Genomic DNA, 56623 nt, shown 5'->3' with positions numbered 1-56623 from the left:
GGGTGGAGGCGGGAGCAGGGGGCGACGCTTCCGGCGTGCCCGCGCCCGGTCGTCGGCCGTCCGCTTCCGGCAGGGGTATTCGCGGGCCGGACTCCGGGCCCGGCTCGGTGTCGTCGGCGCGTGTCGGCTCCGCTGTGGCCACCTGAAGGCACTCCCCGTATGGCGTCTTCGTATCGCGTCTTCGTGTGCGCGTCGTCGTAGCGCGTCTTCTGCTCACGGTAACGGCGCGGTCACCGGCGACCTGCCCGTTTCGTGACGCTAGCACGCGCCCCGCCGACCGTCGCCCGCGGTGGGCGCCGGTCGGCGGGGCGGCGCCCACCGTGCTCCGTCGGTCAGCCCAGACGCGTCAGCTTCGCCGGGAAGCCCGGCTCCACGAGGTCCTCCTGGAGAGCGACCGGGACCTTGACGGCGCCGCTGTTCGTGCCGTCGCCCACGGTGAGCGAGCCCACCTCGGTACCGGCCTTCGCCCGGTGCGGCAGCTCCCCGCCGGTGAACGTCAGCTTCACCTTCAGCCCCGCCCAGCCGGCGGCCCTGACGTCCTCGGTGAGGGCGACGGGCGTACGGCCGCCCAGCCCGTCGTCCACGTATCCGACGACGGTGCCCTTCTTCAGCACCGTCGTCGACTCCAGCGCGTCCTGCGCCGCCCGGATCAGCCGGTCGCCCGCGGAGAGCGCGCCGGCCAGGATCGTGTTGTCGGCACCGCCCGCGGGCTGGCGCACCACGGCGCCGACGATGGTGCGGGTCTCGCCGTCGACGTCCTTCTTCGCGGCGAAGACGAGGTTGCCCAGTGCCGAGGTGGTGGTGCCGGTCTTGATGCCGACGACGTTGTTGTGCCCCACCAGCTGGTTCCAGTTGGAGTGGTTGACGCCCTTGTAGTCGTCGTACGACATCATCGCGGCGATCTCGCGGAAGGCGGGCTGCTCCATCGCGGCCCTGGCCAGCTTCACCTGGTCCACGGCCGTGCTCACCGTGGTGTTGTTCAGACCCGAGGGGTCCGTGTACGTCGTGTTCGTCATGCCGAGGTCCTTCGCGGCCTTGTTCATCTTCTCGACGAACGCCTCCTCGGACCCCGCGTCCCAACGGGCGACCAGCCGCGCCACGTTGTTCGCGGACGCGATCAGGACGGCCTCCAGGGCCTCCCGCTGCGAGATCTTGTCACCGGCGGTCACATCGACGGTCGACTCCTGCCCGGCGTCGGACTGCTTCTCCGCGGCATCGTCGATCTCGATCATCGGGCCCTTGGCGCCGCTCTTGAGCGGGTGCTCGCGCAGGATCAGATACGTGGTCATGACCTTGGCGACACTGGCGATCGGCAGGGGCTTCTGCTCACCGGAGGAGCCGAAGGTGCCGATGCCCTGCACGTCCAGCGCGGCCTGCCCGGCGGCCGGCCACGGGATGTCGACCTTGCCGCCGTCGAAGGTGAACGTGTCCTCGGCGGTCAGTTCGAGCGTGGGTGCGGGGAGCGCACGCATGTTCTGCACGACGGCGAAGACGATCACCAGAAGCGCGACCAGCGGCGTCCAGACCTTGACCCGCCGCAGGGTCGTGCGCAGCGGGGTGTCCGGCGGCGGCGGGGTGTTGGTCAGTTCGGCCAGCAGGTCCAGCGGCGGCTTGGGCGGCAGCGGCTGCTGCCGCGTCAGCTCCGGCCCGACCTGCGGGACGGCACGGGTGCCCTCGGCCGGGGACGCGGCGGGCCGTGCCTGAGCCGAGGGCGGCAGCCGCAGCGAGGTGGTGGCGGAGTCCACACGCTTCGGGGGCTTACGGGTCTCGGGGGCGTCCAGGTCCTTGAGCGGCACGAACGTGCCGGCGCGTTCGGGGCCGGACTCGGGGTCCGCGTCGGGGGCGGCCCCGCCCCTGGAATCGCCCTTGGAATCGGACCTGTCGACCCTCTCGGCCTTGTCCGCTTCCTTGGCCGCGTCGCCCAGCTTGAGCATGGTGGTGGGCTGGTCGACGGCGGGCGCGGAGGGGCGCGGGGCCTTGAAGACGGCGGTGGGCTGATCGGTGGGGGGCTTGGCGTCGCCGGTGCCCTCGCCGTCGTCGCCGTCGTCGGCCTTGTCCGCGCTGGGCTCGGGGGTGACCTTCGCACCCTCGGGCTCGGGCTCGGCCTCGGGCTGCGGCTCCGGGCTCGCGTCGGTGTCGTCGCCGTCGGCGCTCCCGGAGGTGCTGTCGCCGTCGTCCTCGGCCGCGGGGGCGGCTTCGTCCTCGGGGGCTGTGTCGGCGTCAGCCTCCGACTCGGTCTCGGAGTCGGACTCGGCGTCCGAGTCGGTGTCGGTGTCGCGCGTGCTTCCGGACTCGTCCTCCGCGTCGGCTCCGTCGGACTCCTCGGACTCCTCGGACTCCTCGGTCGTACCGGTGTCGTCGGCCGCCCCGCCCTCGGAAGCCCCGCTGGAGCCCTCGTCCCGGCTCGCACTGCCGTCCTTGCCGTCCTCCGGGCCGTTCTTGGCGCCCGTGTCACCGTCGGCGGAGTCCTGGGCCCCCTGGGCCCCTTGGGCGCTCTCGCCGTCCTCGTCCTGATCCACCTCCTCGGCGGACCGTACCCACGCTGTGACGACGGCGTGCAGTTGTTCGTCACCTTCCGTAGCGGAATCGTCACGCCCGTCAGGCTTTCCGTCCGTGGACTCGGACTCGGAGTCCGCGGAGCCGGAATCCGCGGCCCCGAAGCCCGCGGCCTCGACGGAGTCCTCGGCCTCCTCGCCCTCGGTCTGCGTGTCGCGCACCGAAAGCACCCGAGTGGCCGTGTCCACGCCTCCGCGATCGTTCGCGGAGGCCGTGGCCTTCGACGACGACGTGGACGAATCCGAAGTCGAGGCCGAAGCCGAAGCGGTTGACGACGGCGACGGTGACGAAGTGTCCCGGGTCACCGGCAACCGGGGGTCCCGCTTGCCGGCGGCACCCCCCTCGCTCCTGGCTTCAGGAACCGGACCCGCGCTCCCCGGCGTCGGTTCTTCCGACGACTCGCGCTGCTTCGACCTGTCGGGGGACTCGCCCGCCACCGATGCCTCCTCCATGCGCCGCGCGTCGCGCGTACGCCAACCGAACCGTGAAACCGTTCCGCCACCCACGACAGCGCTCCGCGGCGCTGTCCGAACCATCTACCAGTGTCCTGTGTGTGGACTTCCCCCCTGCGGTAGACGAGAACGACATACCTATCGGTTCCCTTACAAAGCAGTCACGTGCTCTCGACAGACCAATGTGAGAGGGGTCACCCTGTCATTCATCCACGCGGGGAGGCATGGATGGGCAGGAGCCGCAGAACACTTCCGGAAGAGCTTCTGCTGCTGGCATTGGACCCGACCACGGGTACCACTGCACAGCCGCAGTCGCTCGACCTCGGTCTGGCCGGAGCGCAGCTAGTGGAGCTGGCGCTGGCCGGACGGATAGCCCCAGACGGGGATCGTATCGCCGTGGTGGTACCACGGCCGACTGGAGATCCGACATTGGACTGCGCGTTGGAGTTGCTGCGAAGGCGCGGCGCTCCGGTCCGGGCGGTCAACTGGATTGGCGGGCCGCGTCTAGGGCTCCGCCAGACCTACCTCTCGCATCTGGAGCGGTGCGGCATGGTGCATGCCGTGGCCGGTCAGATGTGCGGGGTGCTGCCGACGACTCGCTATCAGGCGACGGACACCGAGATCAGCCGGGAGATCAAGGCCCGGCTGGACTCCGCGATCCGTACGGGCGTGCCACCGGACCCACGGACCGCGGCGCTCGCCGCACTGGCGCACGCCGTGGGCCTCGGCAAGCACCTGTACCCGGGGAACGAGGGTCGCTCCTCACGTTCCCGGTTGCGGGATCTGATCCGGCACGACCCGATGGGCGGCCTGGTGGCGCACGCCGTGATGGACGTGCAGAGCGGTGTGGCGGCCCAGCCGCGCCGCAACCCGGCCCCGGCAGGAGGCCGTCAGGTCGCCACCCCCGGCGGCAGGGGCGGACCGGAACCCGCCCGTGGTGTTCCGGCCCAACCGCACCACGGATCCATGGCGCGCGCCGTGGCCCATTAGGACCACTGACCGGCCACGGCACCGCAGGCCCGGTCACGGGAGCCGCTGTCCGAGCGGGGCGGAGAGAGTGCGTACTCTCTCCGCCCCGCTCGGCGTGCCGGAAAACCGTCACCGCACCGCTCCGTGCCGCTTCGCACTGTTCTGTGCCTCTCCGATCCGTGCCGCCGTCACCCTGCGAACCGGGGTGCAACCGCTGGATATCCGCTGTTCTCCAGCGGCAGGAAGCGCCTTGGTGGCAGTCTGCTCAACACCAGATACGCAAAGTGGCAAGTACGAGTAAGTACGAGGCACACAGCCGGAGGTGCACGTCCCGTGGCGTCCAATGTCAATCCCACCGTCAGGCGACGCCGGCTGGGCCAGGAGCTGCGCAGGCTCCGTGAGCTCAAGGGCATGACGGCGGAGGAAGTGGCGGAACGACTGCTGGTGTCGCAGTCGAAGATCAGCCGGCTGGAGAACGGCCGGCGCAGCATCAGCCAGCGTGACGTCCGCGACCTCTGCGGCGTCTACGAGGTCGCGGACCAGCGGGTCGTCGAGTCGCTGATGCAAATGGCCAAGGACTCGCGCCAGCAGGGCTGGTGGCACGCCTTCGGCGACATCCCGTACAGCGTTTACATCGGCCTGGAGACGGACGCGGAGTCGCTCAGGGTCTACGAACCCCAGATCATCACCGGTCTGTTGCAGACCGGGGCGTACGCGGAGGCCATCATCCGGGGCGGTTCGCCGGAGGCGTCGGAGCAGGAGAACGACAAGCGCGTCGAGGTGCGTCTGCGCCGGCAGAGCCGCATCACCGCCGAGACGGACCCGCTGCGCCTGTGGGTGGTCCTGGACGAGGCGTCGCTGCGCAGGGTCGTCGGGAACCGGCAGGTCATGCGTGAACAGCTGGAGCACGTGATGGAGCTGTCGCAGCAGCCGCACATCACCGTGCAGGTGCTGCCGTTCGAGGTCGGCGCGCACTCGGGCATCAACGGCCAGTACTCCATCCTGGAGTTCGCGGACGCGGCCGATTCGAGCGTCGTGTACATCGAGGGCGTGACCAGCGACCTGTACCTGGAGAAGCCGCACGACGTGCAGAAGTACACCGTGATGTACGAGCACCTGCGGGCCCAGTCCCTGAACGTGGAGCAGTCCCGCCAGTTGGTCGAGCGGGTCGCGAAGGAGTACGCGCGCTGACGCCCCGGCAGGACGGCTACGGCTCTCCGGTGGGCAAAGGAGCGGCACTGTACACCGCTGACATGCCGTGCTGGAAGTCTCACCTGGAATATGCCACCCGGTCGAGTGAATGGCTGCTCCTGTAGAGGATGTTGGCGAGTAGCGTCGATCACGCCAGCCGTCAGTGAAGGTTGGCGCAATCCGTTCTGCGGGTCCCTGCTGGAATGCGCAGCCCGGTGACAGCAACTCAGCAACTGGCTACGGAGCGAACATGGCAATTCGTCTGGGCGCCACGGAAACGTGGACGACGTCCTCCTACACCAACAACAACGGCGCGTGCGTGATGGTCAGGTCGACCACCGAGGAGGCACTGGAACTCGGGGACACCAAGATTCCCGAGGGTCCGAAGCTGGCCTTCCCCACGGACGCGTGGAGCGCTTTCGTGGCCTCGGTGAAGGCCTGAGAAGGCCACCACCATACGGGGACGGGCCGGCCCCGGGGACAGCCGGCAGAGGCGGTCGGAGGGCCGTCGGCAGCCCCGTCGGCAGCCCTGCCGCGACGGACTGCCTGCCGGCGGCACCCACCACAGGCCCGGTGCCACTCCCAGCACGGCTGGAGAGCCCTCTCGACGAGATCGCCGTCCTTGCCGAGAGGGCTCGGCTCGGGCCCATGTTCCCCAGCGGCGGCTTCGCTACCGCGCCGCTCCCATCGCGCAGTTCTCACCGCACCGGGAACGCCACGTCGCACACCGGATCCTCGGCCCCCGCGGCGTCCCAGTCCGCGAAGTACACCTCCCGGCAGGGTCCCGCGGCCGTCAGACCCTCGGCCGCCATCCACTGCTCCACCGCCTCGAACGCGGCCAGAATCTGCGGATGAGCCACCTGCGCCTTGGTGATCCGGGTACGGGCCAGCCGCTGGGCTGGCTCCACCCGCACCGCCGTCGACCGGGCCCGCCCCTGCGCCGCGGCCCAGGCCCGGGCCGCCGCCTCGTCGGCGACCGGCACGCACGCCTCGGCCGGGCCGTCGCTCTCCGTCGACACCTCGGAGTGATAGGCGACGAACGGCACTCCGGCCACGCCCCCGCACACGGACGCGGCCTCCTCCAGCCGTCCCAGCGCCGACCCGATCCACGCCGGCAACTCGTCCGCCAGCGTGTGCCGCGTCTCGGTGATCAATACCTGCCGCGGCACGTCCACCGTCTCGACCACGAACTTCCCGTACATCTCGGAACTCCTCCCGGAGAGTCGTCCACGGAGGTACTCGGCGAGTGTCCGCTGCCCGGCGAGCCGCGCCTCGACATCCGCCCAGTAGGCGGCGAGCCGGCCGGCCGCCACGACACCGTCGTCCGCGTCGACGACCTCGGCGATCCGGGCGAGCGGCATGTCCAGCTGCCGCAACAGCGCCACCGTCCGGGCCCGCTCGACCTGGCTCGTCCGGTAGAACCGGTACCCGGTGACCTCGTCGACCCGTGCCGGAGCCAGCAGCCCCAGCCGGTCGTACAACCGCAACGCCTTGGCCGACAGCCGCGCCCGCGCCGCGAACGCACCGATCCCGAGCAGTTCCTCGTCCACCGCGCCATCCTCCGCCGTCGGGCGGCCCTTCCGCCCGACGACCCGAACGCTCACCCCTGCCCCAGGGGCAAGGTCAACGTCCTCGACGCGCCCGAGACCGCTCTGCTCGAGGGAGTTCCGTCCGGCTAGCCGAGCGCGCCCTCGACCGCCGCCACGAGCTCCGCCGCCTCCGGCTCGACCTGCGGCGAGAAACGGGCGACGACCTCGCCGTCCCGCCCGATCAGGAACTTCTCGAAGTTCCAGCGGACGTCCCCGCGGTGACCCTCGGCATCGGCGAAGCCGACCAGCCGCTCGTACAGCGCGTGCCGCCCCTCCCCGTTGACCTCGACCTTCTCGGTCATCGGGAAGGTCACGCCGTACGTCGCGGAGCAGAACTCGGCGATCTCCTCCGAGGTGCCCGGCTCCTGCCCCATGAACTGGTTGCAGGGCACGCCGAGCACCGTGAAGCCCTTCGCCGCGTACTGCTCGTGCAGGCGCTCCAGCCCGGCGTACTGCGGGGTCAGCCCACACTTGGAGGCCACGTTCACGACGAGCACGACCTGGCCCGCATACCGCGCGAGCCCGGCGGACCCGCCGCTCAGAGCACCGATCTCAACATCGAGGGGGGAGGAACCGTTGGTCTCTTTGGTCTCTTGAGTCGTCATGTCCCGGATGCTAGCTCCGGGACATGACGAGACATGAAAGGGAGTGGCACACGCCACGCGACGCTCCCGTGCTACGCGGCCGCCCCCACGCCGCCGCCCCGTCCACCTCACCGGTGGGCCCGCCGACACGCCGGCACGCCGACACGCCGGCACGCCGAACACCGCGCACCGTCGGCCCGCTCGTCATCCTCCCGGGGACGACGAGCGGGCGGGAAGCCGATACGGTTCGGCTCCCCGCCCGCTCACCCGCTCACCGAGCGTCTTACGCCTTGCGCGCCACTCCGCAGTAGGCGTCCACGGCCTTCTCGTCGTGCTCGCCCGGCGCCCCGGCCTCGGGCCGCCACTCCGGGACCCGTACGACTCCGGGCTCCACCAGCTCCAGGCCGTCGAAGAACCCGGCGATCTCCTCGACCTCGCGTACGTAGTACGGCACGGCGCCGCTCGAGTTGTACGCGTTCGACGCCGCGATCATGCCCTCGCTCGTCGCCGTACTGTCGCTGATCACGAGGTAGCTGCCCGAGGGGAGCCCGGCCATGAGGCGGTTCACCAGGTCACGTGCCTGCTCGTAGTCGGCGACATGGCCGAGCGTGTTGAGGATCATCAGGGCGACCGGCCGGGACAGGTCCAGCGTCCCGGCGGCGGCCCGCAGGACGGACTCGGGGTCGTAGAGGTCGGCGTCCAGATAGTCGGTCCGGCCCTCGGGCGTGCTGGTCAACAGCGCATTGGCGTGGGTCAGCACGATCGGGTCGTTGTCGACGTACACGATCCGCGCGTCCGGAGCGACGCGCTGCGCCACCTGATGCGTGTTGTCGGCGGTCGGCAGTCCCGTACCGACGTCCAGGAACTGCCGTATCCCCTCCTTCCCGGCCAGGTGCGTGACAGCCCGCCCCAGGAACTGCCGGCTGGTGTGCGCCACGTCGACCAGCCCGGGGAAGATGTCCTTGATCTGCTCCCCGACCTCCCGGTCGACCTTGTAGTTGTCCTTGCCGCCGACGAAGTAGTTCCAGAACCGCGCCGAGTGCGGCTTCGTCGTATCGATGCGGGCACGTGTCTCGAAACCGGCGCTGTCCTGAGTAGTGTCCTCCGACACGGCTGAGCCTCCTGTGATGAGCGTGACCAGTGAGGCCAACCTAGGCGAACTCGCGGCGGAATCCTCCTGGTTGCCGTCAAACGGGGTGCCCGGCACACCTTCTTCCGGCCACCGCGGAACCTCCCCGACTCCGCCTGCCGGGGCGTCATGGGCGGTGCTCGAGGGCTGTCGTCAGGAAGCCGTCAAGGTCGTTCGGGCTGCCGTAAGGGAGCCATCAAAGGTGCTCGGGTCGCCGTAAGGAAGCCATCAACGGTGCTCGAATCCGGTCACTGCGGAGTTTTCCTCGTACGTGTCAGATTCCTCCCCGCACCTCTTAGGAGCTTGCGATGGCCGACGTGGCCTTCGTCGTCACCACGATCGCGGTGTTCGCGCTCGTGGCCCTCATCGCCAAGGGGGTGACGAAGCTGTGACCGCCGAGAACGTCGTCGGCCTGATCGTGGCCGTCGCCCTGGTGGGTTACCTCGTCCTCGCCCTGATCCACCCGGAGAGGTTCTGAGCCGCACATGAGCCCCGTCCTCGCCGGCCTGCTCCAGCTGCTCGCGCTCATCGCCGCGCTGGCGCTCGCCCACCTCCCTCTCGGCAATCACCTGGCCAGGGTCTACTCCTCCGGCACGCACCGGCGTGTGGAGCGGTGGATCTACCGGGGCGTCGGTGTCGACCCGGACGCCGAAATGCGCTGGCCCGCATACCTGCGCGGCGTGCTGGTCTTCTCGGTGGCCGGTGTCCTCTTCCTCTACCTGCTCCAACGGCTCCAGGGCGTGCTGCCGGGCTCGCTGGGCTTCGCGTCCATCGACCCGGACCAGGCGTTCAACACCGCCGTGTCCTTCGTGACCAACACCAACTGGCAGTCGTACTACGGCGAGCAGGCCATGGGCCACGTCGTGCAGACCGCCGGGCTGGCGGTGCAGAACTTCGTGTCGGCGGCGGTCGGCATGGCGGTCGCCGCGGCGCTGGTGCGCGGTTTCGCCAGGTCGCGTACCGGTGAACTGGGCAACTTCTGGGCCGACCTGGTCCGCGGTGTCGTCCGCGTCCTGGTGCCGCTCGCCGCGGTCGCCGCGGTCGTGCTCGTGGCCGGCGGAGTGATCCAGAACTTCTCCGGCATCCACGAGGTCGGCCAGTTCGTCCATGGACACGGCACGGGCGGCTCGCAGGAGTGGAACGGCGGTGCGGTCGCCTCGCAGGAGGCCGTCAAGATGCTGGGCACCAACGGTGGCGGTTACTTCAACGCCAACTCGGCCCACCCCTTCGAGAACCCCACCCCGTTCACCAACCTGTTCGAGCTCTTCCTGATGCTGCTGATCCCGTTCTCGCTCCCGCGTGCCTTCGGCCTCATGGTCGGCTCGGTCAGGCAGGGCTACGCGATCCTCGCGACCATGGCCACGATCTGGGCCGGTTTCGTCGCCCTGATGATGTGGACGGAGTTCACCCACCGGGGCCCGGCCCTCGAGATCGCGGGCGGCGCGATGGAGGGCAAGGAGGTCCGCTTCGGGATCGGCGGCTCGTCGATCTTCGCGGTGTCGACCACCCTGACCTCCACGGGCGCGGTGGACTCCTTCCACTCTTCGTTCACCGGTCTCGGCGGCGGCATCACGATGCTCGGCATGATGCTGGGCGAGATCGCGCCCGGCGGTGTGGGGTCCGGCCTGTACGGCATGCTGATCATGGCGGTCGTCGCGGTGTTCATCGCCGGGCTGATGGTCGGCCGGACCCCCGAGTACCTCGGCAAGAAGATCGGCGGCCGCGAGATCAAGTTCGCCGCCTGCTCCATCCTGATCACCCCGGCACTGGTGCTGGTCCTCACGGCCGCGGCGATGGCCCTGCCCACGCCGGGCCACTCGATGACGAACAGCGGCGCGCACGGCTTCTCCGAGGTCCTGTACGCCTACACCTCCGCCGCGAACAACAACGGCTCGGCCTTCGCCGGCCTCGACGCCGACACCCAGTGGTTCAACACCACCCTGGGCCTGGCGATGCTGCTCGGCCGTTTCCTGCCGATGGTGTTCGTCCTGGCGCTCGCGGGCTCGCTGGCGCGGCAGATCCCCGTCCCGGCCACCGCGGGCACCCTGCGCACCGAGAAGCCGCTGTTCACCGGCCTGCTGGCGGGCGCCGTCCTGATCATCGCCGGCCTGACCTACTTCCCGGCGCTCGCGCTGGGTCCGCTCGCCGAGGGGCTGGCGTCATGACCACCGACACCCAGAACCACGAGGACCCGATGTCCACAGCCGCTCCGCACCGGACGCCGCACAGCGACGGACCCGCCGGGCCCGCGTCCAGCGGGTCCGCGCCCGCCGTATCCGCGACGGGCGACCGGGTCGGCGCGGGCCTGTTCGATCCGAGGCAACTGGTCAGGTCGCTGCCCGACGCCTTCCGCAAGCTCGATCCACGCCTGATGGTGAAGTCGCCCGTCATGTTCGTGGTCCTGATCGGATCCGTCCTGACGACGGTGTTCTCCTTCCTGGACCCGGGCGACTGGTTCGGCTGGACCATCAGCGCCTGGCTCTGGCTGACCGTGCTCTTCGCCAACCTGGCGGAGGCGGTCGCCGAGGGCCGCGGCAAGGCACAGGCCGACACGCTGCGCAGGGCCACCACCGACACCGTCGCCCGCCGCCTGGCCGGCGGGCGCGAGGAGCCGGTGCCCGGTACCGCACTGCGGATCGGTGACCTGGTGGTCTGCGAGGCGGGCGACATCGTCCCCGGCGACGGTGACGTCGTCGAGGGCGTCGCGTCCGTCGACGAGTCGGCGATCACCGGGGAGTCGGCACCCGTCATCCGGGAGTCCGGCGGCGACCGCAGCGCGGTCACCGGCGGAACGACGGTCCTCTCCGACCGTATCGTCGTCAGGATCACGACGAAGCCGGGTGAGACCTTCATCGACCGGATGATCGGCCTGGTCGAGGGCGCCGCACGGCAGAAGACACCCAACGAGATCGCGTTGAACATCCTGCTGGCCTCGCTGACCCTCGTCTTCCTGCTCGCCTGCGCCACCCTGCCGCCGCTCGCGGACCACGCGGGCGCCCACCTGACGACGGTGGTGCTGGTGGCGCTGCTGGTCTGCCTGATCCCGACCACGATCGGCGCCCTGCTCTCCGCGATCGGCATCGCGGGCATGGACCGTCTGGTGCAGCGCAACGTGCTGGCCCTGTCGGGCCGTGCGGTCGAGGCCGCCGGTGACGTCTCCACGCTGCTGCTGGACAAGACCGGCACCATCACGCTCGGCAACCGGCAGGCAGCGGAGTTCGTGCCGGTGCGCGGGGCGACCGAGGCCGAGCTCGCCGACGCCGCCCAGCTCTCCTCGCTGGCCGACGAGACACCCGAGGGCCGCTCCGTCGTCGTCCTGGCCAAGGAGAGGTACGGGCTGCGCGAGCGCCGGCAGGGCGAACTCGCCGGCGCCGCATGGGTGCCGTTCACCGCGCGGACCCGGCTGTCGGGCGTCGACGTCGACGGCCGCAAGGTCCGCAAGGGCGCGGCCGGTTCGGTCGTCGCCTGGGTCGGGGCGCGGGGCGGCACGGTGGCCGAGGACGCGGAAGCGACCGCCGACCGCATCGCCGAGGCGGGCGGTACACCGCTGCTGGTTGCGGTCGAGGACGACCGGGGCGCCCGTGTCCTGGGCGTCGTCCACCTCAAGGACGTCGTCAAGGAGGGCATGCGGGAGCGGTTCGAGGCGCTGCGCCGGATGGGCATCAGAACCGTCATGATCACGGGCGACAACCCGCTGACCGCCAGGGCGATCGCCGACGAGGCCGGCGTCGACGACTTCCTCGCGGAAGCCACCCCCGAGGACAAGATGGCGCTGATCGAACGGGAACAGGACGGCGGCAAGCTGGTCGCGATGACCGGCGACGGCACGAACGACGCGCCCGCGCTGGCCCGGGCGGACGTCGGTGTGGCGATGAACACCGGTACGTCGGCCGCCAAGGAGGCCGGCAACATGGTCGACCTCGACTCCGACCCGACCAAGCTCATCGAGATCGTGGAGATCGGCAAGCAGTTGCTGATCACGCGCGGTGCGCTGACGACGTTCTCCCTCGCCAACGACGTCGCGAAGTACTTCGCGATCATCCCGGCGCTGTTCGCGGCCGTCCACCCGGGCCTGGACAGGCTCAACATCATGGGCCTGTCCTCGCCCGACTCCGCGATCCTGTCCGCGGTGATCTTCAACGCGCTGATCATCGTCGTGCTGGTCCCGCTCGCCCTGAGGGGCGTGCGCTACCGGCCGGTGAGCGCCGACCGGCTGCTCCGCCGCAACCTCGCCGTCTACGGCCTCGGCGGGCTGATCGCCCCGTTCATCGGCATCAAGATCATCGACCTGATCGTCTCGCTCATCCCCGGGATCGGCTGAAGCACATGAACATCTCCGTACCCCACACCGCCCGGCTGCTCGGAGCGGGTCTGCGCGCCCTTCTCGTCCTGACCCTGGTCACCGGCGTCCTCTACCCGCTGCTGATCACCGGCCTCGCCCAAGGGCTGTTCCCCGGCAGGGCGAACGGCTCGAAGACCGAGGCGAACGGCCGGGTCGTCGGCTCGGCGCTCATCGGCCAGTCGTACAACCTGCCGCTGAAGGAGGGGCAGCAGACCCCTGAGCCGGACCTGAAATGGTTCCAGGGCCGCCCGCAGAACGGCCTCGGCGCCAACAGCGTCAACACCCAGTACGACCTGATCCTCTCCGGAGCCACCAACCGTTCCGCGGACAACGCGGAACTCGTCCAGTGGGTGAGGGACGCCAAGGCCGCCGTCATCAGGGACAACTCCGTCGGCGGATACACCGTCAAGCCCTCCGACGTGCCCGCCGACGCGGTCACCTCCTCCGGCTCCGGCCTGGACCCGGACATCTCCCCGGCGTACGCGGACCTCCAGGTCCACCGGATCGCCGAGAGGAACGGCCTGCCGGTCGGGCACGTCCACCACCTCGTCGACGAGCACACCGAGGGCCGCACCCTTGGCTTCCTCGGCGAACCCCGGGTCAACGTGCTGGAACTGAACATCGCCCTCGAACGACTCGTGACCGAACACTGAGGGCGGGCACGGGCACGGGCACGGGCACGGGGTCAGGGACACGGCACGGGAGCCGACGTCCGCAGAACCTTTCACTCGCACGGGCTGAAATCTGTCATGGCTGATGTAGACATGCCTCCGCGAGAGGGTTAACGTGTCTGCTGTATCCAGGAAGTCAGCGAGGCGCGGCAGGCATGAACTGCCCGCAGGCATCAAAGGTTGTGGCACGGCGGTGGAGCGGTGGGGCCGGAGTAGGCTTTGGGTCCCCTCGCTGGTCGCCGGGCCGGGTGGCCTCGTGAGGGCCGCCGGCAGTACGCAGGACCCGCAGTACCAAGAGGTTTGTCAGAAGAAAGAGAAAAGGAGGCGAACGCCATCAGGATCGCCCGGGCGAGAACGGTTCGCTCGGGTACCGCAGGCCCCGGAACGGAAGGTGGTCCCACGGTCACTCATCCGCGATCCCCGCACTCTCCGCCCCTCTTCGGGGGCTGGTGCGGAAACAGGAGGCCGGCCTCGTAGGAAGCCGGTCGATGGTGTTACAAATCCCTCGGGGCCTTGGTGCCGTACGGCACCAAGGCCCCTCGACGCATTCCCCCATCAGAGGTGCAGATGACCGCAGACACACCGCTCGACCGCATCGACGACGACGACTACCCCGCTTACACCATGGGACGGGCAGCAGAGATGCTCGGTACCACGCCCGCTTTCCTGCGGGCTCTCGGCGAGGCCCGGTTGATCACGCCCCTGCGTTCCGAGGGCGGCCACCGCCGCTACTCCCGCTATCAGTTGCGTATCGCTGCCCGCGCCCGGGAGATGGTTGACCAGGGCACCTCCATCGAGGCGGCTTGCCGCATCATCATCCTGGAGGACCAACTCGAAGAGGCCCAGCGCATCAACGAGGAACTGCGACGCGGTGATGTCGGGGCCGGCCACAAGGCGGACGCCTGACCTGCGCCTTCCATCGGACGGGAGCCCCGCCGGGTCCGGAGCCGACAACCGCCGGTCGGGCCGGGCGTCGCAGTCCGGCCGGGACGGCGGCCCGAGGAGACGCGGGGCCGGTGCCGTCGTGTCGATCTTCGGACCGGCGGTCGCGACTCCGACTCCCGCCGTCCGATCCGCACACGAGGTACTGGTCGCGCAGACCACGGCTCGCAAGGCGCCCCCTGCGCCCTCACCGCTGTCCTGGCACCGGCTCGCGGTTCCTCCCCGTCGGTCAGATGGACAGGGGGGCGCCGAGCAGCGCGGAAGCCCGCTGGAGCGGGTCCACGATCCTCGCGGCTGCCGCCTCCGCGGTCTCTGCGGCCCGGGGGGCGGTGCGACAGGTGAAGCCGAGCTGGGCCATGGCCCTGAGGACTTCGCCGCCGCTGAAATCACGGCGGTCCTGGCGGGTGATGACCTGGCCGACCTGCTTGGCGGGGTAGTGGCGGCGCCCGATGATCACGGAGTCGCCGGTGACCGGCTCGGGCTTGACGCCCTTCATCGACTCCAGCACGCCGGCCTTGGTGAGCTCGAACGGAAAACGGGCGATGACACAGCGCACGATGCCTCACAAGGAAAGGAAGAGGAGAAGAAGGGGGACCGCCCGTGGTGGGGCGGTTCCGGGTTCCGGATCCAGGGTTCTAGGCCGCCGCGTCGGAGACGGACCGCCGTGCGGGCGCGCGCCGGGCCGCCGGAACGGAGCGGCGCCGGCCGCGTGAGGTGGTGCCGCGCTTGGGGCGTTCGACCACCGGTGCGGTGATGACGACCGGGATGCCGGAGGGGGCCTGGGCGCCGGTGATGCGCTGCAAGGCCTCCGCGCCCGCCCGGACCTGGGTGGTCTGCGGGACGATGCCGGCCATTGCCATCAGGCGGGTCATGGCGCGGCGCTGGTTCGGGGTGACCAGAGTGACGACACTGCCGGACTCACCGGCGCGGGCCGTGCGGCCGCCGCGGTGGAGGTAGTCCTTGTGGTCGGTCGGAGGGTCGACGTTGACGACGAGGTCGAGACTGTCGACGTGAATGCCGCGCGCGGCGACGTTGGTTGCCACCAGCACGCTGACGTGCCCGTCCTTGAACTGCGTCAGCGTACGGGTGCGCTGCGGCTGCGACTTGCCCCCGTGCAGGGACGCGGCCCGCACCCCGCTGTTCAGGAGGTGCTCGGTGAGGCGGTCGACGGCGTGCTTGGTGTCCAGGAACATGATCACGCGGCCGTCGCGTGCGGCGATCTCGGTGATGGCCGCATTCTTGTCGGCACCGTGGACGTGGAGCACGTGGTGCTCCATCGTCGTGACCGCGCCGGCCGACGGGTCGACGGAGTGCACGACGGGGTCGCTCAGGTAGCGGCGCACGAGCAGATCGACGTTGCGGTCGAGCGTGGCGGAGAACAGCATGCGCTGACCCTGAGGGCGGACCTGGTCGAGCAGGGCGGTGACCTGCGGCATGAAGCCCATGTCGGCCATCTGGTCCGCTTCGTCGAGGACGGTGACCAGGACCTGGTCCAGCCGGCAGTCGCCGCGTTCGATGAGGTCCTTGAGGCGGCCGGGGGTGGCGACGACGATCTCGACGCCGCGGCGCAGCGCGCCGGACTGCCTGCCGATCGGCATCCCTCCGACGACCGTGGCCAGGCGCAGCTTCACGGAGCGGGCGTACGGCGTCAGCGCGTCGGTGACCTGCTGCGCCAGCTCACGCGTCGGCACGAGGATCAGCCCCAGCGGCTGCCCGGGCTCCGCGCGCTGCCCGGCCGTACGGGCCAGCAGGGCCAGCCCGAAGGCGAGGGTCTTGCCGGAGCCGGTGCGCCCCCGGCCGAGGACGTCACGGCCGGCGAGGGAGTTCGGCAGCGTCGCGGCCTGGATCGGGAACGGGACGGTCACGCCCTGCGAGCCGAGCGCGGCCAGCAGCTCCGCGGGCATGTCGAGATCGGCGAAGCTCGCCACGGCGGGCAGCGCCGGAGTGATCGTCTTCGGGAGGGCGAACTCACCCTGCAGCGCGGCGGGGCGGCGGCTGGGACCGTTGGAACGCACCGGTCCGCCGGAGCGGCTCGGGGACGATGAGCCGAACCGTTTGCCGCTGCTCCCGGGGGCGGCGATGCCGTTCCGGGTACGGGAGAATCGGTCGTTCGTGCGTGTGCGGTTCATGCGGGACCTTCCTTGATGCGGCACATATCAAGGAATTCCCGCAGCAGTGAGCAGCATGGAGAATTGCAAGAACGGCCGAATGGGGCGCGAAATAAATCGTGCGCCATGATGTGATCGGGAGGGGAGGTTCTGACATCCCCGAAAAGGGAATCCGTGTGCGTAAGCCCGCGGATTCCGCAGTTGTCCCGCAGGTGAAACCACTGCGGAACGTGCATACAGCTGGGGCCCGCACCCCGAAGGATGCGGGCCCCAGCTGTAAGTGTGCGTCGACGTCAGGCGGGAACGATGTTCTCGGCCGTCGGGCCCTTCTGGCCCTGCGCGATGTCGAAGCTGACCTTCTGGCCTTCCTGAAGCTCACGGAAGCCCTGGGCAGCGATGTTCGAGTAGTGGGCGAACACGTCGGCGCCGCCACCGTCCTGCTCGATGAAGCCGAAGCCCTTTTCTGCGTTGAACCACTTCACGGTGCCAGTAGCCATGTCTTTTTCTCCTTCGGGGCAGTGAATCGGCATCCGCACTGTGCGGATGCCGCGTCGCCGCGATGATCACCCCGCCCGGAAAAGACCGGCGCCAAAAGGCACTTCCAGTGGCGAAAACGCCGACTGAGAAGGACTTGGAATTCGGGAACCACAACTGCAACTGAGACCGACAGTAGCACGTTACGGCGGCCCGTGTGCGTGGAAGAATTCCGCTCCGGTCGTTACTGCAAGGAAACTGTCCGCACGGTTCCGTAAAACTCTCACTCCGCGGATACAGATATAATGGTGTCCCGGCCCCGCTGGTCCGTAAATTCCCTACTCCGGCCACGAAGACGAAGATCCGCACCGGTGAAGGCGGACAGCGGCGTACCGGAGCCGGGGTCGATGCGTTTCGGCCGCCGTGCCGGAGCGGCATCGCCGCTGCGGGCCCCGGCGGACCCTGCGGAGCGGTTCAGCCGCACGGGGGCAGGCCCTGGAGGCCGACCCTCCGCGCAGCGGTACCGCGCAGTCGAACCCCGTCGGCCGCGCGTCTTCGGCCGCCAAGGCGTTGAGCGTGTGACGTGCGGTCGCCCACTTCCGGGTCGGGAAGGGGACGGGCGACGTCGGCCTGAACCACCGCGCCGTCCGCGCAGTCCGGGTCGACCTGCCCGGCGACGGCGGTCCGGTCGATGCGGGTGCGCCGGGAGATCTCCCTGAACAGCGCGCAACCGTCACACGGGGCTCCGCCCGGCGATACTGCCGGCCGGGTCGTCGAGCAGGGCGATGCGGGCGGTGACGCGTTTGCCGACGGGCTCGCGCCGGACCGCGAGACTCTGCGCGACGGCCATGACGATCTCCAGCCCGTGCTGCCCCACCCGCTCGGCATCGGTGGCCCGGGCCGTCGGCAGGACCGGCTCGGAGTCCCACACCACCACCTCCACCACGTCCCCTGTGATACGCAGGTCCATCAGCACGGGGCCCGGTGCGTACTTGCGCGCGTTGGTGACCAGCTCGCTGACCACCAGCTGGGTCAGATCCAGGGCGCGCTGCGAGACGCGCAGGCCGTGCTCGGCCTGTATCCGGGTGAGGAAGTCCGCGGCGAGGTGGCGGGCCCGGGCGATGGACGCACCCTCCCCTGCCAGAGCCACTGTGGTCTGCAAAGCCGGCCGGTCGGGCCGGTCCGGCGTGGCTCCGTCCTCGCCCATGGGCACAGGTTCCATCCAATCGCCTTCGCTTCCCGGCTCACACCCCCGCGCATACCCGAGTTCGCGCTGGTACACGCCCTGCACACCCCCGCCGGGCTCCCTTCCCCAGCGGCGGAGCATCGTCCTAGCCGTGCGGGGCAGCACTTCGGGCGGAAGGTCTGATGTGCAAGTATCACCGACATGGCCGAGGAACCAGCACCGGACAGCGAACGAGCCGGGCAGCCCGGCGGACTGTCGGTCACGACCACCGCCGCCGACGGCATCCGCGTGATCCACCCGACCGGGGAGATCGACCACCACACCTGCGGACAACTGCAGCAGGCCCTGAACACACTCACTGCCGACCGGCCCCGCGTGGTCGTCGACCTGAGCCGGGTCACCTTCATGGACTCCAGCGGCATCAACATCCTCATCGCCGCCTACAAGAACGTCACCGCGGCCGACGGCTGGATCCGACTCGCCGCACCCACCGCCCCCGTGCTGCGGGTCCTCCAACTCGTCCGCGTCGACGACCTCATCCACTGCTACCCCGACCTGAGCCAGGCCCTCGCCCCTTGACCACGCACACTTCCCCCGGGCACCGGACCGGAGGGGAGGCCGGGACCCGACGCGGCTCGTCATACGCGCGTCCACGGCGGCCCCGCCGGGTGACAGGACACACCACAGACTGAAGAGCCCCTGTCAGGGTCGTTACCCGTACCGCGCGTACGAAGACCCTCCCGCCCGTGGGACGGAGGGACCTCCGACCAGGTGCTCCCCCATGCCCCTGGCGGGATTCGAACCTGCGACACCTGTTTGGGGAGTTCGATCCGAACGCGGCCCGGCGACGTCCCCACACGGTCGGGTCGAACGCACCAGGCCGGGCTTGGGCATTCGCGTCCGGTGCTGTTGATGTCACCTGCGGATGTCAGCCGGAGCCGGAGCCGGATCGCGGCGACGGCGACGGCGACGGCAACGGCAACAGCACGGCGACGGTGCGGTGGAAGACGTAGGCGTTTGCCCCTTCCCTGTCCCGGCCGGGCATCCGACAGCGGATCCGGGAAACAAGTCCTATAGGTGACTTTCCATATCCATATGGTTGCTAAGAGTGGCGGGGCTGCGGAGTGGTCCATAACGTCGGGAGCATGAGGAAATACCAGGCCACATGCCTTAGTTGCGCCATCGCACCCCTTGTCGTCGGCATGGGTGCCCTCGCTCCGGCCGCCTCCGCCCAGAGCAGCCCCGAGCAAGTGGTCCGTCCGGGCCAGTCCCTCCAGAAGGCCGTCGACGCGGCCACACCCGGAGCCACCGTCATCCTGGCGCGGGGCACCTACCGCGGAAGCGTCACGATCACCAAGCCGCTGACCCTCCGGGGCGCGGGCGAGAAGACCGTGATCGTGCCCGGAAAGGAAGAGGAAGCAGGAAGTGCGTGCGCCAAGGCGGGGAACGGCATCTGCGTCACCGGCACGGACGAACAACCCGTCACCGGGGTGCGGATCCAGTCGCTGACCGTCGAAGGGTTCAAGAAGAACGGTGTCTCGGCCACGCGCACCGACCAGATGGAGGTCCGCCGGGTGACCGCCCGGGACAACGGCCAGTGGGGCATCGCGCAGGATCGCTCCACCCGCGCCTCGTTCCGCTACAACACCGCAAGCGGCAACGGCGACGCCGGGCTCTACACCGCCAACGTGTTCGAGGCCGACGCGGAGAGCAAGACCTTCGACACCCGTGGCACGGTGATCAGCGGCAACCGCCTGACGGGCAACCGGATCGGCATGACCACCCGTCGGCTCGGGAACCTCACCGTCGAGCACAACGTCGTCACCGAGAACTGCGCAGGTGTCTTCGTCGTGCTGCCGCGCACGGTGGGCGACCTGACCGTCCGCCGCAACGCGGTCTACGAGAACAACGCATACTGCCCCGCCGCCGCGCGCCTGCCCCACCTCCAAGGGGTCGGCATCGTCCTCGTCGGTACGGAGAAAGTACTGGTGACGCAGAACGCGGTCCACGACAACGTGGGTGACTCGCCGTATTCCGGCGGGATCGTCGTGTTCGGCAGCATGGACGGCGTCTCCAACGACCGGAACGTCGTCCGCGACAACCTCGTGCTGGGCAACAGCCCGGCGGACCTGGCCACCCGCGACGCCAAGGGGAAGGACAACACGTTCATCAACAACGTCTGCCAGACCTCCGAACCGGCCGGTACATGCTGACCGGTGGGGCCGCGGCGGCCCGGGACAGCCGTCTCCGGGAGACGCCAGCGCGATGACCACGGGACGACGACCACGGGTGGACTGAACGTTTGGCGGGGGCTTACGGCTTGATGGCACCGGCCCCTGCCGAACGTGCCGCTGCCCTTGGGCGACTGGTCAGTGCCCGAGGAGAGGTCGAGTCTGCTCGTCTCCGGCACGACAAGGCTCGGCTCCCGACCCCTCGGTTGCGGCTCACGGCGCGGGACCGGGCAACTGCCCGGAAGGCTTACGACGAGGCCGCAAGTCAGCGACCGGCCTTTCGTACCGGCCGGCCCGATGGATGCGAACGCGGGAAGCCGCCCTCCAAGCTGGATGAGGAGGGCGGCTTCGCCGTCCTCCGGGACGCTCCCGCCGGTCTCGCAGTCGTCGTGCGACAGGAAGAGGTACGCCATGCGCCGCAGCTCGCCGACTTCCGCGGGGGACGGGCACCTGCCCGATGAAGTCCAGCGGCTCCCCGGTGTCGTGCGGGCCCTCGGCACCCTCGACGGGACGTGGCAGCAGCATGCCCGGACTGCAGCCGCCGGCTCCGACGGACCCTTCGGCGTCTCTCCCCTGGACTCCGAGGGGTTCACATGCCGGGGGCGCGGAAGGTGACCTGCCGGCGGGTGGCCTCGTCGATCTCGTCGAGGGTGAGGAGAGGGGTGGCCCGGGTGCGGAGGGCTCCGCCGGCCTTGACGGTGAGGCTGACGGCGGCCATGGAGACCGGGTCGGGGAAGTCGACGATGAGCACGATGTCGTCTTCTCCGAAGGCGAAGTACATGGCCTCGACCTGCCCGCCGAGGCCGGTGACGACCTGGTCGACAGCGGCGCGACGGCCGCTCGCGCCTTCCTTGAGCAGCCCTTTGGTGCCCTCGGGCGTGTAGGTGGCCTGGATGAGGAACTTCGGCATGGGGATGCTTCCTGTCCATCGCTTGTCGGGTGTGCAAGGGACTTCCCGCTGTCACATCGGCCGCTGCTCGCGGACGACCGAATTCACTCGTTGGAACCCGAGCCTTGTTCCACCGACCGCTGTCGAGGAGCTGTGAGAGTGCCGAGCTTTTGCTGCCCGGCTCGCCGAGCACGCCATGACGCGTCGCACGGCCGCAACGCAAGGCCGCACGGCCGCAACGCAAGGCCGCGCGGAAGTGACGCGGGAAGCTGCGGGCCGTCATTCATCAGCGGACCAGGCCCGCTCCGAGCCCCCTGCCGGCGGAGAAACCGCAGGTAGCGGCTTGAGCAAGCCGAGATCGCCATCGCCCCTCGCTGCGGCCGACCTGGTACGAGGGAGCCGATGCGGCGAGGGCGCCGGCGAGAGGTACGCCGGGGCTCCTGGTGTACATGCGGAGTTCACCGTGGGAACCCGAGCCGGCAACCGAGCCCTTCACGGAGATCGTCACGGTATGCCCAGCCCCGTCAAGTCGAGCACCGGTGCGGCGGCCAATTACGCTGTCGAGCCGCTGTCAGGAGCCCGTCGTCATGATGGACAAGCCACTCCCGAGACGTGCCACCACTGTCTCCACCGACCGCGTCGGCGGGGCGGACCGGGCCAGGAATCCGTGGTGGGACAACGCCCGGTTCCTCTCCGCCGCGCTGATCGTGATTCTGCACACCGGCGGCAGCCTCCTGGCGCGAGAAGAAGTACTGCACTCCTTCCACATCGCCACCTGGGCCTTCCGGGTGCCCGCCTTCGTCATGCTGGCCGGTGTGTTCAGCAGTGCGGGGCCCCTCGGCCCCCGTTCCCTGCGCACCCTGCTGCAGAGCATCGTGCTGCCCGCCCTCGCGTTCAGCTTGCTCTACTCGCTGGAGAAGTACTGGATGGGCAACGAGTTCATCGTGCATGTCGTCCAACTGCCGTGGACTCTGTGGTTCCTGATGTCCCTCTTCTTCTGGCGGCTGCTCCTGCCGCTGGTGGTCCAGCTGCGTCACCCCCTGCTCGTCACCACGGGCGTCGCCCTCGCCGTGGGGTACGTCGAGGAATTCGGGTTGGCCTTCTCGGCGAGCCGCACGCTCGTCTACCTCCCGCTGTTCTACCTCGGCTGGCGGATCGGCCAGGGCTTCCTGAACACCTGGTTCACCAGCCGCTGGAGCCTGTTCGTGGCGGCCGCCGGGATCCTTGCCTCCTGCGCCGTGGGGTGGCTGTGGCACAGGGACATCAAGGGCAACTGGCTTTCCATGCGCCATCCCTACTCCGTCGCCGACCCGCTGAGCCTGGAATGGGCCTGGGTCATCCGACTGCTGGTACTGGCCTCGGCCGCGGCCCTGGTGCTCTGTCTGCTGCGGCTGATGCCCCGGCGACGGCTGCCGCTGATCACCACGCTGGGCGCCGGCGGGTTCACGATCTACCTCCTGCACCCGCTGGTCATCTTGCCGGTCCGGGAACTGGGCTGGATATCACGGGTGAACACCCCGGTCGAGATCGTCGGCCTGGTGCTGTGCGCGATTCTGCTGACGATGGTGCTCGGATCCCCGCCGGTGCGCCACCTGGTCCGTCCGCTGACCCGGCCGTCCACCGGCTGGCTGTTCGCCCCCGCCACGCCCGGGCCGCAGCAGCCGGAGCGGGTACCTGCCCACGTGCCACCCGTACCGGAGCCCGTGCGCACCCCGTAGTCCTCCGCGGCGGGCCCCTCGTCACTCTTTGGATGCGGCGCCCCCCAGTGAGGGTGTACGACACGAGGCCGGTGGAGTCCCCACGGCCCAGTCAACCGACGGGCTGCCGTCCATCAGCCGAAGGACGGCAGCCCACGCCGGGCACAAGTTCCAGGAACCAGCCGCATCCTTATCAGGTCGATCAGGGGGAGTCGGGCACATCGGCTTCAATGGGCTGGACGACCTCCTCACCGTCGTACCGGTCACCCGCCCGAAGGTGCCCCACGAAGGTTGATGCCAGGGCGCCGGTGCGCTGGGAGCGCAACGGACTTCGTGGTGCGAGCGCGGCGCGGACGCGATCATGTAGAAGAGCCGGTTCGGAGGACCAACTCCCTCGAACCGGCCCTTGGGCACTGTGCCTCCGGCAGGATGCGAACCTGCGACACCCGCTTCAGGAGTTTTCCTGATCAAGGTCCTGATCTGGGTAAACGTTGCTTTGAGCGCGTCTGGCCCGGGAAAACAGGCTATGGCCGCCATGCCGCAGGAGCGGTGTTTCCTCGGTGTGTTCTCGGGGTCAGTTCGCGCTGCAGGAGATCGTTGGCCAGGTCCGGTTGCCGTTGTGCTGGATGGTGACGCCCCAGTTGTTGCCGTTGCCGTTGGGTTTGGCGGTCAGTACCTGGGAGCTGGGGTAGGTGGCGCTGACGTTCCAGGTGGAGAGGACCTTCGCGGGGGAAGGGATGTTCATCGTCGCGGTCCAGTTGCTGGAGCCGGTGACCGAGACGTCGAGGTTGTACCGGTCGCTCCACTGCTGGCCCGCGGACAGGGTCGCGCTGCATCCGCCGCTTCCGCCGCCACCACCGGAGCCGCCGCCGTCGGGTGCCACGGCGCGGCCGGTCTGCGGCGAGATCATTCCGGCGCACAGGCCACGACCGGCCAGCCCCTGTGCGATCCGCGGAATCGCGGCGAGCGAGTTGGCGGACCAGTCGTGCATGAGGATGATCTGGCCGTCGGTGAGCCGGGCGGCGGCCTGCACGATCGCGTCGGTACTGGCGCCGTTCCAGTCCTGCGAGTCGACGTCCCAGATGATCTCGGTCAGACCGTACCTGGCCGCGACCGACTTCACCGTCGAGTTGGTCTCGCCGTACGGCGGGCGGAACAGTTTCGGAGTGCCGCCGCCCGCGTTCGCGACGGCCTGCTGGGTCCGGGAGATCTCCGAGTCGATCTGAGCCTGGCTCTGCTGAGTCAGGTGCGGATGGGTGTAGCTGTGGTTGCCGACCCACATGCCGGCATCGACCTGGGCCCGGACCTGCGCCGGGTTGGCTGCGGCGTACTGGCCCTGGTTGAACATCGTGGCCCGCAACCCGTTCTGCTTGAGCGCGTTGAGCAGGTTCGGCGTACTGCCGGACGGTCCGTCGTCGTAGGTGAGCCCGACATATCCGTTGCAGGCCGCGGCCTGGGCCGGGGCGGCGTTGACGGTGAGGGTGCTCGCGGCGGCCATCGCGACGACGGCCAGCCGCGTGACCAGGGAGCGTAGCGAGAGATGCGGTCCGGTTCTCATGCGGAGTGGTCCTCCTTCAGCATCGTTGATTCGCGGGTCAGTTCGCGCTGCAGGAGATCGTTGGCCAGGTCCGGTTGCCGTTGTGCTGGATGGTGACGCCCCAGTTGTTGCCGTTGCCGTTGGGTTTGGCGGTCAGTACCTGGGAGCTGGGGTAGGTGGCGCTGACGTTCCAGGTGGAGAGGACCTTCGCGGGGGAAGGGATGTTCATCGTCGCGGTCCAGTTGCTGGAGCCGGTGACCGAGACGTCGAGGTTGTACCGGTCGCTCCACTGCTGGCCCGCGGACAGGGTCGCGCTGCATCCACCGCTTCCGCCGCCACCACCGCCGGAACCGGTGCCTCCCACCGTGATGTTGGAGCTGCCGCTGCTCTGGTATCCCTCGGTCGCCATGATCATGTAGTAGTTGAAGGTCCCCAGGGGCATTCCGGCGCGGGTCCAGGCGTCGAAGTGGTTGCCGGTGGTGATGGTTCCGCCGGTCCGCTTCGACTGCCGGACGCTCCAGTACTGGTCGAAGGTGCGGGTGCCCTCGACGGACGGGGCGTTGTACCGCGTCGTCTTGTAGATGTCGTACGTACCGCCGTCGCTGGTGACGGTGCCCATGAACGTTCCCGTGGGCCGGTAGGTGCCCCAGTTGTCGACGATGTAGTACTCGACGAGCGGGTTCGACGTCCATCCGTAGAGCGTCAGGTAGGCGTTGCCGGACGGATTGAAGGTGCCCGAGTAGGTCACGGCCCTGCGTCCGCCGTTGGCCCAGCCCTTGCCGGCGACGAAGTTCCCGGTGTTGCGCCAGGAGGTGCTGTAGGTGCCACCGGAGCTCAGGGTCATGGAGACCGTGCCGGGTGCGTCGGTCCAGAACGAGTAGTAGTAGCCGTTGTCGGTGCCGGTCTGGTTCGTGGTGACGACCGTGTCGGCGTGGGCGGTGCCGGGCAGGGCTACCGAGGCCACAGCGACCAGCACGGTGGTGCAGAAACTGCTGATGAGCAGCCTGAAGCGGCTGAGTGGCCCGAAGCGGCCGTGTCTGCGGCTCGCGTGGTGTGCGGATACGTCGTTCATGTGCGTGCTTCCTCCTCGTCCTCGTGAGGCCGGTGGGGGATCAGGCAGCGTGACACGACCCTGCGGAGCAGGTGACGGCGACCGCTTGTGCGTCGCGCGACGCGGCCGGACTTGGCCGGTCGCGGGGGTGCTGGGCGACCGGAGGACCGGGGCACGGTGGCGACCCGGCTCGACAGTGAGGGAGCGCTGTCGATGGCGAACAGTTTTGATGTGGGCCCGTCAACTGTCAATAGTTTCGGTAGTGATCCCAAAACATTCGCTCACGGCGGACTCTTCGGGTGTGCGTTTTACCTGGTCTGACTCATGCGCATCGACCGAATTGAAAATTGATCACTGAATCCATCAGATTCGAGAGCGAGATGAGGGATCGATCATTCGAATGTTTCGAATCTCTTTACGATCTGTGGCGCGAAGTGTGGGTCGGGGTCGGGCGTGATCGTCGTCGGCCCGTCATCGCAGGCGCCAGCCTGTTGGCGGCCGAGCCCGGACCCTCGCCGGTGAGCGCTCAGTGGCGAACGCGCAGGGGGTGCGGAGTGCTCCCTGGCCCGGCGACTCGGCCGGTGAGCGGATTCGTCGCGTCCATGACATGAAGGCCACCTGGCAGCAAGACCGGGCGTGGTGGGGAATGGCTCTGGGTGTACGGGTCCGCTCGCCAAGGGTGCCGTGAGGTGGCGAGAGGCGTGCCTCGGGCGTGTGCGGGAGTCCCGCTTGCCCTTCTCGCAGGGAGCGCTGCACATGGTGTGCAGGCAGTCCGGTCCCTCTGTCGGGTGAGCGATAAGCGGTGAACAGGTGGCCTGGGGACGTGGACCCCAAGGGGACTCTGAATCGCGAAAAGGAGCCTCCTGTTCGAAAACGGGAGGCCCCTCAACCCCTCTTGCCTGCTGCACAGTCTGTGCCCCCGACAGGATTCGAACCTGCGACACCCGCTGTGGGGGAGAGGCTGGGATGCCTTGCCGGTGACCTGCGCTTCTCTGCTGTACACCTTGGGTGACTTGACGGGTATGGGCGAGGTTGTTTGCGGCTGGTGAGGGCGCTGGGGTGGGTGTCGCCAGGGCCTGTTCACGCTGGGTGAGGGTGGCCCCGACAGAGGGTGGCGCGTGCCATGAAAAGTGCGATTTCGCCGGTTCCAGCCACTGCGATCAGCCGCAGGTGATCGGTTGCTGTTGCTCATTCGGGCGCACACCTTGTGCGCGTTTCGGCCGCGATGCCCAGGATTGGCCTCGCGATGTGTTCCCTCATGAAGGTGAAGGGCTATGCCGACGTATGTCACGTTGCTGAACTGGACCGATCAAGGCGTCCGAAACTACAAGGACACCGCAAAGCGTGCCGAGGCCTTCGCCGCAGCGGCGCAGAAGCTCAAGACGAAGGTCCTGAACCTCTACTGGACCGTCGGTTCGTACGACCTCGTGGCCGTTGTCGAGGCACCCGACGACGAAACCGCCACCGCGGTGCTCCTGCAGCTCGGCGGAGTGGGCAACGTCCGTACGACGACCCTGCGGGCCTTTGAGCGAGAGGAGATGGATCGCATCATCGCCAAGACCGCTGGCTGAGGGCATGTCGGCCTTGATTCCAAAAGGCCCCGGACCTTGATGGGTCCGGGGCCTTTTCTGGTGCCCTCGGCAGGATTCGAACCTGCGACACCCGCTTGAGGAGTTTCCCGGGTCAAGGTCCTGAACTGGGTAAACGCTGCCTTGAGTGCGTCTGGCCTGAGAAAACACGCTTCGGTGGTTCTCGTATGTTCACGGGGTTTCCCGGCCTCATGTGTGCTGAATCCGTTCCGCCGGGTCGAAGCCGACGCTTCCCGGCGGTGGCGCTGCCGTCGCGAACTCATCGGGTGCGTTCGCACGGAGTGGCTGCTCAGCCGCGACGAAGGGATCTCGCACGCGGAAACCGCGAGACGCCCGAGTAGGTCATCACGGTGGTGGTTCTCGGACCGCCGCGACGTCCTGCTCCCGGCTCGGTAGCAGACGACCCAGCGCCAACCGTGCCACGCGCGGCCAGTCGGCCGCCGCTCCGCTGCCTCGCAGCGTGTGAGGGCGGCGGCGTGGCACGCGGACCCGGAGTGCACCGGGCGCGCTGCGGCACACGACGGGTGACGGCAGGACGACGTGTTCTCCGTCGATGCCGACCGGGAGGGTGTCCCCGCCGGCTTCGACGACGACTTCTTCGGCGTTCAGCCGGATGAGCCCCCCGGAGCGTGGACCGCGCACGATGCGCGCTGCCTCAGCGGTGTTGCCGACCCGCACGCACACCAGGCCGAGGAGCCCCGAGTCCAGCCGCTCCCTGCGCCCCGGACGGGCCGCGTCGACGGCACGTCCGTAGGGGTTGTTGCTGATGAGCAGTGCCTGGAGCCCGTCGATGTGCGTTCGGCCGGCCCGTGTCCGCAGGCTGAGCGCGTCCTCGCCGGTGAGGAGGCCGGGGAGGGTGCGCAGGGTTGTGCGCGTCTTGGCATCCCGGTACGCGGGGTCGGTGACGACGGACGCGTACGTTCCGAACGAAGCGTTGTTGACGAAGACCCGGTCCGCGGCGTACCCGAGGTCGATGCGGAGTTCGACGCCGTCGCTCAGGGCTTGCAGGGCCGCAGCCGGATCGTCGCGGTCGAGGCCGAGATCGAGGGCGAAGTGGTTGCGGGTGCCCGCGGGGATCACCACGAACGGCAGGTCGTGGCGCGCCGCGACCTCGGCCACCAGTGCCTGGGTGCCGTCGCCTCCCGCCACCGCCAGCAGGTCGGCTCCCTCGGCGACGGCCTGCCGGGCCAGCTCGGTGACATCCTGGCCCGCGTCGAGCAGGACCACCCGGCAGCCCGCCGCCCGCGCCTTCTCCGCCAGCCGGAAACGGCCCACCTTGCCGCCGCCGGAGCGTGGATTCATGAGGATCCAGGGGGCGCGGGGTGCCGTGACGACAGCCTGTTCGGAGGCGGTGCGACCGGGTGCCAGGGCCGTACGTGCCGCCGTGACGGCCAGCGCCCACAGGACCAGGGACAACAGGGCCGGTCCCAGCAGGCCGAACGCGGCGTACAGGGCGAGCACGGTGACCGGCGCGGCCACCGACAGGACTCCCCCGAGGACACGGAGCACACCTGTGTGTGCCAGGACCCACCACACGCCGACGGCGGCGAGCGCGAGCCCCGCGATGCCGACCAGCACCCACAGCACGCTCCGCAGCCCGGCGACGACGAGCGGCACCAGGATGCTTCCGAGGAGGGCGAGCAGGGCGAGGCGGGCCGGTCCGGCACCGCCCTCGCGTACGGTCGCGGCCCCTGCCTCACCCGATCCCCTCGGGCTGCCTCCATGTCGTCCCACCTGTCGGCCTTTCTCCTCGCGCTCCCGGGCACGCGCCGGCCTCGCCCTCTCTCACGCCGTCCGCGCCGTGCCGGGGCCGCTTCACACGTCGCGCGGTGTGGGCTCCCCGGACAGGTCGAAGAGGTTGCCGCGCGGGACCACGCACAAGGCCCAGATGATGAAGCCCGAGATGGTGATCATCACGACCGACCACAACGGGTAGTACGGCATGGAGAGGAAGTTGGCGATGATGACGAGTCCGGCGATGGCCACGCCGGTGACGCGCGCCCACGGCGCGGTCCGGAGCAGCCCGATGCTGACGATCACGGCGATCGCGCCCAGGACGAGATGGATCCAGCCCCAGCTGGTCAGGTCGAACTCGAACACGTAGTGGGGTGTCGTGACGAAGATGTCGTCCTCGGCGATGGCCATGATGCCCCGGAGGATGTCGAGCAGGCCGACGAGGAAGAGCATCACGGCCGCGAAGACGGTCAGGCTGTTTGCCCATTCCTGCCTCGCCGTGTGTGCCGGACGGGTGTGTGTCGCGGTCATCCTGCGCCTCGTTCCGTGGTGTGCGGGTGCTCAGCGGCCGGGGGCGCGGGAGGTGGAGTCCGGGTGTTCCGCCGGGCCGTGGCCGGTCAGGACCAGTTCCTTCGCCCTGCGGAACTCCTCGTCCGTGAGGGCGCCTTGGTCGTGGATCTCGGACAGCCTGGCGAGCTCGTCGATGCTGCTGGGCCGGCCGCCGGCCGCGGTCTGCCTGATGTAGGCGTTGAACTCCTCCTGCTGTGCGCGTGCCTGGGAGACCTCTCGGCGGCCCATGTTCCTGCCGCGGGCGATCACGTAGACGAACACGCCCAGGAAGGGCAGGACGATGCAGAACACCAGCCAGCCCGCCTTCGCCCAGCCACTCAGCCGGTCGTCGCGGAAGATGTCGGTGATGATCCGGAAGAGCAGGACGAACCACATGATCCACAGAAAGAACCAGAGCATGGTCCAGAAGGTGCTCAGCAGCGGGTAGTCGTACGCCAGGTAGGTCGGTGAGCTCATGTCCGTCCTCCGTCCCGGGCGCTCGCCCGGCAGCGGTTGCGTGCCGTCTTCAGCGTGCCCACGGCAAGCACCGGGCGGCCTCACCCGACGCGGGTGAGTGTGCGCACTGAGTGAGGCGCCATCGGCGGACGGGTTCCTGCCCTCGGATCAGGGGCCGGACTCCTCGTGGCCACGGGGTGCGGCGGCCGCGAGGATCGCCAGGCCCACCAGGACGGCCAGGACGACGCCGATCACGAGCACCACCGCTCCGACCGTGGGGTGGTTCCAGAGCACCAGCGCCAGCACCCCGGCCGCGAAGACGCCGCCGGTGGTCCACGCCTGATGCTCCGCCAGCCAGTGCCCGGTGGACCCGGTGCGCACTCCGGCGCGGCGCAGCGCCCGGCCGGCGGCCGTCATGCCCCGTCGCGCCGTCGTGCGGACGGCGCGGGCAGGGCGTCCGGGACCGTACAGGTAAGCCACCAGTGCAGTGATCACCGAGACGACCAGCAGGGTGCGCGTGCTGTCACGCAGGAAGCGGACGAACGTGTCGTAGATCGCCGCCGCCGCGTCGGGCGGCAGCGTCGCGGGCGGAACCGAGTCCAGGTAGACCCGTCGGACCACGGCCAGCGCGACGAGCAGCACCGCCGTCATCACGCCGACACCCGCCCCGGTGATCATCAGCATCACGCGGTGTGCCGGGGCGGTCCACACGGCGAGCGCGGCGAGTACGACGGTCAGGACGGGCAGCCACATGCCGAGGACGTCCAGCAGCAGCATCGTGTCCTGCGCCTTGCCCAGTTCCTCGGTCTGGAACAGCGTGATCGTCCGGTCGGTGTCCGGGATGGCGGCCGCCTTGTCGAAGCCCGCGTCGACGAGCCGCTCCCGCACCTGGTCGACGACCTCTCCCACGTCCAGCCGAACGGTGTCGCCCTCGGTGCGCACGGCAGCCGTGCCGGCACCGGTGAGCATGGCCACCACCGCGGCGTGCGACCGCCGGTTGGCGCCCTCCCACACCTGCTGGAAGGCATCGCTGGTGATCACGCGGCTGACAGTGCGCTCCACGGTGGTCCTGACCGCGTTGCGCAGCGGGACCTCGAGGGACTCGGCCCCCTCCACGACGCGCGGTGGTGCTCCGGATTCCTGGAGGGCCTCGGCGAGCGAGTCCGTCACCGCCGCGACGTCCGCGTTCTCCACCACGCGGTCCGTGAGCCGGTTGATCACGGCCTCCTGCACGGCCGGGTCGGACGCCAGGGGCGCGACCGTCTCCACGTACCTGTCGGTGTCGGAGACCGTGTCCTGGACCCAGGCCGCGACGACGGCCAGGGGAGCGAGCAGCAAGGTCAGCAGCAGGAGGACCGAGGAGCCCGCCAGGCGTACCCGCCGGTGTCGCACCGCCGCGTGACGGCGCAGCCGCTCGTACTCCGCTCGTTCGTCGGCGGTGAAGGCGCGCTCCGGGTCCGCGGCTCCGTCGGAGTCCGGCGGGCCCGGGGCCGTGGCCGGGTTCATGGGTGCTCCTCCGCGGCGGTCGCGGTGTCAGGCCGTCGGGGCGGGCATGTGCGGCCCCGTGGGGTGCGTCCTTCGGAGCGCGGCCCGCCACGCGAAGGCGACCACCACCTCGGCCAGGCCGAGCAGGACGAGCCACAGGCCGAGCAACCGGGTCAGGGCGCGGGCCGATTCGGCAGGCAGGGCGAGGACCACGATCCCCGCGACGATGGCGAGTACGGCCATGCCCAGGACGACGCCACGGTGCGGCAGGTCCTGGGCAGCGAGGGCCGTGTAGAGGGTGAGGACGCCGGAGACGAGCCAGACCACCCCGACGATCAGAGAGAGCGCGGCGATCGTCTGCAGCGGGTTCCGCAGGCACAACACCCCGGCCAGGACGTACAGCACGGCCAGGAGCAGCCCCGGGAGCCGCTCGTGCCCCTCCCGCGCGAAGACGGCCACGAACCGGAACGCCCCGGTCACCAGCAGGTACAGGCCGATGAGGACCGCCAGGGCGTGCAGGGTCGCCTCCGGCCAGACCAGAACCAGGACGCCGGGCACCAGCGTCACGACGGCCGAGCCCAGGAGCCAGGTCCATGAACGGCCGAGCCGCGCGAGTGCGCGTGCGGGATCGCCCATCGGATCGAGGGCCGCTCCGCCGGACTGGTGTTCCGGCCCGGTACGCGATGCCGGACCACGCGACATGGCCATGACTCCTCCTCGCATGATCGGTCGGTCGCTTCCGGATGCGCCGACGGGGCGGTGCACGTCCGGCGGTGCGCGAGGACCTGACCGATCCAGGGTCACGTCTGTCACCGGGTGCCGGGATCACCCACCACGGGTGGTCCCTCGACGCCGGCGTGGCCGCGAGGCGGGAGTCCCCGGGCGCCGGGCTCGCCGGCTCGTCCGGTCCGTCCGACCCGTCCGACCCATCCGGCCCGCCGGCTGGACGGAACGAAGAGGCACGAGATGAGCCCCGGGCACAGCCCGCGCGGAGCGAACCCCGTCCGGGCCGTCCCTGGCAGGGGCCCACGTTCGCTCGGGCGATCCACTCCCCTCGTGGCCCACCTGGGCGACAGCGACCGCTTCGACCGCGTGCTCGCGGAGATCGCCCGGTCCTGCGCCGACCAGAACGAGCGGGACTTCGAGGCGCTGGGAGCCACCTGCAGCTCCGGCCGGATCAGGCAGAATCAGGGCGGATCAGGCAGGATCAGGGCGGAACGGCACCGAGGCTCCCGCCCGGTCGCCACGCGGGGGGATCCGGCCGTCCGGCCCCGCGCATCGCCCGGTCCCGTCACTCCGGAAGCTGTCGCATCTCCACGACGCGCAGTCCCAGTGACTGGCAGCGCGCCAGCAGCCCGTACAGGTGCGCCTCGTCCATGACCGGGCCGAACAGGACGGTCTGACCGGACATCACCGCCCGGCCCAGCTCCGGGAAGGCTTCGGCCAGCGTTTCCGACAGATGTCCCTCGACTCGGATCTCACAGCGCACGGGCTGTCCTCCCACGGACTGCCGGTGACGGGCGAACGGCGCCCTTCCTCTTGATCCTCCACTCCCTGCTCCCTCCGGGCATCACCCGATACAGGTGACCCTTCACCCGGCTGCGGACACCGGGCCCCGCGTTCTCAATGCTTCAGAATGATCTTGAAGGAGATGATCAGCAGGCCGAGCAGCAGATTGACCGACGCGGTGGCGGCCATCAGCCGCCGGGAAGCACCGTTACGGTGCGCCGCGGCCACGGACCAGCCCACCTGCTCGGCCACGGCGACGGCGAGGGCCAGCCAGAGGGCGCCCCGCACGTCCAGGCCCAGGAGCGGGCTGAAGGCCACCGCGGCGGCCGGCGGGAGAGCGGCCTTGACGATGGGCCACTCCTCACGGCACACGTGCAGCACCACCCGGCGGTCCAGAGTCCGCTGCGCCAGCCGCGCCCCGAACAACTGGGCGTGTACGTGCGCGATCCAGAACACCACGCCGGTGAGCAACAGCAGCAGCACCAGCTCGGTGCGGGGGAACGAGCCCAGCGAACCGGCGCCGAGCACCACGGAGGCCGCGAGCATGGATCCGTAGACGCCGCCCGTGTAATCCGCGTGGACCCGGCGCTCGGCACGGCGCGCCCGCCGGTCCGTGGCCGGGCCGGCCCTGGTTCTGGTTCTGGACACGCCTGACTCCCTTGGTCTCAACGCGTTGGACCGGTCACTTCGGCCGGGTCACCGGCGTTCGGCTGCCGCGGACGGCTGTCCCGGGCGGTCGGCAGGTGCGGTGTGACCAGCAAACTGGCGAGAGCGATGCCGCCGGTGGCCAGGATCGCCGCCTTCAGGCCGGCCAACTGCGCGGAGGCGTAGGAGTCCGCGACGGCGTCCACCTCGGACGGCGGCAACCCGGCACGCCCGGCCGCCGAGCGCACCTGCTCGGTGGAGACGAAGGTGACCCCGGCTTCGAGGGAGACACCGACCTGCGTGCGGGCTTCTTCGGACAGCCGCGGGTCGTCCGCCACCTGTGTGGTGAAGGCGTGGGCCAGCGCGCCGATGAGGATCGACCCGATGAGCGCGGTGCCCAGCGCCGAGCCCAGGTTCTGTGCCGTGAACTGGAGCCCTCCGGCCTCGCTGCGTTCTTCCTCGCCGACGCCGGACTGGATGACGTTGCCCAGTTGCGAGGCGAGCAGGCCGACGCCCACGCCCAGCAGGGCCATGGCTCCGGCGAACTGCGCGTCGTCGATGACCGGGTCGATGGTGGCCAGCAGCCACACGATGGCCGCCGCCAGGATGATCAGGGCCAGCCGGACCACCCGGCGCGGCCCCCACACCCGTCCCAGTGGGGACGCGGACAGGGAAGTCACGAGCATGGTGACGGACACCGGGAGCAGGCGCAGCCCCGTCTGGAAGGCATCGAACCCCTGCACCACCTGCAAGTACAGCGGGATGGTGAAGAACAGCCCCAGGAGGATGAGGTTCTGGCTCAGCAGTGTCAGCAGGCCGGACCGCAGCACGGGCCTGCCCAGCAGGGACAGGTGCACGAGAGGGTCGGCGCCTCGGCTGTCGCGCCGCCGCTCCCAGGACCGGAAGACGGCCAGGACGGCCACCCCGGCGCCGACGACGAACAGCGTCGGGGCGAAGCCGAACACGGTGAAGGGAGGGTTCCGGGGCTGCACCCATCCCCACGTGCTGCTCTGCAGCACGCCGAGCACGCCCAGCCCCAGTCCGGCCGCCGAGAGCACGGCACCGACGCCGTCCAGCCGGGGAGGCGGGCCGGTCCGGACGGGCGTCGCGATCACCCGGCGGCACAGCAGGACGGCCACGACGACCACGACCTCGCCGGCGAAGACCAGCCTCCAGGTGAGATACGTCGTCACCCAGCCGCCCAGCAACGGGCCGACCGCGATCCCGGCGCCGGCGAGCCCGCCGATGACCGCGTAGGCGACGGCCCGGTCCCGCCCGCGGTACGACTCCGCGACGAGGGCGGCCATGGCCGGCAGCACCATCGCGGCTCCGAGTCCCTCGATGACGGACCAGCCCAGCGTGAGGACCCCCAGCGTGGGGGCCACAGCGGTCAGGGCCGACCCCACGCCGTAGACGACCAGCCCCAGAAGGAACATGCGGCGACGCCCGAAGATGTCCCCGAGCCTCCCACCGATGATCATGAACGCCGCCATGACCAGTGCGTACAACGTGATGACGGCCTGGATGGCGGTGACCTCCGTGTCGAAGTCCTCGACCAGCCGGCTGATGGACACGTTCATGACGGAGGTGTCCAGGACCATCAGGAACTGGGCCGTACCGAGAACGATCAGAGCCCGCCAGTGCTTCACGCTGTCCACCTCGCTGAGTCGGCCCGGTACGCCGGTACGCCGGTACGCCTGTACGCCGGTGGGGCAGGCCGGGCAGCAGCCGGCGCCCACCGCTTTGTCCATCGCACCCGAGGCGCGCGCCCCGTGCCTCACCCGCCACGGGGGAAGGGCCGTGCCCGGTGGTATCCGATCTTGATCATCAGGGCCCCTGCCGGTGGTAGCGCAAGGCGATCGTCAGCGTCCGCGACGGAGGGTCGGCGACCGGCCGGCCGGGCACGCCGAGGACGGCGAATTCGTGACGGTGGCGGGCGCACTGATCGCCACCGGCGGTCTCGCGGCAGCGTGGTTCTTCTTCCGGCTGCCCGGCACCCCGGAGGAGTTGGCGGCCGGCTACCACCAGGCCGCCAGGGTCGCCGCCATCGGCCTGGTGATCGCGGGAAGCGCCTTGCTGGGCCGTCGTCGCACCCGGGCCACGGCCGCCGAGGAGACGACCGAGGAGACGACCGAGGCGGAACGCGCCTGACACCACCGGTTGGTGAGCGACGTCGGACGCCGGTGACTTCCCGAATCCCGCATGGCCTCGCAAGGTGCCGGACTTTCCGACGGCCGGCCTCGGGACAAGGGTCGTACGACCTCGTGATCCGACCCTTTCGTCGACCTTTCGCAGATCGGACGGGGAAAGGACGACGGCTGTCGGCGGTCGGCTGGATCTCCCCTGCTCAGCTCTGGGCAGGGAACCTGGTGAGGGCGCGCCCACCACGACATCTCCGGATCGGATCCCGCGATCCGATCCCACCCTTCGACGGCCCCATCACGGCTGCGCTTGCTGGGATACGGAAGCCACTGCCCCTCCCAGACTGCCGTCCGACCTCGTGGTGTTCCCGCTTCCGGCTGATGAAGGCTGGGGCGGAGGAGGCAGGCGATGACACCACGAGTGATGGCTACGACGTCCGGCGCGGGCAGGCCGCCGAGCGAGGGCCGTGCCGGCCGGCGGTCGCCGGGCCGGACGCGGTTCACGGGTGTGCTGCTGATCGTGCTGTCCCTGATCCCGGCGGCAGCCTGCTACGTGGTGTTCAGCTGGTGGCTGCCCTCCGACAGCGACCGCTACCGGGACTACCGCGCGGCCGAGCCGTGCTCCTCCCGTGCGAGGGAGCAGGCGCGGACGGACTGCCTGAGCACCTGGCACCTCACCGTGGAGGAGACGGTGAACAAGCCCGCCGAGAAGGGATCCTCCTACATGGCGACCCTGACGGACCAGGACTCCTGGCGGGGAACCGTGTCCTTCGGCGACCCCGGGCCGCTCCTGGAGCGGCTCGAGTCCGGCGACCAGGTCACGGCCACCGCCTGGCGCCGCGACATCGTGGTGCTCAGCAAGGACGGTGTACGGCAGAACACCTCGGAGGCGCCCCGCGACGAACTCCAGATGAACGCCGCCGTCGGCGTGCTCGCCGGGCTCGTCGCGGCTCAAGCACTCGTGTTCGGTGCGGTGCGTCTGGTCAGGCCCCGTGACTACGAGCCCTACACCTGGAATCCGTACGGCAAGCGGCTGCTCCTCACCACCATCGCGGTCTGTTTCGGGGTGGGCCTGCCGGCGGTGTGGATCGGCATCCCGTGGTGGACCGTGCCCGCCGTCGCCGTACCCGTGGTGGTGTGCGCGGCGGGGCTGATGCGTCCCCGCCCGAGCCGCAGCGCCGAAAGCGGAGCGTAACGGCTCACCGGAACGCCTGCGCCGGGAACTTCCGGTCCACCCGCCTGATCGCGCACTCGATCCCCGCCGCCCCGGCGCGGTACTCGTCGACAAAGAACGCGGAGGACGACCTCGCCGCGGATACGGCCGCGCGCCGTCCCCCGTGTTCATACTCCACCTCGAAAGGCATCGTGCCGTCGCACGCGCGGCGGTCCACGAATGACCCGGTGCGGTCCCCGTTGCCGGACAGATAACATCACGGCTCGGCATGGCTCCCAGCAGAGGCGACGATCATGGATTCGGCCGAGACATCTCCGCTCACAGCGGGCGTCAGCCTGCGCGAGTTGCTGATGGCACTCGGTGATTCGCTGGTGGAGGTGCAGGCCGCTCCCGCCGGATTGGACGTCGAGATCCGCGGCGTTGCCCTGCTCGATCCCGAGGACCCGTCGACCACTCAGCCGGGCGAGCTGGTTCTCGTCATCGGTGCCCGTGGCCGAGCCGCTTATCCCGCACTACGGGCCGCCGGGCGGCACGGAGCCGCCGGCGTCGTGGTCAAACTGGATGGTCCCGGCCAGGCTGCGGGCCTCAGTGAGATTGCCGCCGAGGCCGGGGTCGCCCTGCTCTCGTTGCGCAGCGAAGCGCGCTGGGAACGGGTGAACGCGCTGGCCCGCGCCGCCCTCGACGACGCGCTGCCGGGCCGCCCGGGCGAAGGGGCCGCGGAGGGCGACCTGTTCTCGCTCGCCCAGACCACCGCCATCCTCACCGGCGGCACCGTCAGCATCGAGGACGCCGCCAACCGGGTACTGGCGTACTCCCGCTCCACCGACTCCGACGAGATCGACGACCTGCGGCGGCGCTCCATCCTCGGCTGGCAGGGACCGGAGGCGTATCTGGCGAAGCTACGCGAGTGGGGGGTGTTCCAGCACCTGCACTCCAGCGACGAGGTGATCAGCATCGACAGTCATCCCGAGCTGGGGATCCGCCGCCGGCTCGCGGTGGCCATCCGGTCCGGGGACCGGCAACTGGGGACCATCTGGGTGCAGGAGGGCTCGACTCCGCTGTCCGAACGCTCGGACCAGGCACTGCTGGGAGCCGCCCGGGTCGCCGCGCTCCACCTGGTGCGCCGTCGCCGGGAGCTCTCGGAGGGACTGACGTTCACCCGGACCCTGCTGGCCGGACTTCTGGAGGGGAACACCGGGCCGCAGCCGCTGGCCACCCACCTGGGATTCGACGCGACCCGTCCGGCCGCTGTCCTGGGCTTCTCGTACGGAACCGCGGATGTCGTCGCCGCACCGGAGCTGACCCATGCCGAAGTCACCAACCTGGTCTCCGTGCACATAGCCGCCCGGCATCGCAGCGCACTGGTCACGCAGGTCGATCCCCGCATCTACGTGCTCCTGCCCCAGTTGCCGCGCAGCATCGACATAGACACGCTGCGCGGCTGGGGCCAGGAGATCACCGAAGCCGCGCGCCGCCACCTGGGCCTGCCACTGCGTGGCTCGGTCGGGTGCGTGGTGTCCGGCCTCGGGGACGCCCCGGAGTCGCGCCGGGAGGCCGACCGCATCCTCGACGCCATGCTGAGGGCCGATGTACCCACCGCGGTCGCCGCGCTGCCGGACATCCAGGCGGAAGTACTGGTCAGTGAAGTGCTGACGCTGCTTTCCGACCGTCCCGAGATACGGGATCCACGGCTGACCGCCCTCGTCGCGCACGACAGCCGGCACCAGAGTCGCCTGGTGGAGACCCTCCTGACCTACCTGAACTCCTTCGGTGACGTACGGGCCGCCGCCGCCCAGCTGTACGTGCACCCCAACACGCTGCGCTATCGCATTCGCCGGGCCGAGGAGCTGACCGGTCTCGAAATGAGTCGTCCCGATCAGCGTCTGCTTGCCATGCTCCAGCTGCGGTTGCCGCCGTCCACCACCTGATCCCGCTTCCTTCCGCATCGGCCGGTCGTACAGCCATCGGAGGCGGATTTGTCGTGCTGCACAAACACATCGCCTCATGACCCCCCATACGCTTGCGCAAATCCATCTCCGCAAGTGATGCGGACCGCCTCTCACGAGGAGACGGAGCGCAGCACCGACGTGCGGTGACCCCACCACCTGCACAGCATCCGCATACCGCGCCCCGCATCGTGAACGCTTTCGAGAACCCTCAGGGCCATGGCCGACCCCTGCCGGACCGGCCTGCTCGCCCCCGCCGCCGAGGCGATCCGGAGATCCGGATCTCCGGTGATCGGTGAACCAGTGACCCGGTGAACACGACAGCCACTCCCCCCGCATGACTCCCCAACCCCACTTTGGACGGATGTCGACATGACTGCACGCGCCCCTGACTCTCTGGCCCCCGCCACCGCTCCACCTGCCACCGCTCCACCCGCCGGCGGTCAGCCCCCGGAGCAGTCGGGTCTGAAGGCCGGTCTCAAGAACCGCCATCTGTCCATGATCGCCATCGGTGGTGTGATCGGCGCCGGCCTCTTCGTGGGCTCCGCCTCCGGTATCACCGCCGCCGGGCCCGGCATCCTGCTGTCGTACGCCCTGGTCGGAGCCCTGGTCGTCTTGGTGATGCGGATGCTCGGCGAGATGGCCGCGGCCTATCCGACCTCCGGTTCCTTCTCCGCCTACGCGGACCGGGCGCTGGGCCGCTGGGCCGGGTTCTCGATCGGCTGGCTGTACTGGTTCTTCTGGGTCGTCGTGCTCGCCGTGGAGGCGACCGCGGCTGCCGTGATCCTGGAAGGGTGGGTGCCGGCCGTACCGCAGTGGGCCTGGGCACTGATCGTGATGGTGGTCCTCACCGCCACGAACCTGGTCTCGGTCGGTTCCTTCGGCGAGTTCGAGTTCTGGTTCGCGGGCATCAAGGTCGTCGCCATCGCGGGCTTCATCGTCCTCGGCGGTCTGGCGATCTTCGGTGTGCTGCCCGGCTCCGACAACGCCGTGACAGGATTCGGCAACCTCACCGAACACGGCGGCTTCCTGCCGAACGGTCCCGGAGCGATCCTCACCGGCATCCTGCTGGTCGTCTTCTCCTTCATGGGCAGCGAGATCGTCACCCTCGCCGCCGCCGAGTCCCCGGACGCGCAGCGGGCGGTCGCGAAGGCCACCAGGAGCGTGATCTGGCGGGTCGGCCTCTTCTACGTCGGCTCGATCCTCGTCGTGGTCTCCCTGCTGCCGTGGAACGACCCCGCGATCGAGGAGAAGGGGTCGTACGTCGCGGCCCTGGACTCGATCGGCATCCCGCACGCCGGCGAGATCATGAACTTCATCGTGCTGACCGCCGTGCTGTCCTGTCTCAACTCCGGCCTCTACACCGCCTCCCGGATGGCCTTCTCCCTGGGCCAACGCGGCGACGCCCCGCAGTCCTTCGTACGGACGAACGCGCAAGGTGTCCCGCAGGCCGCGATCCTGGCCTCCGTGGCCTTCGGCTTCGTGGCGGTCGCCTTCAACTACCTGTGGCCGGACACGGTGTTCCAGTTCCTGCTGAACTCCTCGGGCGCGGTCGCGCTCTTCGTGTGGCTGGTCATCTGCTTCTCGCAACTGCGGATGCGGGGAATCATCCTGCGCGAGAACCCGGAGAAGCTCGTCGTCCGGATGTGGCTGTTCCCTTATCTGACGTGGGCGACGATCGCGATGATCTCGTTCGTGCTCGTCTACATGCTCACCGACGACAGGGAGGGCGGCGGACGGAGCCAGGTGCTGCTCTCCGTGCTCGTGGCCGTGCTGGTGATCGCGGTCTCGTTGGTGCGGGAACGGATGCGCCCGAAAAGCACCGAGGACGCGGTAGCGCCCCGGTAGCCGCCGCGGATCGGGCGTGACCGCCCGCGTTGACGTCGGAAGCGGATGTCGAAGGCCCCGGACCATGATCGGTCAGGGGCCTTTCGCCCGGTGCCCCCGGCAGGATTCGAACCTGCGACACCCGCTTGAGGAATTTTCCCTGGGCGGGGATGTGACCTGCGGAGATGCGGGCCGCGATGTGTCTGACCGGGGGAAACGCTCCTCCGTAGTTCTCACGGGTTCACGGTGGTTCCCGTCCCCGTGTGTGCTGAATACGTGCGGCGGATGCCGTCCGATGAAGACATGGGTTGCTCGGGGAGCCGACGAGTGGCCGGAGTGAGGTGCGGGCGTCTCGTCACACCTTCTCGACTCGCACGGAGTGTCCCGCGAGGAGTTGATTCATGTCGTCGGTGTCGGAGGTGAAGACGGTCGTCTGAGCTCCCTGTGCGGTTTCTCGCCCGGCCACAGCCGCCAGAATGGCGTCGATGGCGTATTTGTGCCCATGCAGACCGGCCGCCTTCAGCATGTCGCGGGCCATGGCGATCACCTGATCGTCCGTGTGCACGATGCGGATCCGGGACAGCGCCCAGTTCCACAGCGCCTGCCTCGACGTTTCGCAAGGATCCCATGCCTCCAGGGTCGTGAGCGCCGAGGTGACGATCGGGATGTCGAGCCGCGGGGCTGTTTTGATCAGCGCAGCCATCTCCCGGTCGCCCTGAACCGCCTTGGAGAGAGCCTCGGAGTCGAACACGAAGACGCGCCGGCGCGGTCGGTGCAGCTTTGCTCGGGCGGTGCGGCTCACGCGGCCTCGTTCGCACGCGATCGCTGCTCGTCATGCCAGCCGTCGATGGCGGCGATGCGGTCCAGCGCCGCTTGCTGTTCGTCGTCCGTCACGGCGCCGTGCTCTTCCTCGAGACGGTCGGCCAACTCGCGCAGTCGGTCCATCGCGTCCTGATGGGCGGCGGCGGCCGCGATGTAGCCGGACACCCCGCGTGCGTCGACGCGCTCCTTGATCGATTCCACCAGCTCTTCCGGCACGGTGATGGTGATCTTCCGAGTGGCCATACTTCAAGTATGCCATGTTCCGTGTGGCGCGGCCTGGTCTTCTCGAGGAGCCGGCTCCGCAGCGTAGTGGTGTGTGAGGTGCCGTCGTTCGCCCACGTTGGTGTCAGGCGCGGATGCCGAAGGCGCCGAGACCATGGCGTCTATGTGGCACCGATCATGAAACAGGCCCCCCGTCCGAACAGAACGAGGGGCCTGGAACTCTCTTACCTGTGGCGCAGGTGGTGCCCTCGGCAGGATTCGAACCCGCGACACCCGCTTTGGGAGCGAGGTTGGGGAGCCGTTGGCACGACCTGCGGGTTTCCTGCTTTTGGCTGTATCCGTTGGCCGTACCCGTGCGTACCAAGGCTCCCCGTGAGTCCCCGCCCGTTCTGGCGCACGAATGGCACGCCCCGAGATCCTGCACGGGGCCCTCTCGATGCGAACTACGGGCGGGATGATCGCTGTGGCCTGCCCGATGCGCTGAAGTGGAGCTTCCCAAGTAGGGTGGGACACACTAGGTGCTCATCAGCCGCCTTCCGCTGCCGGCCTCTCCGTAGCCCCCATGCGCGTCCGCTGCTGGTCGTGGTGTGACATTCCAAGTGCGGCTCGGGCACTGAATTCCCATGAAGTGCGGAGTTCCGGACAAGTGCTAGAGAGGCAATCATGGCCTTTGCCACTGCCAAGGACGGCACACAGATCCACTTCAAGGACTGGGGGTCGGGCCCACCGGTGGTCTTTTCCCACGGCTGGCCCCTGATCGCGGACGCGTGGGATCCGCAGTTGAAGCTGATGGCGGACAACGGCTTCCGGGTTGTGGCCCACGACCGGCGCGGGGGTGGACGCTCGGGCCAGTCCTGGGAGGGGAACGACCTCGACACGTACGCTGAAGATCTGGCCTCGGTCATCGAGGCCCTCGACCTTCGTAACGTCATCCTGGTCGGTCACTCGACCGGTGGGGGAGAGGTCACACGCTACATCGGCCGACACGGCTCGAGTCGCGTCACCAAGGCGGTTCTACTCGGCGCGATTCCCCCGTTGATGCTCAAGACGGAAGCGAACCCGGAGGGGCTGCCGATCGACGTCTTCGACGAACTCCGAAAAGGCGTGCTGACGGACCGTTCCCAGTTCTACAAGGACCTCAGTGCCCCCTTCTACGGCGCCAACCGCGAAGGATCGACCATCTCGCAGGGGATCCGCGACGAGTTCTGGCTCTGGAGCATGACGGTGGGCATCAAGGGTGCCCACGACTGCATCAAGGCGTTCTCCGAGACCGACCTCACTGAGGACCTCAAAAAGTTCGACATCCCCACGCTGATCATTCACGGCGACGACGACCAGATCGTTCCCATCGTGGCATCCGCGAATAAATCGTCACAGCTCGTCAAGGACGTGACCCTCAAGGTCTACCCGGGTGCTCCGCACGGCCTGTCGATGGTTCCCGAGTTCGCGGAACGGTTCAACGCCGACCTCCTCGAATTCGCACGCGGCTGACCGGCCACGCCTCGTCGCTCACTGGTCCTCTCGCGTTCTGGTCTGCGGATGCCCGTCCGCAAGCCTCGACCGTCAGGCGCAGCCGGTGGATCAGCTCGTGTGTGCCGGCCGTGGGACTTCGCCGCGCACCGCGGCGTGAGACCGCGTCAATGTGGTGCCGGTCCAGTCACGGGGCCGGCTCGTCCGCCGGTACCCGTCCCGCTCCCTGCCCACCACGCTCCTCAGCTTCTACACCGAAGAGCAGGGGAAGGGCGCCGAAGACCGAGAAGAGGGTGACGCGGGCCTGATCAACTTCGTTCGCTTTTGGTCCCCGAGCACGGCAGGGTGCCAGTCGCGATCATGCGATCGGCACCCTGTCCAGCGTCGAGGTGGCGGGATGTGAACTCACGACCTCTTCGTCCCGAACTCTCGGCTGAGCAGTCATTCAGGACTGGTGGGCTGGTCAGTCAGTCATCGACGGCTTCTGACAGTCGACTACGGTTGCGGTGGTCGCTGTACTCCGTCCTGAGCTGGTCCTTTCTTCTGTGCCCCCGGCAGGATTCGAACCTGCGACACCCGCTTTAGCCTCGATCTTTCGCGAGGGCCCGCTGACGGCGTCGGTGGACCCTCGCGAAAGATCGAGGCCAGGAGCTGTTCACCTCTGCCGCCGTCGCCCTGCCGCTCATCGCCCACGCGTCCTGCCCCGTGGTGGTCCTACCGGAGCCGGAGCACCTCACCCAGCAGCCGCCGTACTTCGTGGTCGGGGTCGACGGCAGCCCTCACTCCACCGCCGCCGCCGTCGACTTCGCGTTCGAGGAGGCCGCCCTACGTGCCGCGGTCGTGCGGGCCCTGTACGTAGGGCACGCCCCGCTGCTCGGAGTCCTGGACGAGGGCGCGGCCATCCAGGAATACCGTCGGCTGCTGTCGGAGACGGTGGCCGGGCGTACCGCCGGCCAACGCGAAACGGCAGCCAGGTCCCGGTACCGCTGCGGGGGAAGGCAAACCAGATGTCACCGGTCGACGCACCGAGGCACCGCGCGCCGTCATGAGGGCGTGGTGTGCGCTGTCGGTGGTCGAATCCGTACCGGACATCGCCCTCCCGGGTGTGGGTACTGACGCGGGCACTCCGGCAGGCGCGAGGGCTGCCCTCCAGGAAGAGGTCGGTGACGAGGTGCTCGCCTGTCATCAGAGGGATCGTGCCGCTCGCTCGGGCACCCGCCCGTAACCGGATGACCGGAGCATGCGTTCCAGACTCAGCGCGCCGTATGCGGGACCGGGGCCATGTGGTCGGTGAACCAGTCACGGGCCAGATCGGTGACCTTCTCCAGGGCACCGGGTTCCTCGAAGAGGTGGGTCGCGCCGGGGACGACCGCGAGCCGGCTCTCGCAGCGCAGCCGGGCCTGTGCATCGCGGTTGAGGCCGAGCACCAACTCGTCGTGGCCCCCGACGATCAGCAGCGTGGGCGCGTTCACCGCCGGCAGCCGTGGCCCGGCCAGGTCGGGCCTGCCGCCCCTGGAGACGACTGCGGAGATCCGCGCGCCGGGTTCGGCGGCCGCCCACAACGCGGCGGCCGCGCCGGTGCTCGCACCGAAGTAGCCGACAGCCAGCCCCTGGGTCTCCGGCCGACCGCGCAACCAGCCGGTGGCGTCCGCCAGCCGCCGGGCCAGCAGACCTGAGTCGAACACGTTGGCCCTGTCTGTCTCTTCCTCCTCGGTGAGCAGGTCGAACAGGAGAGTGCCGAGCCCGGCCCGGTTCAGCCCGAGCGCGACGAACCGGTTGCGCGGGCTGTGCCGGCTGCTGCCGCTGCCGTGCGCGAACAGCACCACCCCGGCCGCGCTCTCGGGCAACGTCAGTTGCCCGCGCAGCACCACCCCACCGGCCTGCACATCCACCTCCGGGTCCTCCGGCACCGCGTGAGGCGGCTCAGTCCGGCGGGTGCTCACCGGACGGGCCGCGGCTTCTTCCAGACAGGCGACGACCTCATCGTCGCCGGTCTGGGAGAAGTCGGCGTAGAACTGCCCGATCGCATAGAAGTCCCACGGGGTGTGCACGCATACGAGTTCGTCGGCGTCCTCGCCGAGCCGTGCGGTCCAGTCGTGCGGTGCCACAGGGACGGCGAGCACGATCCGTGCCGCTCCCCTGGCACGGGCGATCTGGCAGGCCGCACGCGCCGTCGACCCCGTGGCCACCCCGTCGTCGACCACCAACACCGTGCGGCCCTCCGCGCCAACCGGTTCCCGCCCTGCTCGGTAGCGCCGGGCGCGGCTCTCCAGCACTTCCCGCTCACGGGCCTCGACCTGGGCAAGCTCATCCGGGGTGACATGCGCGGTGCGCACCACGGCATCGTTGATCACACGCACGCCGCCCTCGCCGATTGCCCCCATCCCCAGCTCCGGCTGGAACGGCACGCCCAGCTTGCGCACCAGGCAGACATCGAGCGGCATGCCGAGCGCCCCCGCGACCTCCGCGGCAACCGGCACCCCTCCACGGGGCAGCCCCAGCACCACCACCTCGGTCCCCTTCAGATGCCCCAGCCGGGCGGCCAGCTGCCTGCCGGCGTCACGACGATCCCTGAAGAACACGACCCGACCTCCTCGTCCCGGAGGAACACGGCGGGCGACACCCGCCCCGTACCTCCATCCTCGCCCGCGCAGCGAACAGATGCGCATCGCCACGCGACCCGCCCCGGCCTGGCCGCCGACGGCGACCCGAGGAGGACGGCCGGTGAACCGGCCCGGGGAGCGAAGCCGACCTCGCGCGAAGCCTCCCCGACAACGAGGCCGGCCGCTTCGTCGAAGCTGTGGCGGCAGGCCGCGTCCGACCGGCCGCCGCCAGAGGCCACCCGAGGCAGGACAGGCGGTCCGCAGCACATGAATCGATGGTGCGGTCGGCCCGCACGCGCCGAGGGAAGGGACGGACAAGCCCCCGGATCACTGTGTCCGGGCGGGCTGACGTACCTGCCGCACCGACGGGTACTGCCGTCGCAGGATGGTCAGGCGGCACCGTCTCCGGCAGGCTGCGGCACGATGACGACCGGGCAAGGTGCGTGGTGCATGAGGCCCTGGCTGACCGAGCCGGGCACCAGTCCGGAGAATCCGCCCGGCCCGGCTCAACGCGGTGCGCTGCGTTCGGGCATCCGCGCACGTGGTCAGGCACCCGAGGTGTGCGACGTCCGCAGCGGAGTGCGCGCGTCACGGCGGCCACCAGCCGCGGTGCCGGAGCCGTTTCGATTCGGGTTGGGTCAGGTTGGTCGGGCCGGGGACGACGGTCGCCGCTGACGAGCGCCAGTCTTCGGCCCTCGCACACGCGCCGAAGCGACGACCGCGGCGAGGTCCCCGCCGTGAGCCTCCGCCCTCGTCGGCGGGTGGAGGAGCCCATCACCCTGGCCGGCCGCAGCCGCGAAGCCCAGACGCCGCGCGAACGCCTCCTCGCTGCGCGCCGGTGCACGACGCGGCCCGTCTCGTAGATCCGCACAGCCCGCGGACGCGGTTGTCTTGCCGGCCTCGTTCGGGACCGGCGGCTTCCGACTTGCCACGCCCCGACCGACAAGCAGTCGCGAATCGTCGCAGTGCGCCGCATGAGCGAGCGATACGGCGCCTTGTGACACGGCCCGCCCGGGTGCCGGCCCGCGGTCACAGACCATCGCGCCGCCCAGGGGCAGTACGCATCAGCCAGGTCATCGTCCGGCTGACGTCCGAGAGCGAGACGATTCCGACGAGCCTGCCGTCATCCACGACCAGGACCCGGTGCTCGGCGCCCGGCTCCATGCGCGGCAGCAGATCCGCCAGCGGGCTGTCCGGCCCGACCACGGTGGTCTGCGACAGTGGCATCATCACCTCCCTCACCGTCACGGCGCGGTCCTCGGCCTGCGGTACCTTTCTGGCGCTGTCGAGCGTCACCAGCCCGACCGGGACCCCGTCGTCGGTCACCGGGAACGCCGAGTGCCGGTAGCGGTAGCGCGCGCTGGTGAGGAAGCCCGCGACCGTGGTGTCCGCGGGAACCGTGAGAGGTTCGGGCGTCATGGCGTCCCGGACGGGGACGCCGGCGAGCACCCCGCGCAGCTGGGCCTGCCGTCCCTCGGCGGTGGCGGCCGCGATGAGGAACCAGCCGATCAGCGCCAGCCACAGAGCGCCGAACGTGCCGGTCCGCATGAACGCGATCAGCCCGAGGGCCACCAGCAGCCACCCGAGGACCCTCCCCGCCGCGGTCGCGCCGGCTGTCGCCCGCAGTCGGTCCCCCGTGCGCCACCACAGGAACGCGCGCAGCAGCCTGCCGCCGTCGAGCGGGGCGGCGGGCAGCGCGTTGAAGACGGCGAGCAGTACGTTGATGCCCGCCAGCCACGCCACCATCTCCACCACGACCCCGGGCCCGGACGCCAGGTCGAGCAGCCAGGCACCGAGTGCGAAGAGCCCGCCCAGCAGGAGGCTGACGAGGGGGCCGACCCCGGCGATCCTCAGCTCCGCGCCGGGGCTGGACGCCTCGGTCCTGAGCCGGGCCGCTCCGCCCAGGAACCACAGCACGATGTCGTCCACCTCGACCCCGTTGCGCCGGGCCACGACGGCGTGCGCCAGCTCATGTGCGAGCAGGGAGGCGAAGAAGACCAGGGCGGTACAGAGGCCGGCCGCCCAGTACAGCGCCCAGGCCCGCCCCGGATGCGTCTCCGGGAGGCGGCCCTGCGACAGGCCGAACACGATGATGCCGAAGATGAACAGCACGCTCCAGTGCACGCCGACCCGGACTCCTGCGATCCGTCCCAGAACGAACGTCGCCCTCACAGCGCTCTCCCCTGCTCGAGCCGTCATCCGAAAGACAGCCGTCCTCCTTCGGCCACCGCTCCGTCTCACCGCCGCCCGCCGTATCGTCGGCCGACGCGAGCGCACAGATCCCGATCCCTCTGGCAGTGCAACGGATCGGCGCGAAGGAAACACCACCACCTGTGGGAAGGAGTTCCGGGTCACGGGCCCGGACCCCGCCGGCTCATCGGGATTGATGCATGGTGCGCGCACCACGTCGTCGTCGACAGCGCTCGCCTCGGACCTCTCGCTGAGCGCATCCTCCTGACCTCCAGTACACCCTCGAGCCGACGGCTTCGCGCGCCGGAGGGGCCTGGAGACATGGAGGGCACTTCAGGGTGCGACCGCCTCCGTCCGGTCGCAGTGCCGCCCGGCATGCCCTCAACCGGCACGCCGGACAGGTCGGTTCCTGGACTGTGAGACGTGGTCCGGCCCGACGAGGAGGTCGAAGCGCTCCTTCAGGAGGACGCGGATCTCATCGCCATCACCGGAGGCGAGGCGTTCAAGGCGCGCGCCTACGAAAAGGCCGCCCGCTCGATCGGCGGCCATCCCGCCGATGTCTCCCACCTCGACGTCGCGGGTCTGAAGGAGATCCCGGGTGTGGGCAGAGATCCCGGGTGTGGGCAGGTCGATTGCCGAGAAGGTCATCGAGTACTTCCGCACAGGCAGGGTCACGGTGGTCGAGGAGAGGCGGGCCAGGATTCCCGCAGGGTACGACAGCTCATCACCATCCCAACCTTCGGGCCGCTGCGGCGACTGCGCCGGTTCCCCTTCCAGGATCAACGCCTTCGCCGCCATCGGCAGGGCCGAACGCAGCGAGACGGGCCACTTCCGCCTCTGATCACCGCGCAGAGTCGACCGGGCAAACCGATCGACGCGGCCCGCACTTGTTCAGCGGGCTCCGGACCGCCCGAAAAGCCGGACAGAACTCCTCACGAGCGAGCCGTTCGGACCCGGCGTCCGTCGAGTGGCCACTGCGGACCGAACGGGGGGAGGCTGGAAGCAGGCGAACCATGTTCCCGGCAGCGGTTTTGATCGTCGGCCGCGACTGCGCGGGCCGTCCAGCGGATGGGAGAAAACCCATGAAGGTCGGAGTACTGACCGGCGGCGGTGACTGCCCCGGCCTCAACGCCGTCATCCGCAGTGTCGTCCGCAAAGGCGTCGACGAATACGCCTTCGACTTCGTCGGCTTGCGGGACGGCTGGCTGGGCTTGCTCCAGGACGATGTCAGGCCACTGGACATCGCGAGCGTGCGGGGGATCCTCCCCCGCGGCGGAACCATTCTCGGCTCCTCCCGCACCAACCCGTTCACACACGAGGACGGGCTGCGACGGGTACAGGACACCCTTGCCACGCACGACGTGGATGCGCTCGTCGTGATCGGCGGCGAGGACACGCTCGGCGTAGCCACCGAACTGAGCCGTCAGGGAATCCCCTTGGTCGGCGTGCCGAAGACCATCGACAACGACGTCTCCGGCACCGACTACACCTTCGGCTTCGACACCGCAGTCGGCATCGCGACCGAGGCCATCGACCGCCTCCACACCACCGCCGAGTCGCACATGCGCGCCCTGGTGGTGGAGGTCATGGGGCGGCACTCCGGGTGGATCGCGCTGCACGCCGGCGTCGCGGGCGGCGGCAACGTGATCCTCATCCCGGAGCGGCCCTTTGACATCGATCAGGTCTGTGAGCAGGTGAAGAGCAGGTTCAAGATCAACTACGCGCCGATCGTCGTGGTGGCCGAGGGGGCCACCCCAAAAGAGGGGCAGATGGTCCTCAAGGATGAGTCGCTGGACGAGTTCGGCCATGTGCGGCTGTCCGGCGTCGGCGAGTGGCTGGCTCGGGAGATCTCGGAGCGCACGGGCAAGGATGCCCGCACCACGGTGCTGGGGCACATCCAGCGTGGCGGCACCCCGAGCGCCTTCGACCGGTGGCTGGCCACGCGCTTCGGGTTGCATGCCATCGACGCGGTCAAGGACGGTGACTTCGGCGTCATGGTCGCCCTGAAGGGCACCCGGATCGTCCGCGTCCCCCTCGCCGATGCCACGGCGAAGACCAAGCTCGTCGATCCGTCGCTGTACGACGAGTTCGAGGTGTTCTTCGGCTGACCGGCCCGCCGCCCACCGGATCGCTCCCGGTCCGCCGATCCGCCGTTCCACCGACAGACCTCTGGACGGCCGTCATCCGGCGTGCGGTACGACCGCCACCGGGCAGTGGGCGTGGTGCAGTACGGCGTGCGTGACCGGACCCAGTCGGCCTTCGGCCGCCTGGGGACCGGTGCGGCGGCCCACGATGAGCAGGGCCGCTTCCCGGGACGCGTTCAAGAGCGCTTCCGCAGGATGGAGCAACATGACATCGGTGCGGACCGTCACACGGGGGTACTCCTTCTGCCAGACGCGCAGCGCGTCCGAGAGCCGCAGAATCTCCTGGTCCTCCCACGTGGCGCGGTCCTCCTCGGTCACCACCAGCGTCTGCGGAGAGACCGCCTCGGCAGGAAACGCCCATGCCTGGACCACCCGCAGACGTGCTCCACGTGCCTCAGCGGCAGAGAACGCGAAGTCCGCCGCCTCCCCGACCGGGCGATGCGCGTCGAACCCCACCACCACCTGGGCAGCGCCGCCTTCCGCGCCCATCCCCTCCCCGAAGGCGCTGGGCCGCTGGGTAACCAACACGACAGGGCATGGGGCTGCTGCCGCCATCCGCAGGGCCACCGAGCCGACCGCGAGACCGTCGAAACCGCCCGTCCCCCGTGTGCCGACGACGAGGAGTCCGGCAGTGCGGGCCGCGGCGAGGAGAGCCGGGGCCGGGGCGTCATCGGCCTGCTCGCCCCGCACCTCGACATCCGGGTAACGGTCGACCAGGTCGGCGACCATTCGCTCAAGCATGCGCGCACCCGTGTGACGCAGCCTGTCCAGGGCCGGGCGGGGCACGACGGCACCCGGAAGCGATGGAAGGGCATGGAACAGGCGCAGGGGAACGTCGCGCAGCGCGGCCTCCCGCGCCGCCCAGTCGGCTGCCGTCGCACTGCGTTCGGACCCGTCGACGCCCGCCAGCACAGGGTGACTCATCGTGTCCTCCTTCGCCCGGCCTGTACCTCCACGGGCGACACGCCGCCCTGCCTCCCCCTTCTTCCCCTCCACTGTTCCACGACAGGACCGCTCTGGCTCCCGGACCGGATGCGGGGCCCGCCGACGGTCCGATGCTGTTGGTTAAACCCTCCCGGCGGTTCCGGGCCCTTGTGAGCCCGTGCCGGTGGCCCAGGGTGCTCCGGCCGCGGACTGTGTCACTTTCCGGGAAAGTGACACAGTCCGCGGGACCATGACCCCCGTCCGCCGGATTCGCCAACAGCGTCACGGTCCTGGCGGGCCCCGCATCTCGTCGACGGCCGACCGGTTCGCCCGGTCGGTGACCTTCTGGCCCTGGTACGAAGGCCCTCCCGTCCGTTGGACGGAAGGGCCTATAACCAAATGTTTCTCTGTGCCCCCGGCAGGATTCGAACCTGCGACACCCGCTTGAGGAGTTTTCCCTGGGCGGGGCTGTGAGCTGAGAAGATGCGGGCCGCGATGTGTCTGAGCAGGGGAAACACTCCTTCGTAGTTCTCACGTGTTCGCAGGGTTTCCCGGCCTCATGTGTGCTGAATCTGTTCTGGTCGGTCCACGAGCTGAGGGTGAGGTTCTGGATCCGGGCGGATGCCGGCTCCGGTGACAAAGCTGTGAGCGGGTGGGTGGGAACCCGTAGCCTGAGACCACCGGCAGCACACGGTTCTGATCAAGTGGAGGGGATGCCGATGACCACAGCTTCTGGCGGTGTGCCTCACCCGCCGTCCTCGTCGTCGCATCCGCTGCGGACCATCCGGGACATCCGGGAGTCCCTGCCGGAGGACCAGCGTCGGCATTTCGATGCGGAGCTCGCCGACACGGAGATCGAGGCGCTGCCCAGGATGCTTCACCGTTGGGTGGCATTGAGCAACGACGGCTTCGAGGAGTTCCTGCTCTCCCGGCCGTTCGAGGGGCTGGAGTTCGGCGCGCGCTCCTACGACGAGCAGACGGACGCCGAGTGATCTACCTGTTCGACACCAATGTGGTCGCCGAACTCACGACTCGGGCCACGCCTGACCCGCGCGTCCTGACCTGGTTCCGGTCCACGGCGCGGCCCAATCGCTTCCTGAGTGTGATCACTGTGGCCGAGATCGAGGCCGGCGTGGCTGCCGCCCCGGATCCCGTGCGACAGGCGCGCTATGCCCGGGCTCTCGCTGCGGTACGGCACGAGTACCGCGACCGCATCGCGCCGATCGGCGAATCGGAAGCGGCTGCCTACCTGACCATCCACAAGGCGCTCAAGGCCGCAGGCGCCAGCATCGACCCACCGGACGCACTGATCGCCGCCACCGCCCTGGCCAACGGGTGGACGGTCGCCACCCGCAACATCAAACACCTGGCCCGAACCGGGGCTCTGGTCGTCAATCCATGGGAGCAGCAACTGTAGGTTGAGGCGCCCCTCACATGCATGTGGTGCGAGACCGGATGCCCTGCCGCCCACTCGGGCGACAGGGCATTCGACCTGCTTTTTCTCTGTGCCCCCGGCAGGATTCGAACCTGCGACACCCGCTTAGGAGTTTTCCCGGAGCGGGGCTGTGACCTGCGGAGACGTGGGCCACAGGGTGTCTGACCAGGGAAAGGACTCCTCCGTAGTTCTCACGTGTTCACGGTGCTTCCCGTCCTCATGTGTGCTGAATACGTGCCGGTGGACGCTGTCCGGCGAAAGCCATGGGTTGCTTGGGGGCCGGCGAGCGGCCGGAGTGAGGTGCAGGTGTCCCGTCAGACCTTCTCGACTCGCACGGAGTGGCCCGCGAGGATTTGATTCATGTCGTCGGTGTCAGCCGCGGATGTCGGATGCGCGGTTGTGGCACTTCGATGCCGTACAGCAGGATCCCGGCGGGGGGACCAGGGAGCGGCACTTTTCGGCGCGGCTGCCGGGCGGTGACGACGAGGCATCCGTGGCTGCCCTGGCTGCCGTCCTCAGTGGTGGTACCCACGTTGTGCGGGACAGGACTTTCCCGCCGAGTGGCATGCCCGGACCTGTGCGCGCCGCTTCGGCACACGCAGCGGAAGGGCGTCGAAACCGTTGGGTTGGAGCGAGCGGTACAGCTCCTTCGCCGGCATGAGCAGCCGGTGCGCCTTGGACAGGTCGCAGCCGCCGATGGGACATGGATCTTCATGCTCTTCCTCACCGGAGAAAGCGGCGCACTGGTGGCCTGCACGGGCGTACGGCGGCCGGGCGAGTAATCGGCGCTTCAGGGGAGAGGCCGGGACGTCTTGCCGGTGGCCTGCGGCTTCGTCGGCCGAGCCGGCGGGCGCGGATGCATCCGCTCGTTCCGCTGCTGACCGTGACTGCCCTTTGCCTCCGGCACAGCTGTGGCACGGGGCTTCTGCGTCGCCCGTAGACAGGGGACATCGTCTCGCGTTCATTTTCCGGTCTCTTCAAAGACTCCTGAAATCAACCCGCGTTTCTCATGGGCTCTTCAGGCGCCCTTGGTTGCGTATGCGAGGCCGGTCGGTCCGCAACGTATGAGCAAGGAGGCGCATGGTGTTCCTGTCGAAGGCAGCCGCGGCGTACGAGGGCCAGGCGGATGAGGCCCGGGCAGACGACAGCGGGGCTCGCGGGAGCGAAGAGCCGTTGCATGTGGCCAGTCGGCTTCATGCCTTCAATCGGTTCGAGCTGAAGTACCTGGTCCCGGTGGAGCAGGCGGCAGAGATCAGGGACGAACTGGCCGAGCGGATGGACCGGGACCTGCACAGCCCGGTCGGCGGGTACGGCGTGTGGAGCCTGTACTACGACACTCCTCAGCTGCGGTTCTACTGGGAGAAGATCGAGGGTCTGAAGTTCCGCCGCAAGCTGCGTATCCGCCACTACGGCAACCTCGAGCAGGTCACCGACGACTCGTCGGTCTGCGTGGAGATCAAGCAGCGGGTCAACCGGGTCACACAGAAGCGCCGCATCACCCTTCCCTACGGCATGGCGCGACGGTTGTGCGACAGCCGGGAGATGGTGGACCACTCGGCGAAGGAGAGCGCCTTCATCCAGGAGGTGCTCGAACTGACCGTGCGGCTGAACCTGCAGCCCACCGCGGTCACCGGGTATCAGCGCGAAGCCCTGGTCGGGAGGGAGACGGACACCGGTCTGAGGGTCACCTTCGACCGCCGTGTTCGAGGCCGGGACCGGGATTTCCACTTCGGTGTCCAGACGCCGGAGAACCGGTTCACGATCCCGCCGCACCTGTCGGTCATGGAGATCAAGGTGAACGAGCGCACCCCGCACTGGATCACCGACCTGGCGGCGCGGCGCAACCTCAACCTCGTTCGGATCTCGAAGTACGTGCAGTCCATCGAGGCGTTCGGCCTGGCCCCGCGCTCGGTCTTCCACATCAACGAGGCGGACTGTCCGCCGCCCACCCTCACTGAAGAGCAGCCGCCCCAGCAGCGGCCGGCGCAGCACGATGCGTCGTTGAAGGCAGGAGCACAGTGAATTTCGATCTCGAACTGCAGGAACTCAGCGGCACGTTCAGCGTGGCCGACGTCGTGGCGGCGATGGCGCTGTCGTTCGTCCTGTCCACGCTGATCGGCCTTGTGTACCGGTACACGCACCGCAACGTCTCCTACAGCCAGTCCTACGTGCAGACCCTGGTCATCGTCGGCATGATCGTCGCCCTGATCATGCTGGTCGTCGGCTCGAACCTGGCCCGTGCGTTCTCGCTGGTCGGCGCCTTGTCCGTGGTCCGCTTCCGGAACGCGGTCAAGGAGACCAGGGACGTCGGTTTCATCTTCATGGCCATGGCGATCGGCATGGCCTGCGGTGCCCGGTTCTACACGCTCGCCGCGGTCGGCGCCGTGGTCATCTGCGCCGTCGTCCTGGTGATGTTCAAGTTCAACTGGTTCGCGCTGAACGTGCAGCGGCAGGTGGTCAAGGTCCAGGTCCCGGCCGGCGAGGACTACACGCCGCAGATCCGTGACGTCCTGATCAAGTACACCAGCGAGTTCGAGCTGGTGAGCACGGAGACGATCCGCGGCGGTGCGCTGAACGAGGTCTTCTACACGGTGCGGCTGAAGAAGGGTGCCGAGCCCGGCGACCTGGTCAGCGCCCTGCAGGAGCGTACGTCCGGCCAGCGGGTCACCGTTTTGACCGGCTACGACACGACGGACCTGTGATGAGCGGCGAGACCACCGTGCAGCGCAAACGGCGGCTGCGGGACCGGCTGCCCGTCCGGCTGCGCCACCACTGGAAGCCGGCCGCGACGCTGGGCGTCGGGCTCGCCGCAATGGTCTATTTCCTCGGCGACGTGCGGATCTCCCCGTACGTGACGTCGTCCTCGAGGGTCGAGGCGGACGCCATCACCGACAACGTCGAAGGAACGGTGGACCTGTACGACACCTCGGTGGCGCACTCGATCCAGCTCATCTACGAGCAGACCGACTTCGACAAGATGATGAAGGAGTTCAAGGAGGACGGCACCAAGGACTACATCGAGGCCGACCTCGTCATCGACGGCGTCCACCTCAACGACGTCGGGATCCGCCTCAAAGGAAACTCCACACTGTCGTCCCTGCGGGGCAACAAGGGCATGCCCGGTGGCGGCCGGGCCCTGCCCGATGCCGCGCAGGGCGCTCCGGCCGGCGCCGACGGCGCGGCCGGTGGCCGGGACCGCGGCCAAGGCCGGACGGTCGGCGGCGGTCCCGGCGGAGCCGACGGCATGGGAGGCATGGGCGGCATGGGCGGGATGGTGCAGTACAACCTGTCCGCCGAGAAGCCCGAGGAACTGCCCTGGCTCGTCAAGATCGACGAGTACGTCGAGGGCCGCGCCTACCAGGGCGAGCGGGAGATCTCGCTGCGCCCCGGCAGCAACGGCCAGGTGCCCCTCAACGAGGCACTGTCGCTGTCGCTGACCAAGGAGAGCGGGCAGAAGGCCGAGCGGTACGGCTTCACCGAGCTGAAGGTGAACAACCGGCCCTCCGCCACCCGCCTCATGGTCGAGGCACCCGACACCGACTACGCCGACGACGTCGCCGACGGCAACGGCGTGCTGTACAAGGCGAAAGCGAGCGGCAGCTTCGAATACCAGGGGGACGACCCCACCGAGTACGAGAGTTCCTTCAAGCAGCTCAACAAGAAGGGAAGCCAGGACCTCGAACCGGTGATGAAGCTCATCAAGTGGGTCAACAGCGCCTCGGACGAGGAGTTCGCCCGGGATCTCGACCAGTACGTCGACGTCGACTCGCTGGCCGCCTACCTCGCCGCGCAGAACCTGCTGCTGAACTTCGACGACATGGCGGGCCCCGGCAAGAACTACCTGCTGTGGTACGACCTGGACACCAGGAAGTTCTCCGTCCTGGGCTGGGACTACAACCTGACCTTCAGCGGAGACACGGCGACCGGACCGGACGACTCGGTCAGCATGGGCGGCGGCATGCCGGGCGGCAACGCGGGAGCCGGGGGCGGGGCCGACAACGGGTCCACGGGTGGGAACAACGCGCAGCGACCCCCTGCAGGAGGCACGATGCCCTCCGGTGCGCCGCAGGACTTGCCCAGTGGCATGCCGGAGGGGCTGCCCGAGGGGTTTCCGGAGGAGCTTCCGGAAGGTCTGCCCGAGGGTTTTCCGGAAGGTCTGC

At 69.4% G+C, this 56623-nt stretch carries 47 protein-coding genes and 3 pseudogenes; 25 read left to right on the top strand and 25 right to left on the bottom strand.

The window, feature by feature from the left end; genetic code table 11:
• Window positions 1-332: 332 nt before the first annotated feature.
• The gene (locus AOK11_RS13970) at window positions 333-3008 is read right to left on the bottom strand and encodes a D-alanyl-D-alanine carboxypeptidase (RefSeq protein ID WP_079034823.1); all 2676 of its coding nucleotides are present in this window, start codon (window positions 3006-3008) and stop codon (window positions 333-335) included.
• Between the two features lie 228 nt (window positions 3009-3236).
• Here AOK11_RS13970 and AOK11_RS13965 point away from each other — a divergent pair, with 228 nt between their 5' ends.
• The 3 genes from AOK11_RS13965 to AOK11_RS13955 all read left to right on the top strand — a co-directional run bounded on the left by AOK11_RS13965 (window position 3237) and on the right by AOK11_RS13955 (window position 5610).
• Window positions 3237-3998: a GOLPH3/VPS74 family protein gene (locus tag AOK11_RS13965; protein ID WP_055594025.1), complete on the top strand. Its 762-nt coding sequence runs from the start codon at window positions 3237-3239 to the stop codon at window positions 3996-3998.
• A 312-nt stretch (window positions 3999-4310) separates the two neighbouring features.
• Window positions 4311-5168, top strand: coding sequence for a helix-turn-helix domain-containing protein (locus AOK11_RS13960; RefSeq protein ID WP_055594024.1), 858 nt, complete (start codon window positions 4311-4313; stop codon window positions 5166-5168).
• 250 nt (window positions 5169-5418) lie between these two features.
• Window positions 5419-5610, top strand: coding sequence for a DUF397 domain-containing protein (locus tag AOK11_RS13955; RefSeq protein WP_055594023.1), 192 nt, complete (start codon window positions 5419-5421; stop codon window positions 5608-5610).
• 256 nt (window positions 5611-5866) lie between these two features.
• Here AOK11_RS13955 and AOK11_RS13950 read toward each other — a convergent pair whose 3' ends face one another.
• The 3 genes from AOK11_RS13950 to AOK11_RS13940 form a co-directional block, all read right to left on the bottom strand.
• Window positions 5867-6718 (bottom strand): MerR family transcriptional regulator, encoded by an 852-nt coding sequence (locus tag AOK11_RS13950; RefSeq protein ID WP_055594022.1) that lies wholly within the window; start codon window positions 6716-6718, stop codon window positions 5867-5869.
• A gap of 125 nt (window positions 6719-6843) precedes the next feature.
• A complete protein-coding gene (locus tag AOK11_RS13945) occupies window positions 6844-7362 on the bottom strand; it encodes a glutathione peroxidase (RefSeq protein WP_055594021.1) in 519 nt (172 codons plus the stop codon).
• Window positions 7363-7624: 262 nt separating this feature from the next.
• Window positions 7625-8452 carry an SAM-dependent methyltransferase gene (locus AOK11_RS13940; RefSeq protein WP_055594020.1) on the bottom strand — a complete coding sequence of 276 codons (828 nt, stop codon included), beginning with the start codon at window positions 8450-8452 and terminating at the stop codon, window positions 7625-7627.
• 406 nt (window positions 8453-8858) lie between these two features.
• On the opposite strand from AOK11_RS13940, the gene kdpF reads away from it, so the two are divergent.
• The 5 genes from kdpF (at window position 8859) to AOK11_RS13915 (ending at window position 14389) form a co-directional block, all read left to right on the top strand.
• Complete coding sequence (gene kdpF, locus AOK11_RS13935; protein WP_055594019.1) at window positions 8859-8948, top strand: K(+)-transporting ATPase subunit F; 90 nt, start codon at window positions 8859-8861, stop codon at window positions 8946-8948.
• Between the two features lie 7 nt (window positions 8949-8955).
• Window positions 8956-10635 (top strand): potassium-transporting ATPase subunit KdpA, encoded by a 1680-nt coding sequence (gene kdpA, locus AOK11_RS13930; RefSeq protein WP_055594018.1) that lies wholly within the window; start codon window positions 8956-8958, stop codon window positions 10633-10635.
• Window positions 10632-12791: a potassium-transporting ATPase subunit KdpB gene (gene kdpB / locus AOK11_RS13925; protein WP_107098581.1), complete on the top strand. Its 2160-nt coding sequence runs from the start codon at window positions 10632-10634 to the stop codon at window positions 12789-12791. Before kdpA ends, kdpB begins: the two co-directional genes overlap by 4 nt.
• Window positions 12792-12796: 5 nt before the next feature.
• Entirely contained in the window at window positions 12797-13465 is a 669-nt protein-coding gene (locus AOK11_RS13920) for a potassium-transporting ATPase subunit C (protein ID WP_055594017.1), read from the top strand.
• A 585-nt stretch (window positions 13466-14050) separates the two neighbouring features.
• Complete coding sequence (locus AOK11_RS13915; protein WP_055594016.1) at window positions 14051-14389, top strand: MerR family transcriptional regulator; 339 nt, start codon at window positions 14051-14053, stop codon at window positions 14387-14389.
• Window positions 14390-14654: 265 nt separating this feature from the next.
• On the opposite strand, the gene AOK11_RS13910 is transcribed toward AOK11_RS13915, so the two are convergent.
• The 4 genes from AOK11_RS13910 to AOK11_RS13895 form a co-directional block, all read right to left on the bottom strand.
• Entirely contained in the window at window positions 14655-14981 is a 327-nt protein-coding gene (locus AOK11_RS13910; RefSeq protein WP_055594015.1) for an SCO5918 family protein, read from the bottom strand.
• Between the two features lie 79 nt (window positions 14982-15060).
• Entirely contained in the window at window positions 15061-16554 is a 1494-nt protein-coding gene (locus AOK11_RS13905) for a DEAD/DEAH box helicase (RefSeq protein ID WP_055594014.1), read from the bottom strand.
• A 272-nt stretch (window positions 16555-16826) separates the two neighbouring features.
• The gene (locus AOK11_RS13900) at window positions 16827-17030 is read right to left on the bottom strand and encodes a cold-shock protein (protein ID WP_030224351.1); all 204 of its coding nucleotides are present in this window, start codon (window positions 17028-17030) and stop codon (window positions 16827-16829) included.
• Window positions 17031-17740: 710 nt separating this feature from the next.
• Window positions 17741-18229: an ATP-binding protein gene (locus AOK11_RS13895; protein WP_055594013.1), complete on the bottom strand. Its 489-nt coding sequence runs from the start codon at window positions 18227-18229 to the stop codon at window positions 17741-17743.
• A gap of 165 nt (window positions 18230-18394) precedes the next feature.
• Between AOK11_RS13895 and AOK11_RS13890 the strand changes: the two genes are divergently transcribed.
• Both AOK11_RS13890 and AOK11_RS13885 read left to right on the top strand, forming a co-directional pair.
• Window positions 18395-18772, top strand: coding sequence for an STAS domain-containing protein (locus AOK11_RS13890; protein ID WP_055594012.1), 378 nt, complete (start codon window positions 18395-18397; stop codon window positions 18770-18772).
• Window positions 18773-19338: 566 nt separating this feature from the next.
• Window positions 19339-20406 carry a right-handed parallel beta-helix repeat-containing protein gene (locus AOK11_RS13885; RefSeq protein ID WP_055594011.1) on the top strand — a complete coding sequence of 356 codons (1068 nt, stop codon included), beginning with the start codon at window positions 19339-19341 and terminating at the stop codon, window positions 20404-20406.
• Window positions 20407-21013: 607 nt separating this feature from the next.
• Here AOK11_RS13885 and AOK11_RS13875 read toward each other — a convergent pair.
• Window positions 21014-21334: a GYD domain-containing protein gene (locus AOK11_RS13875; RefSeq protein WP_055594009.1), complete on the bottom strand. Its 321-nt coding sequence runs from the start codon at window positions 21332-21334 to the stop codon at window positions 21014-21016.
• 566 nt (window positions 21335-21900) lie between these two features.
• On the opposite strand from AOK11_RS13875, the gene AOK11_RS13870 reads away from it, so the two are divergent.
• Window positions 21901-23031, top strand: coding sequence for an acyltransferase family protein (locus AOK11_RS13870; RefSeq protein WP_055594008.1), 1131 nt, complete (start codon window positions 21901-21903; stop codon window positions 23029-23031).
• A 553-nt stretch (window positions 23032-23584) separates the two neighbouring features.
• On the opposite strand, the gene AOK11_RS13865 is transcribed toward AOK11_RS13870, so the two are convergent.
• Both AOK11_RS13865 and AOK11_RS13860 read right to left on the bottom strand, forming a co-directional pair.
• Complete coding sequence (locus tag AOK11_RS13865) at window positions 23585-24568, bottom strand: polysaccharide deacetylase family protein (RefSeq protein WP_055594007.1); 984 nt, start codon at window positions 24566-24568, stop codon at window positions 23585-23587.
• A 37-nt stretch (window positions 24569-24605) separates the two neighbouring features.
• Window positions 24606-25619 (bottom strand): glycoside hydrolase family 11 protein, encoded by a 1014-nt coding sequence (locus tag AOK11_RS13860; protein ID WP_055594006.1) that lies wholly within the window; start codon window positions 25617-25619, stop codon window positions 24606-24608.
• Between the two features lie 1253 nt (window positions 25620-26872).
• On the opposite strand from AOK11_RS13860, the gene AOK11_RS13855 reads away from it, so the two are divergent.
• Window positions 26873-27169 carry a GYD domain-containing protein gene (locus AOK11_RS13855; RefSeq protein WP_055594005.1) on the top strand — a complete coding sequence of 99 codons (297 nt, stop codon included), beginning with the start codon at window positions 26873-26875 and terminating at the stop codon, window positions 27167-27169.
• A gap of 363 nt (window positions 27170-27532) precedes the next feature.
• Here the strand turns inward: AOK11_RS13855 and AOK11_RS13850 are convergent, their stop codons facing one another.
• The 8 genes from AOK11_RS13850 to AOK11_RS13815 all read right to left on the bottom strand — a co-directional run bounded on the left by AOK11_RS13850 (window position 27533) and on the right by AOK11_RS13815 (window position 35214).
• Window positions 27533-28921: a diacylglycerol/lipid kinase family protein gene (locus AOK11_RS13850; RefSeq protein WP_055594004.1), complete on the bottom strand. Its 1389-nt coding sequence runs from the start codon at window positions 28919-28921 to the stop codon at window positions 27533-27535.
• Between the two features lie 81 nt (window positions 28922-29002).
• A complete protein-coding gene (locus tag AOK11_RS13845; protein ID WP_055594003.1) occupies window positions 29003-29452 on the bottom strand; it encodes a DUF7144 family membrane protein in 450 nt (149 codons plus the stop codon).
• Window positions 29453-29482: 30 nt separating this feature from the next.
• Window positions 29483-29947 (bottom strand): SHOCT domain-containing protein, encoded by a 465-nt coding sequence (locus tag AOK11_RS13840; RefSeq protein WP_055594002.1) that lies wholly within the window; start codon window positions 29945-29947, stop codon window positions 29483-29485.
• 147 nt (window positions 29948-30094) lie between these two features.
• A complete protein-coding gene (locus AOK11_RS13835; protein ID WP_055594001.1) occupies window positions 30095-31432 on the bottom strand; it encodes a hypothetical protein in 1338 nt (445 codons plus the stop codon).
• A 27-nt stretch (window positions 31433-31459) separates the two neighbouring features.
• Complete coding sequence (locus tag AOK11_RS13830) at window positions 31460-32119, bottom strand: HdeD family acid-resistance protein (RefSeq protein WP_055594000.1); 660 nt, start codon at window positions 32117-32119, stop codon at window positions 31460-31462.
• 583 nt (window positions 32120-32702) lie between these two features.
• Window positions 32703-32900: a hypothetical protein gene (locus AOK11_RS13825; RefSeq protein ID WP_055593999.1), complete on the bottom strand. Its 198-nt coding sequence runs from the start codon at window positions 32898-32900 to the stop codon at window positions 32703-32705.
• 134 nt (window positions 32901-33034) lie between these two features.
• A complete protein-coding gene (locus AOK11_RS13820) occupies window positions 33035-33568 on the bottom strand; it encodes a hypothetical protein (protein ID WP_055593998.1) in 534 nt (177 codons plus the stop codon).
• Window positions 33569-33585: 17 nt separating this feature from the next.
• Window positions 33586-35214, bottom strand: coding sequence for an MFS transporter (locus tag AOK11_RS13815; RefSeq protein ID WP_055594028.1), 1629 nt, complete (start codon window positions 35212-35214; stop codon window positions 33586-33588).
• 274 nt (window positions 35215-35488) lie between these two features.
• On the opposite strand from AOK11_RS13815, the gene AOK11_RS13810 reads away from it, so the two are divergent.
• From AOK11_RS13810 to AOK11_RS13790, 4 genes are all read left to right on the top strand, one after another.
• Window positions 35489-35716, top strand: a complete 228-nt coding sequence (locus AOK11_RS13810; RefSeq protein ID WP_240497334.1) for a hypothetical protein — start codon at window positions 35489-35491, stop codon at window positions 35714-35716.
• Window positions 35717-36130: 414 nt separating this feature from the next.
• Window positions 36131-36901, top strand: a complete 771-nt coding sequence (locus AOK11_RS13805; RefSeq protein ID WP_240497333.1) for a hypothetical protein — start codon at window positions 36131-36133, stop codon at window positions 36899-36901.
• A gap of 272 nt (window positions 36902-37173) precedes the next feature.
• The gene (locus AOK11_RS13795; RefSeq protein WP_055593995.1) at window positions 37174-38808 is read left to right on the top strand and encodes a PucR family transcriptional regulator; all 1635 of its coding nucleotides are present in this window, start codon (window positions 37174-37176) and stop codon (window positions 38806-38808) included.
• Window positions 38809-39198: 390 nt separating this feature from the next.
• Entirely contained in the window at window positions 39199-40674 is a 1476-nt protein-coding gene (locus AOK11_RS13790) for an amino acid permease (protein WP_055593994.1), read from the top strand.
• A gap of 334 nt (window positions 40675-41008) precedes the next feature.
• Here the strand turns inward: AOK11_RS13790 and AOK11_RS13785 are convergent, their stop codons facing one another.
• Both AOK11_RS13785 and AOK11_RS13780 read right to left on the bottom strand, forming a co-directional pair.
• Window positions 41009-41455, bottom strand: coding sequence for a PIN domain-containing protein (locus AOK11_RS13785; protein ID WP_055593993.1), 447 nt, complete (start codon window positions 41453-41455; stop codon window positions 41009-41011).
• On the bottom strand, window positions 41452-41718 hold the full coding sequence (locus tag AOK11_RS13780; RefSeq protein ID WP_055593992.1) for a hypothetical protein: 267 nt from the start codon (window positions 41716-41718) through the stop codon (window positions 41452-41454). Before AOK11_RS13780 ends, AOK11_RS13785 begins: the two co-directional genes overlap by 4 nt.
• A 642-nt stretch (window positions 41719-42360) precedes the next feature.
• On the opposite strand from AOK11_RS13780, the gene AOK11_RS13775 reads away from it, so the two are divergent.
• Together AOK11_RS13775 and AOK11_RS44865 are read left to right on the top strand one after the other, a co-directional pair.
• Window positions 42361-43188, top strand: a complete 828-nt coding sequence (locus AOK11_RS13775) for an alpha/beta fold hydrolase (RefSeq protein WP_055593991.1) — start codon at window positions 42361-42363, stop codon at window positions 43186-43188.
• A 624-nt stretch (window positions 43189-43812) separates the two neighbouring features.
• Window positions 43813-44118, top strand: a pseudogene (locus AOK11_RS44865) (universal stress protein); the annotation flags it as partial.
• 302 nt (window positions 44119-44420) lie between these two features.
• On the opposite strand, the gene AOK11_RS13770 reads toward AOK11_RS44865, so the two are convergent.
• The 3 genes and pseudogenes from AOK11_RS13770 to AOK11_RS13765 form a co-directional block, all read right to left on the bottom strand.
• Window positions 44421-45749 carry a phosphoribosyltransferase family protein gene (locus tag AOK11_RS13770; protein WP_055593990.1) on the bottom strand — a complete coding sequence of 443 codons (1329 nt, stop codon included), beginning with the start codon at window positions 45747-45749 and terminating at the stop codon, window positions 44421-44423.
• 410 nt (window positions 45750-46159) lie between these two features.
• Window positions 46160-46258 (bottom strand): annotated as a pseudogene (locus tag AOK11_RS39815) (universal stress protein); the annotation flags it as partial.
• Between the two features lie 541 nt (window positions 46259-46799).
• Window positions 46800-47942: a site-2 protease family protein gene (locus tag AOK11_RS13765; RefSeq protein WP_055593989.1), complete on the bottom strand. Its 1143-nt coding sequence runs from the start codon at window positions 47940-47942 to the stop codon at window positions 46800-46802.
• A 441-nt stretch (window positions 47943-48383) separates the two neighbouring features.
• Between AOK11_RS13765 and AOK11_RS44860 the strand changes: the two are divergent.
• Both AOK11_RS44860 and AOK11_RS13755 read left to right on the top strand, forming a co-directional pair.
• Window positions 48384-48719 (top strand): annotated as a pseudogene (locus AOK11_RS44860) (DNA polymerase/3'-5' exonuclease PolX); the annotation flags it as partial.
• Between the two features lie 323 nt (window positions 48720-49042).
• A complete protein-coding gene (locus AOK11_RS13755; RefSeq protein ID WP_055593987.1) occupies window positions 49043-50068 on the top strand; it encodes a 6-phosphofructokinase in 1026 nt (341 codons plus the stop codon).
• A 72-nt stretch (window positions 50069-50140) separates the two neighbouring features.
• Here the strand turns inward: AOK11_RS13755 and AOK11_RS13750 are convergent, their stop codons facing one another.
• Entirely contained in the window at window positions 50141-51028 is an 888-nt protein-coding gene (locus AOK11_RS13750; protein ID WP_055593986.1) for a universal stress protein, read from the bottom strand.
• Window positions 51029-51747: 719 nt separating this feature from the next.
• Here AOK11_RS13750 and AOK11_RS13745 point away from each other — a divergent pair.
• The 5 genes from AOK11_RS13745 to AOK11_RS13725 all read left to right on the top strand — a co-directional run.
• Window positions 51748-52020, top strand: a complete 273-nt coding sequence (locus AOK11_RS13745; RefSeq protein ID WP_055594027.1) for a hypothetical protein — start codon at window positions 51748-51750, stop codon at window positions 52018-52020.
• Complete coding sequence (locus tag AOK11_RS13740) at window positions 52017-52445, top strand: type II toxin-antitoxin system VapC family toxin (RefSeq protein WP_055593985.1); 429 nt, start codon at window positions 52017-52019, stop codon at window positions 52443-52445. The genes AOK11_RS13745 and AOK11_RS13740 overlap by 4 nt, the downstream gene beginning before the upstream one ends.
• 1197 nt (window positions 52446-53642) lie before the next feature.
• Entirely contained in the window at window positions 53643-54485 is an 843-nt protein-coding gene (locus AOK11_RS13735; RefSeq protein WP_240497332.1) for a polyphosphate polymerase domain-containing protein, read from the top strand.
• On the top strand, window positions 54482-55165 hold the full coding sequence (locus tag AOK11_RS13730; protein ID WP_055593983.1) for a DUF4956 domain-containing protein: 684 nt from the start codon (window positions 54482-54484) through the stop codon (window positions 55163-55165). Before AOK11_RS13735 ends, AOK11_RS13730 begins: the two co-directional genes overlap by 4 nt.
• The coding region (locus AOK11_RS13725; RefSeq protein WP_055593982.1) for a CotH kinase family protein at window positions 55165-56623 on the top strand (1459 nt) is incomplete at its 3' end. The genes AOK11_RS13730 and AOK11_RS13725, both read left to right, overlap by 1 nt.

The organism is Streptomyces hirsutus (assembly GCF_001418415.1).
In the GTDB taxonomy this organism is placed as follows: Bacteria; Actinomycetota; Actinomycetes; order Streptomycetales; family Streptomycetaceae; genus Streptomyces; species Streptomyces hirsutus.
The sequence above is the reverse complement of the archived record's forward strand: the minus strand, read 5'-3'. Positions and strand labels throughout refer to the sequence as shown.

Bases quoted from the DNA above. Each gene is read 5' to 3' on its own strand.
- AOK11_RS13860 (WP_055594006.1), bottom strand. From the start codon at position 25,619: ATGAACGACGTATCCGCACACCACGCGAGCCGCAGACACGGCCGCTTC.
- AOK11_RS13865 (WP_055594007.1), bottom strand. From the start codon at position 24,568: ATGAGAACCGGACCGCATCTCTCGCTACGCTCCCTGGTCACGCGGCTG.
- AOK11_RS13965 (WP_055594025.1), top strand. From the start codon at position 3,237: ATGGGCAGGAGCCGCAGAACACTTCCGGAAGAGCTTCTGCTGCTGGCA.
- AOK11_RS13870 (WP_055594008.1), top strand. From the start codon at position 21,901: ATGATGGACAAGCCACTCCCGAGACGTGCCACCACTGTCTCCACCGAC.
- AOK11_RS13920 (WP_055594017.1), top strand. From the start codon at position 12,797: ATGAACATCTCCGTACCCCACACCGCCCGGCTGCTCGGAGCGGGTCTG.
- AOK11_RS13790 (WP_055593994.1), top strand. From the start codon at position 39,199: ATGACTGCACGCGCCCCTGACTCTCTGGCCCCCGCCACCGCTCCACCT.
- AOK11_RS13945 (WP_055594021.1), bottom strand. From the start codon at position 7,362: ATGACGACTCAAGAGACCAAAGAGACCAACGGTTCCTCCCCCCTCGAT.
- AOK11_RS13835 (WP_055594001.1), bottom strand. From the start codon at position 31,432: ATGAACCCGGCCACGGCCCCGGGCCCGCCGGACTCCGACGGAGCCGCG.
- AOK11_RS13970 (WP_079034823.1), bottom strand. From the start codon at position 3,008: ATGGAGGAGGCATCGGTGGCGGGCGAGTCCCCCGACAGGTCGAAGCAG.
- AOK11_RS13750 (WP_055593986.1), bottom strand. From the start codon at position 51,028: ATGAGTCACCCTGTGCTGGCGGGCGTCGACGGGTCCGAACGCAGTGCG.
- AOK11_RS13830 (WP_055594000.1), bottom strand. From the start codon at position 32,119: ATGGCCATGTCGCGTGGTCCGGCATCGCGTACCGGGCCGGAACACCAG.
- AOK11_RS13855 (WP_055594005.1), top strand. From the start codon at position 26,873: ATGCCGACGTATGTCACGTTGCTGAACTGGACCGATCAAGGCGTCCGA.
- AOK11_RS13845 (WP_055594003.1), bottom strand. From the start codon at position 29,452: ATGACCGCGACACACACCCGTCCGGCACACACGGCGAGGCAGGAATGG.
- AOK11_RS13745 (WP_055594027.1), top strand. From the start codon at position 51,748: ATGACCACAGCTTCTGGCGGTGTGCCTCACCCGCCGTCCTCGTCGTCG.
- AOK11_RS13890 (WP_055594012.1), top strand. From the start codon at position 18,395: ATGGCCGAGGAACCAGCACCGGACAGCGAACGAGCCGGGCAGCCCGGC.
- AOK11_RS13895 (WP_055594013.1), bottom strand. From the start codon at position 18,229: ATGGAACCTGTGCCCATGGGCGAGGACGGAGCCACGCCGGACCGGCCC.
- AOK11_RS13885 (WP_055594011.1), top strand. From the start codon at position 19,339: ATGAGGAAATACCAGGCCACATGCCTTAGTTGCGCCATCGCACCCCTT.
- AOK11_RS13795 (WP_055593995.1), top strand. From the start codon at position 37,174: ATGGATTCGGCCGAGACATCTCCGCTCACAGCGGGCGTCAGCCTGCGC.
- AOK11_RS13875 (WP_055594009.1), bottom strand. From the start codon at position 21,334: ATGCCGAAGTTCCTCATCCAGGCCACCTACACGCCCGAGGGCACCAAA.
- AOK11_RS13915 (WP_055594016.1), top strand. From the start codon at position 14,051: ATGACCGCAGACACACCGCTCGACCGCATCGACGACGACGACTACCCC.
- AOK11_RS13840 (WP_055594002.1), bottom strand. From the start codon at position 29,947: ATGAGCTCACCGACCTACCTGGCGTACGACTACCCGCTGCTGAGCACC.
- AOK11_RS13900 (WP_030224351.1), bottom strand. From the start codon at position 17,030: ATGGCTACTGGCACCGTGAAGTGGTTCAACGCAGAAAAGGGCTTCGGC.
- AOK11_RS13905 (WP_055594014.1), bottom strand. From the start codon at position 16,554: ATGAACCGCACACGCACGAACGACCGATTCTCCCGTACCCGGAACGGC.
- AOK11_RS13955 (WP_055594023.1), top strand. From the start codon at position 5,419: ATGGCAATTCGTCTGGGCGCCACGGAAACGTGGACGACGTCCTCCTAC.
- AOK11_RS13780 (WP_055593992.1), bottom strand. From the start codon at position 41,718: ATGGCCACTCGGAAGATCACCATCACCGTGCCGGAAGAGCTGGTGGAA.
- kdpA (WP_055594018.1), top strand. From the start codon at position 8,956: ATGAGCCCCGTCCTCGCCGGCCTGCTCCAGCTGCTCGCGCTCATCGCC.
- kdpB (WP_107098581.1), top strand. From the start codon at position 10,632: ATGACCACCGACACCCAGAACCACGAGGACCCGATGTCCACAGCCGCT.
- AOK11_RS13805 (WP_240497333.1), top strand. From the start codon at position 36,131: ATGGCTACGACGTCCGGCGCGGGCAGGCCGCCGAGCGAGGGCCGTGCC.
- AOK11_RS13775 (WP_055593991.1), top strand. From the start codon at position 42,361: ATGGCCTTTGCCACTGCCAAGGACGGCACACAGATCCACTTCAAGGAC.
- AOK11_RS13755 (WP_055593987.1), top strand. From the start codon at position 49,043: ATGAAGGTCGGAGTACTGACCGGCGGCGGTGACTGCCCCGGCCTCAAC.